Source organism: Xanthomonas sp. 10-10 (genome assembly GCF_040182365.1).
GTDB classification, from domain to species: domain Bacteria; phylum Pseudomonadota; class Gammaproteobacteria; order Xanthomonadales; family Xanthomonadaceae; genus Xanthomonas; species Xanthomonas arboricola_F.
This window is the reverse complement of record NZ_CP144460.1, coordinates 4560001-4617064: the sequence shown is the minus strand read 5'-3', so window position 1 is coordinate 4617064 and position 57064 is coordinate 4560001. Positions and strand designations below refer to the sequence as shown.

Here is a 57064-nt window from a genome sequence, read left to right as displayed (position 1 = left end):
TCCGCGCGGTCGCCCTGGTCGCTGATGATGTGCGGCACCAATCGCTCCAGTCGTTCCAGCTCCTGCTGCACTTGATACGAGGTTTTCATGACGATCTCCAATGAGTAACGGGTCTTGCGTACGACGGATGTGCTCAACTGTTGCGCGCACCCAGGCGCTGCCAGCAATCGGTTGCCAGCTGCTCGTAGTTGGACTGTGTGCTGGACGAAATGAAGTGATGCTCAAGGCGGTCGCGAAACAGACGCAGACGTTCCTGGTCGCTTGAACGCGGTGCCTGCAGATAGATATCGCAGGCCATCTTCACCACCGGAGACAATTCGCTGAACTTGCCTGCACCCAGATTTCCCTGGGCATGCCGCGCCTGCCAATGCGCGATTTCGGCTTGTACATCGATGACGGAGGGGTCTCTGCTCATGACTTGGGGCGTTCCGGGGTTAAACAAACTTGACCCGCAGAGTAACTGCGGGTATGTCAACGAATGATCATCGAACCCGACCATTGGCCTGCACCCACGCAACGCGACGCTTAACTGGTCAGCTTGTTTCTGCGCTTCTACACGCGTTGCATGCAGGCGCGTTGGCTTGATCTGTCTCAATGCAGCCGAGCAAACGCGATGCACAGGCCAGCACATGCGATCGGCCAGCTGCAGCGCGCCAGGATGCGGCGTGTCAGTCGCTATCGTGTCGACCGCCACTGCGCGTGCGGTGCTCGCGAGAAAACAGGCGTGCAGTACCGCATTTTACGGAAGATTCTGAACCGCTCCACACTTGTGTAACGTCTAATCCTTACTCTATGCCATGACGTAATGGAGAGAGCAGACAGGATGCAGGAGAGCGAAAGCAGTCGTCGTAAGCCGCACCACGCCAGCGGTACACCCGAAGCGCGCGTGTGGTGGCAGGCCTTGTTGGAGCTGCGTGGTGGGCGCATGGCCATCAGCCTGATCGTGGTGGTGCTGATCGTGGTAGGCCTGTATCTGGCCATGAAATAAGCGCAGACGCGCACCTGCAACATCGCACTGCGCCGTCCGGCGGTCACGGGATCGGCGCCGGGATGCGGCCTTGCCGCAAGGGGATGTGATGGCAGATCCGCCTTACGGGTTGGTGCGTGGATACACCCTGCGTGCGGTGCCTGCGGATGGACACGAACGTGTCACGCATGCCTGGGTGTGCAGCGACATTGCACGCCTGCTAGGTGCCCGTGATGGCGGGCTCTGCGATCCGGTGATGTGTGAAGAAGGCGCCGAGCATCGCATCTTGCATGTGCCCGACGATACCTTGACCACGGAACAGGCACGCGCATTGGCCATTGACGATGCGGTCGACCTGTTGGGCGGTATCGTGCCGTACGCATTTGTCGCCACCAAGGTCATCGGCCACCCGTTGATCGGCGAGACAGCCGCGCAGATCCACGGCTGGAACCAGGCACTGGCCACTGCATTGATGCCGGCCACGTTGCCGGGCTACACCGTGTTTTCGCGCGAAGACGCGCTGCTTGCGCTGGATCTGCTGCTGGCCGACGGCGGGGTGCGTCTGAAGCTGCCCACCGGCGTGGGCGGCAATGGGCAATGGCGCATCGCCGACAGCGGCGCGCTGTTGCAGGCGTTGGACACGTTGCCGGAGGATTACCTGCGCACCCACGGCGCCGTCCTGGAGCGCAACATCCTGCAGCCAGTGACCCATAGCGTGGGCGAGCTGTGCGTGGCCGGTATCCAGATCGCGTATTACGGCACGCAATGCAGTGTGCGCAATGCGCAAGGCGATGAGGTCTACGGCGGATCGTCGTTGCATGTCCATCGCGGATCGTTGGAAGCGCTGTTGGCCACCGCATTGCCGCCGTTGCAGCGGCGCGTGGTGGAACAGGCATGCCGCTACGATCGCTGCATCGTTGCCGCCACTGCCGGCTTGCACATTTCGCGGCGCAATTACGATGTGGTCAGCGGCGAAGATGCATCTGCGGTGGCTGTCTGCGGTGTGCTGGAGCAATCCTGGCGGATTGGCGGTGCGACGCCGGCCGAGCTTGCGGCGATCGCCTGTTTTCAGCAATACCCCGACCTGCACTGGGTGCGCGCATCCACGCACGAAATCTATGCGGGTCAACCACCGGCCGATGCGCAGGTGTATTACCGTGCAACCCAGCCCGGCGCCGGTCCGCGCTACAAATACCGAAGGGTCTCAACCGACTGATGGAAGCAAAACTTTCCAGCATCGACATCCCGGTCGATCACGACGCGCTCAGCGGCACCTTGCTCACGCCGACCGGCATTCCGGCAGTGCTGTTCGTCCATGGCTGGGGCGGCAGCCAGCATCACAGCCTGGTGCGCGCGCGCGAAGCGGTGGGTCTGGGCTGTATCTGCATGACCTTCGATCTGCGCGGTCACGAGGGCCATGCCTCGATGCGGCAGACCGTGACCCGCGCGCAGAACCTGCAAGACATCATCGCCGCCTACGATCAGCTGGCAGCGCTCGCGTACGTGGATCAACAGTCGATTGCCGTGGTCGGCCTGAGTTATGGCGGCTATCTGTCGGCATTGCTGACCCGCGAGCGCCCGGTGGAGTGGCTGGCATTGCGATCGCCAGCGCTCTACAAGGACGCGCACTGGGACCAGCCCAAAGTCAGCCTCAATGCCGATCCGGATCTGACCGCGTACCGCCAACGTGCGCTGACGCCCGACGACAACATCGCGCTGGCAGCCTGCGCTGCCTATACCGGCGACGTACTGCTCGTCGAAGCCGAAAGCGACGTCATCGTGCCGCATCCGGTGCTGCGTAACTATGCCAATGCCTTCGTCAAGGCGCGCTCGCTGACCTCACGCGTGATTGCCGGCGCGGACCATGCGTTGAGCGTCAAGGAGCATCAGCAGGAATACACCCGCGCGTTGATCGATTGGTTGACCGAAATGGTGGTGGGCCGCCGGATTGCCCTGGCCAAGGAGGTGGTGGCCGCGCGCAAGCAGATGCTGAGGCAGCAGGGCGACGCTACGCGGTCGGGACAGGATTCACTCGCGTTTCGCGGCGATATCCGGGCGGTGGAGAACTCGTCCGGTTGATCTGCTGTGGGTTGCCTCCCCGCACAGGTAAGCGCGGTGTGTCGCTTACCCACTGGCCATGCGGAAATCCCGCAACCCAACGGGATACCGCGCGACGATACCCAGGCGTTGCACGTCGGCCGGTACGCGGCCAGACCACAACAACCCCCCTACGCAAACGGGCCCTCGCGGGCCCGTCAGTTTTCTTCCTGGTTACTGGCGCTTGGCGCGGCCGGTGTGCTCGGATTACACGCGCGGATCGGTCGGGTTGCGACGTGCCGCATCGCCATGATGATCCGAATCGAAGGCCTCACGCACGGCGTGCTTGGCCTTTTCCCAAGTCAGACGCGAGTCGGCCTTGAAGCGGTCCCAGCCATCGCCCAGGTCGCGTTCCAGATGGTCGTCCCACTGGCGGCCGGCATGCTGCTGACGGGCCTGCATGCCATAGCGATAAGCGGGGCGATAGTCGTCATACGAGTATTCGCTGTCGCGGTAGCTGGCGCTGTCGAAACGGCCGGCATAGTGCGTGTCGCCATCGCGATACACGCTGTGGGTGCGATCGGCACGTTCCCATGCATCGCGTGCGGCCAGGCGCGCTTCATCCCATTCCAGACGCGATTCGCCGCGATTGCGCGGCCACTCGCCAGCCAACGTGGCCTCGGTTTCTTCCCAGGTGCTGGTCGGGCGCGTTTCGCGTGCCTGCAGCCCGAAGCCGTAGACGGTGGCGTAGTCGCGGTCGTAGTCGGTGCCTTCTTTGTAGTACGGGCGGTTCTGATGCTCCTGGCGCCAGTATTCGGTTTCCACCGTCGGGTCGAGGCGTTCGGCCACGCCCTTGCCTGCCGCAGCACCTGCCAGGACGCCGGCGGCTGCACCGATCAAGGTGCCGAGCGGGCCGAATACCGTTCCTGCCAATGCGCCAGCTGCCGCACCCCCGGCGATGCCGCCCACGCCCACGCCAACCGGATGCGAGCCGGGAGCACCGGAGATCGGGTCGCGGTTCAAGTCCTGTGCTTCTGCCTTGCGTTCCTGCTTGTCGAGATTGCTCATGCCGCCTCCGGTTACCTGATGGATGCAGCCTGCGAGGGCAGGCCGCGAATGTGGCGCAACCATGGCGGCGCGGGAGTGAAACGCTTGTGCTTTGATGTGAGTGGCGTCGCGACATGCCTGAACTGTGCATGCGCGCTTGCGGATGAGGCCGCCGACATTCTGCAGTGATGCCATCGCACAGTGTCGCGAAACAAAGGCCGCTATTGCGGCCCTTGGTCACCCCTTGATACACACCACCTGGCGCAGCGTGTGCAGCACCTCGACAAGATCCTGCTGCGCAGCCATCACCGCATCGATCGACTTGTATGCCGCAGGCGATTCGTCGATCACGGCCGCGTCCTTGCGGCATTCCACATGTGCGGTTGCCTCGCGGTGCTGGGCCAGGGTGATCTGCGCACGCGCTGCGGTTCGGCTCATCACCCGTCCCGCGCCGTGGCTGCAGCTGTGGAAGCTCTCGGCGTTGCCCAGCCCGCGCACGATATAGCTGCGCGTGCCCATGCTGCCGGGAATGATGCCCAGCTCGCCTGTCCGGGCGCTTACCGCGCCCTTGCGGGTGATCAGCAATTCCTCGCCATGGTGCGTCTCCTTTTGCACATAGTTGTGGTGGCAGTTGACCGCCAGCTTCTCCAGCTGGAACTTCGGCAGGCGGTGGCGCATCTCCGCCAACACCCGAGCCATCATCGCTTCACGATTTTCGCGGGCGTAATCCTGCGCCCACGACACCGCTTCCACGTACTCATCGAACAACCGCTCGCCCTGCATGAAAAAGGCCAGGTCCTTGTCGGGCAGATGAAAGCCCAGCACGCGGTGCGCCAGTTGCTCGCGCGCCCGCTCGATGAAGTAGGTGCCGATCAGGTTGCCGGTGCCACGCGAGCCGCTGTGCAACATCACCCACACCGCGTCGGTCTCGTCCAGACAGATTTCGATGAAGTGGTTGCCGCCACCCAGCGTGCCGATCTGGCATGCCAGCTTGTCGGTACGGATGCGCCGGTGCTGCTGCTTGATCGCCTCCAGCCGCTGCACCAGCCCCGATTGCGCGATCCGCGTGTCGATGCTGTCGGGCAGATTGCGATGCTCGCCACCCCGGCCGTTGCCCACCGGCACGCTACGCTCGATGCTGGAGCGCAGTTGCGCCAGATTGTCGGGCAGGTCGCTGGCGCGCAGCGTGGTACGCACTGCCGCCATGCCGCAGCCGATGTCCACGCCGACTGCCGCCGGGATGATGGCGCCGCGGGTCGGGATCACCGAGCCCACGGTTGCGCCCTTGCCCAGGTGCACGTCGGGCATCACCGCCACCCACGGCCCGACGAACGGGACTGCGGCGATATTGCGCAACTGCGCATGCGCCTGTTCTTCCAGCGGCACGCCACGCACCCAGCCCTTGATCGGAGTGGTGCTGCCTTCGGCGTGCAGCCATTCGAACTGTTGTGAAGTACTCATGGTGTTGATTCCTTTGCGCGGGTGCGCGGCCAATCCCTTGGCCGCACACCCGCATGGCTATCTGAGCGTCACCAACTGCTTCAGCACGCCATCCAGGCCGCCGAACACGGTGAGCTTGTCGATCTTTTCGGTGACCTTTTCCAGCGCCTCCAGCTCCTTCAATCGCATCAGTACCGGGCTGTCTTCGATCAGCTTGGCGGTGTTGAGCAACGAGCGGGTGGCATTGGCTTCCTCACGCCGACGGATCACATTGGCTTGCGCCTGCTTCTCCGCCTGCACCACTGCATTGAGGATTGCGCGCATTTCGCCGGGCAGGATCACGTCCTTGACGCCAACGCCGAGCACGTCGATGCCGAACCCACCGACGCTGCCACGCACATAGCCGAAGATATCCGCGTCCAGCGATGCCTTGTCGCCCAGCAATTCGTCCAGCGTCTTGGACGCAACGGCGCGGCGCAACCCATACTGCAATTGGCGGTACAGGTAGTCGCCCGCCTTCGCCACGCGCGTGCGCATCGCCACGGCATCGGTGACGCGCATGCTCGCTGCCAGATTGACCCGCAGCGATACCTTGTCGCGCGTCAGCAGTTCCTGGCCGGAGACCTCGACCGACTGCACACGCAGGTCGATCACCTCGATGACCACGTTCTTCTGGAAATTCCAGAACGCGTAGGCGCCGGGGCCGAAGGGTGCCATCAGCCTGCCGTCGACGAACACCAGCCCCTGCGACTCGGCGGGCACGTCCATGCACACGGCAACGCGCGACAACGTGCCGAGCTGACGCAGGCGTCGCTGCACGTCACCCGGCACCTGCAGGCCATCGGCCAAGGGCAGGCTCAGCACCTCGATGGTGGCTGCGCCGCGCCAGTACAGCGCGCGGGTGCCCGGTGGCAGTACCTGATCGAGCTTGCCGTTGCGGCTCAGCAGGCCCACCTGCGCGCTGCCGATGTCCGCCAGCACGAAGTGCTGCGGCAATGCGGCGCCCAGCGTGTCGATCAGCCTGTCGGCATCGCGGCCGACCTCCTCGCCGCTGTGGATGGTGTGGACGCTGACCTCGGTACGGCCCAGCGGGTCGAACAGGCGGTAGACGCCGGGCGCGAGCACGCGCGCGAACCGGCGATTCCGATACACCAGGCCGCGCTCGCCGTCGCCGATCACGACCCTCTTGCTCCAGAACATGACACTTCTCCTTGGGTTGGCTCTGGTGGTCCGATCCGCAGGGACTGCCGTCGCGCCGCCCGGATCGGACTGGTGGCGAACGTGTGCCGATGCAACGCGGCGTTTGAGGGTGGAAACGCCGGTGACGGCGGCCGTGCGGGGCACGCTGCGCTGTTGGCGCCTGCCGATGCGTTGCCGCAGCCCCGCGATGGTTTGCGAAGTCACGGACGAGCGCAGGGCGACGCGTCCAGGGCAACCGCCCGGCGAGGCCGCCGCTGCCGCGTGCATTCAAGCGATGGATTGCGTGATTGCACGCGGCATGGGCGTTTCCGTAAAGGGACTTGCGTCCCCGGAATGACCGGGAAGGTCATTGCTTGGAGCGGGAATCGAACCCGCGACAGACAGATTTGAAATCTGTTGCTCTACCCTCTGAGCTATCCAGTGGTGGGTAATGCGGAATTGAACCGCGCCTGCGGATAGTGCCGCCGCTCGACCACGAGCCGTTACCCAAAACGAGAAACACGAGAAAGATATCGATATACGCCACGGCACAGCCGCACGCACCGGTTGGAATAAACTCCACTCCGCTGACGATCTTCCGCACTGTTTCCGATTACCGTTTTATTCAAACGGCAATTCAGTCGGTGCATGACCACGCACCACCCGTGCCCGAAACCTGGGCACAGCGCTGTCGCGCCTCGTGGCAATCCGACATCCCTGTCGTCGGGCAGTCCATGCCCGGGTTTCAACTGCGGTCATTCACAGGTTCGCTGCGAACGCATAACGAAAATGCCCCCGGATGCAGCATCCGAGGGCGTTCGCGTGCCTCGGAGATCGGGTGACCGATCTCCTTGAATCAGGACATCAGCCGATGATGGTGCGCACGTCCTGTTTGGCCGTGCACGCAAACGATGCCGCGCCAAGGGCGCCGGGCAGTCGATTGCGTTGGATAAAATGGCTGGTGTGCATGAGAGTGCGTCAGTTCCGGGTGCAGGCAGTGCTGCGTAGGGCGCGAACATTACCTGCAGGTTTTTGGTTATGCAAGCACTTTATGAAAATAATTGATTATGTTTTTTCAGGTGCTGGCAGTTTGGCGATTGAAAGTGCGGGCCGGGGATGGATAAGGCTTGGAGTGGTTGGATAATCGTCTGCATGTTTGGTGCTGGGGTTGTCGATGCGTGGCTGTGCACACGAGCAGCATTCCCGGTAGACCGATGCGGTGGTGCGCGCAGTTGCACGCCAGGCCGATGTTGCGCGAGTAGGGCGCCGGGGAATGGGCGATCAGTGTGCTTCGGTGGATGGGTTGCCGTGATGACCTCGCGCCAATCGCGCGCCTGCCGCGCACAGCCGCCCCGCCGGTCATTCACTGCGCAGGGTGCAAGACGTACGCCGCCAGCAGGCTGCCGTCCGAAGAATGAGAGCGGCGAACAAGCCCATGGAGCGCAACGCCAGGCGGATGCGCGTGGTTTGCGATGCGGCGTGCAGCACGGATCGCTGTGGTGATGAGCACCCGGTCAGCAACTGCCTGACAACTGCGCGCGAGGCGCCGTGAGCCGCGCTCAGCCGCCGTGGGTGCCCAGCGTACGCGCGCCGGTCAGAATCATGCGCAGCATCTGCGAGATCTGTTCGATCAGTTCCGGGTCCTTTTCCGGCGGTGAGTCCATCGCCACCGCTCCCATCGCAAAGACCAGGCGGGTGATCGCCTTGGACACCAGCGCCGGTGCGTGCAACTTGGCGTTGTCGGCGGCGGCCAGGCGGATCAGGTCCACGCGCAGTTCGTCTTCGAAATAGGTCAGCTCACGCTCCACCGCCTGCTTGAAGGCATCCGAGCCCACCGCGCCTTCGCGCAGCAGCACGTGCAGCAGCTTGTCGTCGGCGCGCAGCTGCTCCATGAACGCCTCCACGGACACGCGGATCACGCTGCGGTCGGTGGAGGTGGCGCGCTGGCGGGCTTGCCCGATGATGGTGCGCAGCGAGCGGCCGGCCAGATCGATCAGCGCTACCGCGAGCTCATCCATGTCGCGGAACTGGCGGTAGAAGCTGTTTGGCGCAATCCCGGCTTCGCGTGCCACTTCCCTGAGGCTCAGCGTGGACAGGCTGCGGTGCGGGCCGATCAGCGACAGCGCCGCGGCAATCAGGTCCTCGCGTGAAATCGCCGGCTTGCGTGACGGCGGCGCGTCGTGGGAAGGCAGGGCGATGGAGGTCATGGGGCGGCGGCCGGGCGAGGGGATGAATCATAGCCCTTCTAGGAATATACAACTGTATACACGCATGTGCATGCATGCGTATAGTGCGACCTATGAGCCTGGCATCCACTCCAAAGAGCAAAGCCCCGCTGTCCGCACGGCTGGCGCGCCGGCTGGTGTCGCCACAGCTGTTCGATTTCTGGGCAACCCGGATCAATCCGCTGTGGACGCTGGATCGGCCGATGGCCCGTCTGGTCGAGCGCAGCACTGCCAGCCGCGACGCGGTGACCTTGGTGCTTCAGGCCAACGGCCACTGGCAGGGCCTGCAGGCCGGCCAGCACGTGAGCCTGGGCGTGGAGATCGACGGCCGCCGCCTGCTGCGCAGCTACAGCCCGACCGTGCTGGCCGATGGCCGCCTGGCCATCACCGTCAAGGCGATCGAGGGCGGGCTGGTCAGCCGCTACCTGGCCGGCGATGCGCCGATCGGGACGGTGGTGTCGCTGGATCCGGCCTTCGGCGACATGTTGCTGCCGACTGCCCCGACGCCGCTGTTGCTGCTGGCTGCCGGCTCGGGCATCACCCCGATGCGCGCGCTGCTGCAGGCCGCCGCGCAGGCCGGCATGCCGATGGACGTGGACCTGCTGTACTGGGTGCGCCAGCGCGACGAAGCCTGCTTCGTCGACGAATTCGAGGCGATGGCCGCTGCACACCCGCGCCTGCGTGTGCGGCTGCTGACCACTCGCGAAGGCGCCGCGCCAGCTGCGCGCATCGATACCTACCCGTTGCAGCAGATCGCCGATCTCTCCAGCCGCCACGTCATGGTCTGCGGGCCGGGCGGCTTCGTGCAGGCAGCGCGCGCGCGGCTGGAAGGCCAGGTGGCGGCGTTTCAGGCCGAAGCCTTCAGCGTGCCGGTGCTGGATGACGGCGAAGCCGGTGAGGTGCAGGTCCAGCTGTCACGCAGCGGCCGTACGCTGACCCTGCCGCGCGGCCAGTCGCTGCTGGAAGGGCTGGAAGCGCAAGGCCTGCGGCCGAAGCACGGCTGCCGCATGGGCATCTGCAACAGCTGCGCCTGCGCGCGTCAGTCCGGCACCACGCGCCACCTGTTGACCGGTGAGCGCAGCAACGAACCCACCGCACAGGTCCGCCTGTGCATCAGTGCCCCGAGCACTGACCTGATCCTGGATCTGTAAGGAATCCTCATGAGCCGAGTCCATAACCGCGCCCTGTCCGCTGCCGAACTGCAGTCCTTCGGCGACGAACTCGATGCCATCCGCGCCCGCGTGCAGGCCCAGGTCGGCGCCGCCGATGCGCGTTACATCCGCCGCATCGTGGCGGCGGTGCGCTGGACCGGCGTGGCTGGCCGCGCGCTGTTGTTTTTGGGCGCGTTCGTGCACAGCGTGCTGATTCCGGCCTGGATCGCCGGTGTGGTGCTGCTGACCCTGTCCAAGATCCTGGAGAACATGGAGCTGGGCCACAACGTCATGCACGGTCAGTACGACTGGATGGGCGACCCTCAGCTCAACGGCAACACCTACGAGTGGGACATCGTTGCCACCGGCGACAACTGGCGCAAGACGCACAACTTCAAGCACCACACCTATACCAACGTGCGCGGCATGGACGACGACATCGGCTACGGCCTGCTGCGCATCTTCCCCGAGCAGCGCTGGCGCCCGTTCTACCTGCTGCAGCCGTTCATCGCGGTGGTGTTTGCGCTGTTGTTCGAATGGGGCGTGGCGATCCAGGACCTGCGCCTGGGCCGGTGGTTCGCGGGCAAGATGAAGGCGGCCGAATTGCGCGCCTCGTTCCTGCCGGTGGGCCGCAAGATCGGCCGCCAGATGCTCAAGGACTACATCGTGTTCCCGCTGCTGGCAGGCCCGTTCTTCCTGACCGTGCTGCTGGGCAACCTGGCCGCCAACGTGCTGCGCAGCATCTGGACCTTCGTGATCATCTTCTGCGGTCACTTCACCGCCGATGCGGAAGTGTTTCCGAAGGAATCGATCCGCAACGAGTCGCGCGGCCACTGGTATCTGCGTCAGTTGCGCGGCTCGTCGAATCTGACCGGCGGCAAGCTGATGAACGTGCTGTCGGGCAATCTGAGCCACCAGATCGAGCATCACTTCTACCCGGACCTGCCGGCCAATCGTTATGCGCAGATCGCGGTCGAAGTGAGGCAGATCTGTGCGCGCTACGGCCAGCACTACAACACCGGCTCGCTGCCGCGTCAGTTCGGCCAGGTGATGTGGCGGATCGTGCGGCATGCCTTCCCCAGCCGGCCCAAGCCGGTGCGCCAACGCAGCGCTGCGTTGCAGGGCGCTTGAGTGATACTAAAAAGGTCGCCCTTGGCGGCCTTTTTTCTGGATGTGAGGTAATCGAAGCAGCGGCACGCAATGCAGCAAGGTGAGCGTGGCGATGCGGCCACGGGTCTGCCTGCAGCCTGCCAGCGCGTTTGGCGCGGGCAAACGCTAGGCACCTGACCGGCGTGCGGGTGAGATTGGCCGAGCGACGACGCAGTGGTCGCGGTTGCCGTTTCGATAACGGGCCAGGGCCGACATCAGCGATGCGGCCACGTGCCCGCATGCAACACGCATGCGTCACTGGCGTAGGTAGCCAGGGCACCGAACGGTGTCCCAACGCGGTGGGCCGGGCAACAGCGCAGTGGTTGCGAGCGTCACTTCGACGCCACGCCATGGTGGGAGTGCTTGCCCGGGTTGCAGCGTGTTAGCCCGACGGCGGCGGTAAGCCTGAGCGTTTCAATCGGGCCAGGCGAGGCCAGGGATCGCGATGACGCAGCCTTGGCCCTGCATGGTGTCTTCAAGACATCGAAGCGGCTTGTCGGCCGGATGCCTTGAAGGCGGCGGTCGCCTACTTGAACCCGTGCGCCGAGACGGTACGCGCCTGCGCGTGATACGCGATGAAGCCGGTCGCCGGCAGCGCGCGCGAGAACAGCCAGCCCTGCGCAAGGTCCACGCCGTGGGCGCGCAGGTAGTCCAGTTGCTCCTGGCGCTCCACGCCTTCGGCGATGGTGCGCAGCTGCAAGGTCTTGGCCATTTCGATGATGTGCGCGGTCACCGAGCTGGTGGCCGAGTGGGTGCCGATGGTGTCCACGAACGACTTGTCGATCTTCAACGCATCCAGCGGCAGGCCTTGCAGGTACTGCAGGCTCGAATAGCCGGTGCCGAAGTCGTCGATCGACACGGTGTGGCCGGCCCCGCGCAGATGGGTGATGGTGGTGCGCGCCGCGTCGATGTCCATCAGGCTGCGCTCGGTCGCCTCCACCCACAGCTGCCCGCTGTCCACCCCGGTGCCCTGCAGGGCCTGGGCCAGCACCGACTGCACACGGCCGCTCTTGATGTCGTCGGCCGAGACGTTGATGGCCACGTGCAGCGCCGGATCTGCAGCCAGGGTAGGGCCCAGGTCGCGGATGACTTCGGCCACCACCAGATCGGTGATCGGCAGGATCAGGCCGCTTTCTTCTGCCAGCGGAATGAAGGCATCCGGCGGCACCAGCACGCCGTCTTGCTGTTGCCAGCGCACCAATGCCTCGGCGCCGACACAGCGGCCGTCGTCGAGCGCAATGATGGGCTGGTAGTGCACGATGAATTCGCCGCGCTGCACCGCAATCTCCAGCCGCGCCAGCGGCGACAGGCGGCGCCGAGACACCCACAGCACCACGCCGACCAGCAGCACTGCCAGCACGATACCGCCGGGGACCACTTGCAGCCGTGCGGCCGCCAGCGGCCCGCGCAGGTACGCCATCGGCTCGGTGACCACCGCGACCCAGTCGCCACGCCGGTCGCGGCCGGACAGCACCTGCGGCTGCGCGGCGGCGGTGCCGGTGTCCTCGAGCGGCGTCACCAGCAACTGCTCGGCTGCCGTGCCGGTGCTGCTGAGCACCTGCCCGTCGGGCGTGCCGATCGCCAGCTGCAGGCCCGGCGGAATATTGATATCGGCCAGCGTATCGGGATTGATCAGGACGTTGTAGTCGCCAAGCTGCAGCGCCATCAAGGGGTGCTGCGGATTGGCCAGCGGCAGCAGCCGGGTGGTCACCGCGATGCCGCGCTTGACCACGAAGTCCGGGCGGGTCTGCGGGATGCTGTTGGGCAGCAACCCCCACGACGTGCAGTGCAGGCGGCGTTGCTCGAAATGCCCCAGCTCGACGATGTAGTGGCTGGTCAGTACCAGCGCGCGCATCTGCGCCAGATGCGTGGGCGAGCAGGGCGGTAGCCGTGAGGCGGCCATGCTCAGCAGGGCGCCATGCGCCTCGTCGAAGGCGGTTTCGGTCCGTCGGATCGACAGCGCCGCCAGTTGGCTGAGCCTGCTTTCCTCGCGCGACAGCGCCAGCCTCCAGGCCAGGTAATAGGACAGGCCGATCGGGAGCGTTGCGCAGAGCAGCACCAGCAGCACGGTCAGACTGATGATGCGTTGACGCTTCACGTCACCACCCGCATCGGCATGGGGGCCAGCTCATGCGCGCGGCCTGCCGTGCGGTCTGCACGCCACGGTCTGCGCGTCTGCCACGGCTGCGTCGCCACACGCAGCAGCCCGCCTTGCCGGCGTGATGTGGACCACAGATATGGACTGATGAGGCTGCACGTCGCGAATGTACGACACACGCGTGCATTGCGCGCGTCTGGCGAGCGAAGTGGATGTGATTTTCTACCGGAAGCCGCCCCTGCAATGCAGCAATTGACGCGGCCGATGGATTCACGCGCCTGCACGCAGTCGCGCGCTAGGGTCGTTGCGTCTGCGCTCGCCACGGCGGGCTGCGGGGCCGTCCGGTCCCCGGCAAGGCGCTCTCACTGGAGGAATCACCCATGGCAACGCAGAAAGAACGCGTCGGCGGTACCGATGCGGTACCGATCTTCAAGATGCACGAAACCACGCGCGACGGCGAACTGGTCAAGTACGTGGTCGGCGACACCGGCGTGGCCTTCGACAGCCTGGAAGGCGCGCAGGCCGCCGCCAAGGATCTGGGCACGCTCAACGGCTGAGTCGCAGGATTGAACGCCGCCAATGGGGGAGTCCGCAGCGGATTGCGACGCTCGATGCAGTCGACAGCAGGGGCATCCCAGCAACCACGGGGCGAGACGGCCGGAGCAACCAGGCGGGTGCATCATGTGTGCTGCGGCCTGCCTGCTCCGGCCGTCGTTGTGTAGGGTGGCGGAGTCAGGATCGGTGTGATGCGGCTGGGTTGATCGCGGTGTGGGGCCGGTCGTGTTGCTGCGGGCGAACAGGCCGATCTGCGGACGTGAGTCCGCGATCGGGCCGCTCGGTCACGGCACGGCCGTGCCTGACTCGTCTCAACGCGCGGAGCCATCTGGCGTGCGCGACGCACTGCCCGGCATCGCGCAGCGGTGTGTATGGAATCGAGGCTGAGGCGGACATTGCGGCGCGCGTGCTCGTGCGCCGTCGGCCTTGCCTGGCGCAGTCGCAGCGGCCGTCGCAGCGGCCGCTAAGCGTCCTCAGGGCAGCGGTTGTTCGGTGAGCCGGCCGGTGTGCGGGGTGTGGATCAACGGCGCCAGGTCGAACCCCTGTTCGCGCGCCTGCGCCAGATAGGCCTGGGCAATGTTTTCGTCCAGCTGCGGCAGGCGCGCGAGCAGCCACAGATACTTGCGATCGGGACTGCCGACCAACGCGGCGGTGTACTCCGCGTCGATGCGCATCACCCAATAGTCGCCCTTGGTGAAGGGAATCCAGCGCAGCCCCTCGGGCAGGAAGGTCACTTCGAGCCTGGCATTTGTCGCGTCGATGGCGCGCGCCTGACCGACCGCTTCCTCCAGCTCGCCGGCTGCGGTCAGGCAGCGGTTCTGCACGCTTACGCTGCCGTCGTCGGCAAGCGAATAATGCGCGGACACATCGGTGCAGTCGGCGTCCTCGAAGCGGATCGGCAACCTGGCGATCTCGTACCAGGTGCCGAGATAGCGGTTCAGGTCCAGCGATGCAACGGTGATCAACTCGGGAAGTCGGCTCATGACGGCCTCTGCGCAAAGGGATGGCAGTCGTTGTACGTGCAGGGCCATGAAGTGGATGTTGGCACGCGCAGACCGGCTGCCAGCTGCGCGCCATCGCTTGCGCTGTCACTGCCGTCGCCCGTCGACGCGGCATGCGAGCGATCGGCTGCCGGTATGGCCACACCCTGACCTGCCATCGGTGCACGGCATTGCAGACACCGCACCGCGCGGGATCTGCCGCGTCGGCCCAGCCAGCCAGGAGCGGCTCACAGAGCCACGGCGCACCAGCATGCGGGCACGGCCGGCACTCGGTGCGGCATGGGCCACTCGGACACGCCGGTTTCAAGTGCGCGATCCATCTCCAGCTGGCGACTGCTCGACAGTGTGCGTGTCGCCTGACTACGCCGCGCTTGCGGCGGTCAGTGCGCGATCCAGCTTGCGATAGCCGATTGCTTCGGTCAGATGGTGCGTGGCGATGTCCGCGCTGTTGTCGAGATCGGCGATGGTGCGCGCCACGCGCAGGATGCGATGCATCGAGCGTGCGGACAGCTGCAGATGCTCGATCGCACGCTCCAGCAGCAGTTGGTCGTCGTTGTGCAGCCGGCAATGGCGATCGGTGTCGGGTTGGTCGAGCTGCGCATTGGGCAGCGGCCCGCGGGCGAGCTGGCGCTGCCGCGCGGCGACCACGCGCGCACGCACACTGGCGCTGTCCTCGCCCACATTGCCGGTCCGCAATGCTTGCGGTGGCAGACGCGGCACGTCGACATGCAGGTCGATGCGGTCCAGCAGCGGACCGGAGATGCGGCTGCGATACCGGCGGATGCTGTCGCTGCTGCAGCGGCAACGCCCGCTGCCATCGCCGGCCCACCCGCAGGGACACGGGTTCATCGCCGCCACCAGCTGAAACCGTGCCGGGAAATCCACGCTGCGCGCTGCCCGCGAGATCGTGACCAGACCCGACTCCAACGGCTCGCGCAGCACTTCCAGCGTTTGTCGCTGCCATTCTGGCAGTTCATCCAGAAACAGCACGCCGTGATGGGCCAGCGAGATCTCGCCGGGACGCGGATGGGTGCCACCACCGACCAGGGCGACCGCGCTGGCGGTGTGATGCGGGGCGCGGTAGGGGCGCTGCCGCCAGCGGGCAAGATCTAGCCCGCGGCCGCTGATGGAGGTAATTGCGGCAGTTTCCAGGGCTTCGGCTTCGCTGGCTTCCGGCAGCAGGCCAGGCAGGCGCGAGGCGAGCAGGGTCTTGCCGCATCCGGGGCTGCCGACCAGCAGCAGGTGGTGGCAGCCGGCTGCGGCGATCTCCAGTGCGCGGCGCGCATGTGGCTGGCCACGCACGTCGGCCATGTCGGGCAGTGCAGGTGCGCCCACGGCGGCAACCGCCAGCTCGGCAGCAGGCGCCTGCCGGGTGCCGTTGAGCGCGGCACAGACTTCCAGCAGGGTGCGCGCGGTAAAGGCCTGGACGTGTCCGGCAATGGCGGCCTCGGCGCCATTGGCCAGCGGCACGATGAGCCGCCGTCCGGCCTGCGCGGCAGCCAGGGCGGCCGGCAACACGCCATCGACGCCACGCAGCTCGCCGGTCAGCGCGAGTTCGCCGATGAATTCGTAATCGGCCAGCGCCTGCCGATCGATCTGGCCACTGGCCGCAAGAATGCCGAGTGCGATCGGCAGATCGAAGCGGCCGCCGTCCTTGGGCAGATCCGCCGGCGCCAGATTGATGGTGATCCGCCGGGCCGGGAATTCGAATTGTGCGCAGAGCAGGGCGGCACGTACGCGCTCGCGCGATTCGCGTACCGCAGCCTCGGGCAGGCCCACGATCTGGGTGGACGGAAGGCCGCCGGAGAGATGCACTTCCACCCGAACTTCAGGTGCGTGCACCCCCACGCGGGCACGGCTGTGCACCAGCGCCAGACTCATGGTGGAAGGCTCGGGTCAGGGAGTGTCGGAACCGGGCACCGCACTGGGCGATGCGCCGGATGCGCGCGCTTCCAGTGCGGCAACGGCCTGCTCCAGCGCGTCGAGCTTTTCGCGCGTGCGCAGCAGTACCGCGCGTTGCACGTCGAATTCTTCGCGGGTGACCAGGTCCAGCTTGCCCAGGCCGGCCTGTAGCGCGCCCTTGAAGGTGCTCTGCAATTCTTCGCGCGACTGGCGCAGGCCTGGCGGCACCAGGTCGCTGAGGCGGCGGGCGAGGTCGTCGAGCTGATTGAAATCGATCATGGTGTTCTCCGCAGGTCCGTAGGAAGCCTAGTGCAGGCCGTCACTCCCGGGACATCGGCAAGGCAGTCGGCAGGCGGTAAGGATAGTCCCATTCGACTGTCGTCCGCGGTGACGGCGGCCGGCAGGGATGAGTGTTGCAGCCGTCCACGGTATGCTGCGCGCCCGTCATGCCCTGGGACCCGCACCAATGAAAATGATCATGGCCATCGTCAAACCGTTCAAGCTCGACGATGTGCGCGAAGCGCTCGCCGGCTGTGGGGTGGCGGGCATCACGGTGACCGAGGTCAAGGGCTTCGGCCGGCAGAAGGGCCACACCGAGCTGTATCGCGGCGCCGAGTACGTGGTCGATTTCCTGCCCAAGGTGAAGATCGAAGTGGCGGTGAGCGACGACCAGGCCGAGCGCGTGGTCGAGGCCATCGTGGCCGCCGCCGGCACCGGCAAGATCGGCGACGGCAAGGTGTTCGTCTACGACCTCGGTACCGTGGTGCGCATCCGCACCGGCGAGCTGGATAGCGACGCGCTGTAAGCCCTGTCGCGCGTGGCGCTGCGTTGCGGCGCCTCTGCTGCTTGCTGAAAGATGCTGACGGCAGTGCGGCGCGCATCAGGACTTCTCAACGCTGACAGTGCATGCGCCGATTGATGGATGCGTTGGGCAATCCCGCGGTGCAGGCAAACCGGTGCGGCCGCAACGCCCCTGCCACTGGCGTAGCGGCGGCGTCATTCACGCACGCATGAGTTCCTGCGCCGCACACGCCGATCGATCGATGCATGCGGCGACGCCGTGTTGCGAGCAACACGGAACTGCGGGAATAACTGCCCCTGGCCGGCAATGACGCGGCGCAGACGCGTCTGCCCATGCGATCAACGCCTTAGACGGGCCATGGACCCAGGTCGGTTCCTGCGCAGCGTGAGGCCTCGGCGGGTCACGTTCTGCTAGCCGCTCTCTGATCGAGCGTCGAAGACGCCCACGTGCCATCTGAAGAGGTGGCCTGGCGGCGGGGTCGCTGATACCGGAACCGTAGTCCTGACAAAGCCAAGCGTCCCGCTTGGCATACCATTTCAATACCGCACCGACGAGCGGCGCGCCTGGTTCCATTCCACCCACGCGGCGCAGACGCGCTTGGCAAGCAGGCCAAACCAGGCTCGACCCCCAAAGGCCAAGACACGCTTGTCGCCGCGCAACGAGTTGCCTACTCTAGGCTGTAATACCATTCCAATACCGGAGTTCGGACATGAAGCGACGCAACAGGAAGTCGGGCCTGCGCCTGCTCTCGGTCTTGGTGGCGGCAGGACTGGCCGCACCTGCGCTGGCCGAGCCGGTCACCCAGCCGGCGCTGTTCCCGACCCCGGTGTCGATCGCGCTGGACGGGGAGACGATCGCCTTGGGCCAGTCGGTGGTGCTGGTCGTCGCGCCGGGCGCGGACCCGGCCTCGGTCGCGTTGGTGCGCAGCCTGCTCGGTGCGGCCGGCGTCCGCAAGATCGCCACCGCCTCGCGCCTGCCGGCCACGCTCGACCGTCCGCACATCGTCATCGGCACCGGCGAGGCGGCTGTGGTGCGCGATGCATTGACGCGCAGCAAGGCGACGCAGGACACCCATGCCGAAGGCTACACGCTGACCAGCGTCGCGCTGGGTAGTGGCCTGATCACGCTGGCCGGGCAGGACAGCGATGGCCTGTTCCATGCCGTGCAGACGCTGCGTCAGCTGCTGGAGCGGCCGGCCATTCCGGCGCTGACCATCCAGGATTACCCGGCCATGCCGATCCGCGGCACGATCGAAGGCTTTTACGGCGCGCCCTGGTCGATGGCCGATCGCAGCAAGCACATCGATTTTCTGGCGCGCACCAAGGCCAATACCTACATCTATAGCCCCAAGGACGACCCGTACGCGCGCGACCGCTGGCGCGATCCGTACCCGAAAGCGACCTTGAAGGCGCTGGGCAAACTGGCGGCCAACGCCAGGCGCAACCATGTCGATTTCGTCTATGCGATCTCGCCCGGGCCCAGCGTGTGTTTTTCCGATCCCGCCGATGCCAAGGCGCTGCTGCGCAAGTTCGATGCGTTCCGCGCACTGGGCGTGCGCAGCTTCTATGTGGCGTTGGACGACATCGAATACACCAAGTGGAACTGCGAACGCGACAAGACCACCTTCGGCGATTCCGGTGCGCAGGCGGCGGGCATCGCGCAGTCGCATCTGCTCAATCTGGTGCAGGCCGATCTGGTCGCCCGCCACGACGCGGCATCGGAACTGATCATGGTGCCCACCGAGTATTACGACGCCAAGGAAAGCCCGTACAAGGAAGCGCTGCGCAAGCACCTGGACCCGAAGATCGTGGTGCAGTGGACCGGCACCGACGTGGTGCCGCCGGCCATTTCCATCCCGGATGCGCGCGCCGCCACCAAGGCGTTCGGACGCAAGACGCTGCTGTGGGACAACTACCCGGTCAACGATTTCGAAACCTCGGCCGGGCGCTTGTTGATGGCACCGTATGCGCGGCGCGAGGCCGGGCTGTCGGCCGAGCTGTCCGGCATCGTGTCCAACCCGATGAACCAGGAGGTGCCCAGCCGCGTGGCGGTGATGGGGCTGACCGCGTACGCCTGGAACGACACCGGCTACGACGCGCAACGCACCTGGCATGCAGCGGCGCGCGATCTGGCCGGTGGCGATGCGCGGGTGACAGCGGCGTTGCTGACCTTCTTCGATACCCAGCATCTGGCGCCCACCTTCGGCAGCCAGCCCTGGCAGGAGCAGGCACCACGCCTGAAGGCCGTGCTGGACCAGGTGCGCGAGGCGATCGCACTGGGCGATGCCGCAGCGCGCAGCCAGGCGATTGCAACATTGGCGCGCACCGCCGACGACATCGCCGCCGCGCCGCAGATCATTCGCGATGGCGTCGCTGACAAGGGCTTTGCCGAACAATCACGCCCATGGCTGGAGGCGATGGAGGGTTGGGGCCGCGCGCTGCAGAAGACCGCGGCCGGGCTGGAGGCCGCCAATCGCGGTGACGCGCAGGGCTCAGTTGCATTCGCCGATGCCAGGCGGATCGCCGCCGAAGCGGCAGCGATCCCCTCGATTCCCGGCGCCACGCGTTTCGGCGGGCCGGTCAAGATTGCCGACGGGGTGCTCGACCGCTTCGTGGCAGACGCCCCGACGCTGATCGCCTACAGGGGGCCAGCCGCGTCGGCGGCGGTGGAGCACTGACGACGGCGCTACTGGCTCTTGAGGGAGTCACGCGCCGCGTTTGAGACGGCGATAGAGCCGCTTCCAGCCGCCGCGCAGGCCACGCACCCAGCCCGGCTCGGCGCTGCGCGCGGCCTCGTCGGCGGTGGGTGCGATACCGGCCAGGCGCTGGCGCATCTTGTGGAAATTGGCCACGTCGCTGCGTTGCAGCTGGCGGGCCAACGTGCCACGCCGCAGCCAGCGCGGGAAGCGCCAGGCCGAGGTGAAATCGATCAACACCGGCACCCCGGCACTGACCACCACGTTGGTGCCGTGCAGATCGTTATGGGTGATGCCGAAGGCATGCAGGCGACGCAGCGCCTGCTGCAACTGTTGAAAGACTTCCTGGCCCACCACCGCACTGGCGCTGAGCGTGTCGCCCGGGATGAACTCCATGCCCAGCGCCAGACCGCCCAACGTGCCGAGCAGTGCCGGGGCATGCCGCCAGCCGTGCAAGCGGCGCAGCATGCGCGCCTCATGGCGGACCATCAGCCGTGCGATCGGTGCCAGCAGCGTGCGGCGATACCGGCCGTAGTCCTTGACCACTGCCAGCTGCCCGTCCAGATGGGTGCGGTAGACGTCGGGCTCGAGCAGCCGCGTGCCCTGCTTGAGCAGAACGGGAGTGACGACCTGCAGGCTGGACACATCCAGCGGTTGGTAATGCATGACAGTTCTCCAGACCCTGGCGGCGCGGAGGTGTCACGCGGGACGCAGGTCCATGGGGATCACGATGGATCGGGATCGCGCAATTTTAGAACTTGCGAGTATTGAAATTACATTTGTTTAACAAATGAAATGTTCCGGACATGGAACAGCCTTTCAATTCAGGCGGTTGAAGCGCTCGGGCCTTGCGAAATTACCGGGGAAGAGGCCATGCGGGAGCACTGTGCCGGTGCGCTGGGCGGCCGCACGCGGCACCACGGCCGCGGTGCGATCTCGCCCGACCGGGACCGAAGCTGGCGATCGGCTCGCGGTTGATCGGCGGGGGTGCGGCACATGTCGAAGCCGCTTGCGGCTGCGTGCGGTCGGATACGCGTCGCGCCGCTTCTTGACAGTCAATGAGACTCCAGACACTGTGCGCGCTGCGGTCAGGGGGCTGCATCACACGCGCGTCGCGCACATCCACGTCGGTGTGCCACGGTCGGTGCCTTGGGCATTGCGGTGATGCGGGGAAGCTCCCGAAGAGATGACGGCAACTGCGCCACTTCCAGACGCCGTCGGGTTCGCCTGCGCGCGCACGGATGCGGGAACGATGGAGGACCACTCATGGGGAATGCGATGAAAAGGACTGCAACACTGCTGTTGGCCTGCACGGCGCTTGGCGTCACGGCACAGGCCTCGGCGCAATCGTTGTCGCGCGGCTGGGACAGCTACCGGCAGCAGCAAAAGCAATCGCAGGCCGGTACGCAGGGGGCCCCTGCGCCGGCAGCGCCGCCGTCGCGTCCGTCGCAAGCCGGCAGCGGCGGCGCGCCCACCGCCGTCGGTGGAAGCGGAAGCGTGAGTGTGGTCGACCAGACCGGCGGATTTGCCACCGTCACGGCGCAGACGCCCGCGGTAGATGCGCCACAGGCGCCGGCTTACGCAGCAGCGCCAGTCCAGGCAACGGGCACTGAGCAGACCGAGCAATCGCGGATCGACAGCGGCGCGTTTATTAGCGTGCAGCGGGGTAGGGGCGAGGTGTTCAGTGGCTACAAGCAGGACATGCTTGGCCTCAGCGCCGGCTATCGCTGGCGTGCCGGCTCGGTGACGTTGATCGGGCTCGAGGGGTCGGTTGGGCGCCTGGACCGCGGAGACTCGACCGACGATGTGTTTATTCCAGCAGTGAAGTTTGTCGGCATCGGCGGTACGGCCCGTTTCAATTTTGGTGACACTCCACTGTTTGCTGTGGTGCGTATTGGCTCATGGTATGCGGAGGTCGCAGAAATGAGTGATGAAATCTACGGTGGCTACGCTAGCCTTGGCCTGGGCGTCGATCTCGGCAAGCACGCGAGTGTGAGCGCGATGTACACCAACTACATTTACGCCAACGATTACTATGACTACGCCGAAGACACCACCATCAATCGTGCCGATGTACTGAACGCGGCACTCGAAGTCCGCTTCTGATGTAAGCGAATGATCCAGGAAGGGCGGGCGGTGGCGTCCGCCCTTCCGCGTCGGATGTATTTCAACAGCGACTTGGCAGACGGCAGTTTTTGTTGAGGCCGCACCTTGATGACGCGCCGCATACGGTCATTGGCGTTGCACGGACATCCATGCGGGTTGTTGTAGTGTCACGGTCAACGCATTAGCTCAGCCGTTGGTGAGGGCAGATGGACGCAGTGGCGCAGTTTTTGACTGACGAACAGGACCCGGTAGCCGTGGGCAAGATCCTGCCCAAGGTGAACGAGTTGCTGACACGGGACGAGCAGGTCGAGTACATCGCCGTGCAGAAGAAGATGGTGATGAACCTGTCGCCGGATGCGGTGGTGCTGACCAACCGCAGGTTCATCGTGGTCTCCCCGAAACTGTTCGGCATGACGTTTCGCGATTTCCCCTGGCGCGAGGTGCTCGATGTGCACATGAGCGAACAGATGCTCGGGGCCACCATCATGTGCCGCACCACGCAGGGTGCGTATGCATCCATCGATAGCCTGCCAAAAAAGCAGGCGCGTCGCGTGTATGCCTATGCGCAGCAGGTGGAAGAATCGGCCTACGAAAAACGCCAGCAGCTGGAATTCGACAAGTTGCGCGCCTCTGCTGGCGGTGTGGTGGTGCACGCTCCTGCGGCGCCGGGTACGGTGCCGTCGGCCCCGCCGATCGCGGTGGCCGTCACCGATGATCCGATGCAGGTGCTGAGCAAGCTCAAGCAGCTATTGGATGCGGGTTTGGTCACGCAGGAAGAATTCGATGCCAAAAAGGCCGAGGTATTGGCACGGCTGTAAGGCTGCTGGCAGATGCAGCAGGTAGCCGTCAGCTGGCGGGGATTGCGCGGACCCAGGAATGCCTGACGAAACTAGCGAGCAATCGTAAGCCGTGCGGACGGTGCGCCGAGAACCGGAGCGTAAAGCGTGGTGCATGCCGATTCCGAGCACCGGCCGTACCAAGCGGTGCATGCGTGGGTTCGGGAAGTCACTTCAAGCGGCGCTCTGCGTGCTCTGCACTTGCCGCAGCCGGCGCGCAGACCGCTACGCCGGTCGTGGGGTGCCAAGCTACGGCAGTCAAGACCGGCACGTGGTCGTCAGGCGGGCGGACGCAGCTTCGCTGTTTGCCGCATGGACATGGCGGCTGCTCCGCCTGCCATGCCCATCTGACGAGCGTTCACCTTGGTGCCGCTGGCAGTCTTACTCGTCCAGCGCCTTGGCCACGAACGGCGGTGCGACCAGCACGCCGGTATGCAGGTGCGCGGTGTAGTACAGCGTCTCGAAGCCCTTGGCCTGCGCAGCGTCCTGGCGGAAGGCGAAATCGGCGTTGGCCTGCTTGCTGGCCATGGTCACGCTCCACCAGCCGGTGGGGTAGCACGGCTGCGGGAACGGCAGGGTCTTGAACGACTGGAAGCCGGCCTTGCCCATTTCGGTGCGCATTTCCTGGATCAGCGCCAGCAGCGCCAGCGGCGACTCGGACTGCTGCACCAGGATGCCGTCGTCCTTCAGTGCCTTGAAGCAGCTCTCGTAGAAGGCCTTGTTGAACAGGCCCTCGGCCGGGCCGACCGGGTCGGTGGAATCGACGATCACGATGTCCACGCTGCCGGCCGGGCAGTTGGCCATGTAGGCCACGCCGTCGTCGAACAGCAGCTCGGCGCGCGCGTCGTGGTTGGAATCGCACAGCTCGGGGAAGTACTTCTCCGACATGCGGGTGACCTGCTCGTCGATATCGCACTGGGTGGCGCTTTCCACGCCCGGGTGCTTGAGCACCTCGCGCAGGGTGCCGCAGTCGCCGCCGCCGATGATCACCACGCGCTTGGGCGCGGCGTGGGTGAATAGCGCCGGATGGCTGATCATCTCGTGATAGAAGAAATTGTCGCGGCTGGTGAGCATCACCGCGCCATCGATCAGCATCAGCTTGCCCCAGTCGGTGGTCTGGTAGATCTCGATCTTCTGGAACGGGGACTGCACCTCGTCCAGCTTGCCACTGATGCGGAAGCCGATCGCCGAGCCGGTGGGCTGGAAGTGTTCGATGTACCAGTTGTCGTTGGTGCTCATGCGGACGTCCTAATTCTGGAAGAAGCGGGCTGTTCCTTCTCCCTGCGGGAGAAGGTGGCGCGTGGCGCCGGATGAGGGTCGGGCGCAGCCTCATGCAGTCGGACTGCGTGGCGGCTGACCCTTGCTCGGCCCCGCTCCGACCAGGAGCAGGGCGTGAAGTCGGCGCGGATTGTAACGGACCCTGCGCGTGCCAGGCGTTACACTTCACGCCCTTTTTGCCCCAGCCGAGACAACGAAATGAGCGATTGGTCCCTCGACCAAGCCCGCAAGACCTACTCGATCCCGCATTGGGCCGATGGGTATTTCGATGTAAACGCCGCCGGCCACGTGGTGGTCACCCCCACCGTCGACGGCCCGTCGGTGTCCTTGCCGGAGGTGGTGGATGCCGCGCGTGCGGCCGGCGCCAAGCTGCCGCTGCTGGTGCGTTTCCCCGACATCCTCGGCCAGCGCCTGGGCAAGCTGCAGGCGGCGTTCGCGCAGGCGCAGTCCGAGTGGGATTACGCCGGCGGCTATACCGCGGTGTACCCGATCAAGGTCAACCAGCACCGTGGCGTGGCCGGCACGCTGGCCAGCCACCATGGCGAGGGCTTCGGCCTGGAAGCGGGCAGCAAGCCGGAGCTGATGGCAGTGCTGGCGCTGTCGCGTCCGGGCGGGCTGATCGTCTGCAACGGCTACAAGGACCGCGAATACATCCGCCTGGCGCTGATCGGCCGCAAGCTCGGCCTGCAGACCTTCATCGTCATCGAAAAGCCCTCCGAGCTGAAGCTGGTGCTGGAAGAGGCGCGCGCGCTGGACGTCAAGCCGGGCCTGGGCGTGCGCATGCGCCTGGCCTCGCTGGGCGCGGGCAAATGGCAGAACAGCGGCGGCGACAAGGCCAAGTTCGGGCTGTCGCCGCGGCAGGTGCTGGACCTGTGGAAGACGCTGCGCGACACCGAGTACGCCGACAGCCTGAAGCTGCTGCATTTCCACATGGGCTCGCAGATCTCCAATGTGCGCGACATCGCCAACGGCATGCGCGAGGCCACGCGCTATTTCGTGGAGTTGTCGCGGCTGGGCGCGAAGATCAGCCACGTGGACGTCGGCGGCGGCCTGGGCATCGATTACGAAGGCACCCGCTCGCGCAGCTATTGCTCGATCAACTACGGCCTGCATTCCTACGCCAGCAACATCGTGCAGCCGTTGGCCAGCGCCTGCGAAGAACACGGCCTGACCCCGCCGCGCATCGTCACCGAATGCGGCCGCGCGATGACCGCCCACCATGCGGTGCTGATCGCCAACGTGTCCGAGGTGGAGCAGGCGCCGGAAGGCCGCGTGCCGGACGCGCACGACGACGAGCCGGCAGCGATCCGCCACCTGCGCGAGATCCACGACGAGCTCGATGTGCGACCGGCGGTGGAATTGTTCCAGGAGGCGCAGCACTTCCATGCCGAAGGCTTGAGCGCGTATGCACTGGGCCAGATTGACCTGACCCACCGCGCGCGCATCGACGACCTGTTCTATGCCATCGCGCACGGTGTGCGTGCACGCCTGAGCTTCGACGAGAAGAGCCACCGCCCGGTGCTGGACGAGCTCAACGAGCGGCTGGTGGACAAGTACTTCGTCAACTTCAGCGTGTTCGAGTCGATCCCGGATGTGTGGGCGATCGATCAGGTGTTCCCGATCGTGCCGATCGAGCGCCTGAACGAAGCCCCGCAGCGGCGCGGCATCATTGCCGACATGACCTGCGACTCCGACGGCATGGTCAAGACCTACGTCGAGAACGAGAGTCTGGACAGCTCGATGCCGTTGCACACCTTGAACCCGGGCGAGAGTTATCGCATCGGTTTCTTCCTGGTCGGTGCCTACCAGGAAATCCTCGGCGATATCCATAACCTGTTCGGCGATACCGATGCGGTGGAAGTTGCCGTGGACGGCGAGGGCTATCGCATCGTGCAGCAGCGTCGCGGCGACACCACCGATGTGATGCTGGACTACGTGGGCTACCAGCTGGACACGCTGCGCGCGACCTATGCCGAACGCATCGCCGCAGCGCAACTGTCGCCCGAGCGCGCGCAGGAGCTGCACGACGCGCTGGAGGCCGGCCTGACCGGCTATACCTATCTGTCCGACGAGCCGTTGGGCTGATGCATCGCGCGCTGCGGGCCTGCCCCGCAGCGCGTTGATCCTTGTCATCGAGCAATCCGCTTCGTGCGCTGCCGGTGTGGAAGCCCGTGCAGGGCACTGGTCGCCGCATTGCCCAACGGCGCAATGCGGCGACCAGCATCCGCCACGTCGCACGCGATCTTCATCGCACGGTGGCGTCTTGATGGCGCGGCTTAAGGTCGTGTGTCAGGCGGGCTCAGCTACACCATGCATTGCGGTCTGCGCAGCGTCGCAGCACCAGCACCAGCAGCGAAACCCAGCGACGCTTCATGCCGATGACACGCAGGCGACGCTTGCGTGATCGTGCGACCACCGGCGAGGTTGCTGCAGAAAACAGCGTGTTTCGTGCAGTGATTTGCACACGACGCAGGCGCATCAACGCCTGCATGCGTACTGGTCTTATGCTTGGCGATCGTCGAAGCGGGGCGGGCGCCGCATCCTATCCATTGTTGCGCTCAGGACATCGACATCCCATGCGCTGTGGTTGCAGATGGCGCATGCATGCCAAATGCCCGCCGTTTTACGCAGTGATTGGCTAGAAATACAGCCGTATCAACGCTGGCGCGCGCACTGGTCTTATGCGTACTGCTCGCTGCGAGTAACCCGATAAGCGCAGCGTCTGTTCGCTTGCCGGGCGCAGAGCATTGCGCATTTGACGCTGCATTCCAGGTGCTTTTCTTGCAATGCGCATCGGTGTGGCATTGCGTCTGCCTGCAGCTATGCATCCAGAACACTAGTTGAAATCACACTTCGGTAAAAAAATTTTGCACCTCACGCGCAATTCGTGATTTTTGCACGGTTCTGTCCGAAGACGAATTGTTAGTGTCTGTTTAACTTGTCGGGATGCAAGTTGCTCCAATCAGACATCTGCACATCGGGGTTTCGATCGTGCCTGTCGCCTCGTAGTTGCCTGTCCATTGTGCGTTTCCACTGTGTATTGCCGGCATCTGCCGGCAGTCGATGGTGTTTTCTATCTTGCGTTTCATTACCAGGTGCTGATCCGGCGTCACTTTGACCGCAATGCGGCCAGGGCGCTCCGGGCGACCGCGCGCCACACAAAAGGAAGCTTGCAATGCACGCCGATGCCGCCCCGCTGTTTCCCTTGACCAGAGCGCAACGCGGCCTGTGGGTGGCCAGCAAGTTGCATACCGACAACACCTTGATGTTGTCCGAGGCACTGGAGATGTTCGGTCCACTGGACCCTGCGCTATTGATCCGCGCCACGTTGCAGCTGGCGCGCGAGTTCGACACGCTGCGGCTGTGCATCGTGGAGCACGACGGCGTGCCGCGGCAGGTGATCCTGCCCGAGTACACGGCGCCGGTTCCCTACCTCAACGTCAGCGAAGATCCCGCACCGCGCAATGCCGCCGAGCACTGGGTGGACGAACAGATCCGCCAGCCGGAAAACCTGGAGCATGGGCCGCTGTGGCATTGCGCGGTGTTCCGGCTCGGCGAAGACCACCATATGTGGGTGCAGTGCGTCAGCCATCTGGTGATGGACGGTTATTGCGCATCGATCATGATGCAGCGCATGTCGGTGCTGTACAACGCGTACGCCGCAGGCGTGGAGCCGGAACCTGCGCACTACGGCAGTGCGCTGTCGCTGGTGGAGATGGAGCAGCAGTACCGCGCCTCCGACCGCTTCCAGCGCGATCGCGACTACTGGATGCAGCAGCTGGCCGATCTGCCGCCACCGGCAACCCTGGCACGCCCGGGCAATCATCTGTCCACCGGGTTGTTGCGCGGCACCGGGCAGTTTTCGCCGCAGCAGGTGGTGCGCCTGCGTGCGATGGGCAAGGACTACGGCGCCAGCCTGCCGCAGATGCTGATCTCGCTGATCGCCGCCTATTACTACCGCTGCACCGGTGCCGAAGATCTGGTGCTGGCGATGCCGGTGACCGGCCGCATCAATGCGCGTTACCGCCAGACTGCCGGGTTGGTGGCCAATGTGATCTCGCTGCGCCTGAAGATGGACCCGCAGCAGCCGATCCATGCGTTGTTTGGGCAGGTCGCATCGGTAGTCAGGCATGCCTTGCGGCATCAGCAATATCGCTTCGAGGACGTACGCCGCGACATCGGCATGTTCGGCATCGACCAGAAGTTCGCCCGCCTGGCCGTCAATATCGAAGCCTTCGATTACGCGCTGCGCTTTGGCGAGGCGTACGCGATACCGCATAACCTGTGCAACGGCCCGGCCGACGATCTGACCATTTTTTGCTACGAGCGTGGCGACGGCGCGGCCCTGCGCTTCGATCTGGACGCCAATCCGGCGTTGTACGACAGCGACGAGCTGGCCGAACACTGCCGTCGCCTGACCCATCTGGCCGATTCCGTGCTGGCAAACCCGGAATGCGCGCTGGGTGAAGTGGACGTGCTGGGCGAGCAAGAGCGCCACCGGTTGCTGCACACCTGGAATCACACCGCCGCAACGCTGCCGGAGCCGGCCACGTTGTTGCACGGCATGTTGCAGCGTGCCGAGATCATGCCTGCGGCCGTTGTCGTGCAATACGAAAACCGCACCCTGGACTACGCCACGCTGTGCGAGCTCGCCTCGCGGATCGCTGCGCAATGGGTGGCCGATGGGGTGCGCCCTGGCGATGTGGTCGCTGTCGCGTTGCCGCGCAGCGAGCATCTGTTGGTGGCCTTGCTGGCCATCATGTGGAGCGGCGCGGCCTACCTGCCGCTGGACCCGGAAAGCCCGGCGGCGCGCAATCGGCAGATGCTCAACGATTCCGGTGCGATTGCGCTGGTCTGCGAGCCGGCATTGTGCGAGCGCTATCTGCTTGGCGGCATGGTCTGGCTGGACCCGCGCCCGGCGCAGCTGCCGGCGGCGATCGCCCCAAGGGCGACTCCGGATGGGACGGCGTACGTGCTGTACACCTCCGGCTCCACCGGCACGCCCAAGGGCGTGGAGATCAGCCATCGCAACCTGTTCAATTTCCTGCATGCGATGGAACACGAGCTCGCCTTGCGTCCGCGCGACCGCGTGCTGGCGGTCACCACCATCACCTTCGACATCGCCGGGCTGGAGCTGTATCTGCCATTGCTGGTGGGCGCGCGCGTGGTCATCGCACCGGCCGGCATCAGTCACGATCCGCGCAGTCTGTCGCGCCTGATCGTCCACGAGCAGATCAGCCTGGTGCAGGCCACGCCGTCGCTATGGCGCATCCTGCTGGCCAATCAGGATCTGGCGCTGGATCGCATCCATGCCCTTGTCGGTGGCGAGGCCCTGGTGCCCGAGTTGGCGACGCAATTGTTGAGCCGGGTTGGGCGCCTGACCCAGTTGTACGGGCCGACCGAAACCACCATCTGGTCGACCATCATGCCGCTGCAGTTGACCGATGCGGCCGCGCCGCCAATCGGCAGGCCGCTGCTCAACACACGCGTCTATGTGCTGGATGCGCAGCGGCAGCCGTTGCCGACCGGTGCGATCGGCGAGCTGTACATCGGCGGTGCCGGCGTGGCCAAGGGCTATCGCGGCAAGCGCCAGCTCACCAGCGAGCGTTTCCTGCGCGACCCGTTCGCCGACGACGGCAGCACCATGTACCGCACCGGCGACCGCGTACGTCAGCGTCGCGACGGCCTGCTGGAATTCATCGGCCGCGCCGATGCGCAATTGAAGATCCGCGGCCACCGCGTGGAGCCGGCGGAAATCGAAAATGCATTGCTGCTGCATGCGCAGGTGGCGCAGGTGGCGGTGGTTGCGCACAACGATGGCGACAACGCCGTGCAACTGCTCGCCTACGTGGTGGGCAAGCATGGCAACACGCCATCGAGCGAGTTGCTGCGCGCCCATCTGCAACAGCGTCTGCCGGCCTCGATGATTCCCAGCCTGTGGATGCCACTGCCGGCGTTGCCGCTGACGGCCAATGGCAAGCTGGATCGCCGCGCCTTGCCCGCGCCGGGCGCATTGCCCAAGCGTGCGCATGTGGCGCCGCGCGATGCACTCGAACATCAACTGGCGGCCCTGCTGCAGGAGGTGCTGGGCATCGAGGTGGTGGGGGTGGACGACAACTTCTTCGAGCTCGGTGGCGATTCGCTACGGGCGGCAGAGATGGCGGCACGCTTCCCGCAACTGTTCGGCGTGGAGCTGCCGCTGGGCGCGCTGTTCCATGCGCCGACGATTGCCGGCCTGTCGGAGGTGATCAAACGCAGCGCGCAGGCACCCAACGACCCGCTGAGCGTGCTGTTGCCGATGCGCGCAGGCAGCGCGGGCGTCACGCCGTTGTTCTGCATCCATCCAGTCATCGGCCTGGGCTGGTCGTATCTCACCCTGCTTGGCCAGCTCGATCCGCAGTGGCCGGTGTACGCATTGCAGTCGCCGGCATTGAGCGACCCGCAGCACCGTCCTGAAAGCATCGAGGCGATCGCCCGCGATTATCTGGCGCGTCTGCGCAGCGTGCAGCCGCATGGCCCGTATCGCTTGATGGGCTGGTCGCTGGGCGGCCTGATCGCGCACGCCATGGCCGCCGAATTGCATGACCTGGGCGAACAGGTCGAGTTGCTGGCGATGCTCGACAGCTACCCGCATCTGGAACAGGCCGCCGCACTGCCCGAAGCGGAAAACGTACGTGCATCGGTACATGCGCTCGGGCTGACGCTGGCGCACGACCAACCGATGCCGACCACCGTGGCTCAGCTGGCCAGCCTGTTGTGCGATCACTACGGCTTGACCACCTTGCCGGCGGTGCAGCAGTTGCTGAAGCAGCGCCCCACGCTGCTGGACGACCTGGGCGCAGTGACCCAGCATCACCTGCACCTGGCGCGGCGTCACCGGCCGCGCACATTGAACCAGGATGTGCTGTTCGTCGAAGCCAGCGTGCGTATGAGCTCCGGTGGCGACGAGGCGCAATGGGTGGATTACCGGCCGCAGGCATGGCGTCCGTATGTGCGCACGCTGCATCTGTACGCCCTGGACAGCGATCATCACTCGATGCTGTCGGCTGCGCACTCGGCAACGCTATGTGCGCTGCTGCACCAGGCCACTGCACAGGTGCCGCAGCGCGATGCCAGCATCGCCAGCGCCAGTGCCAACGACGGGGTAGCCGAATATGCCTGAGTCTCTCGCTTCGGCTGCAGCCAACCGCCCGGTCGTCATCGCCACCCTGGGCACGCACGGCGATGTGCGCCCGATCATCGCGCTGGGCCGCGGTCTGCAGCAGCGCGGTTACCTGGTGCGGGTACTGACCAGCACCAACTTCGAGGCATTGATTCGCGCCAACGGGCTGGAGTTTTTCCCGCTCAGCGGCGACCACCAGAAGTTGCTGCAGGGCAACCCGGACGTTGCAGAAATGCGTGGCGGCTGGCGCGGTATCTGGGGCACATTGCGCGCACAGCTGCTGAGCTGGGCACGCGACTGGGCAGAGCAGGGCCGGGCGGCGTGCGCCGATGCCGGCTTGATCCTGGGCGTGGGCAGCGCAAGTTTCCTTGCGCATAGCCTGGGTCAGGCCTATGGGGTGCCGGTGTGCTTTGCACAGCTGCAACCGCTCACGGCCTCGCGCCATCTGCCGTTGATGGTGATGCCCAACGTGCGTCTGCCCGGGCGTGTGAGCGTGGCCTTGCACCACGCGGTGCGGTTTGCCGGCTGGCAGCTGATGCGCCCGGCGCTCAACGATATCGTGCGGCCGGCGCTGGGGCTGCCGGCGTATCCGTGGCGAGGCCCGGACCGCAGCGCGCTGCGTGTGATCTACGGTTACAGCGCGCAGCTGTGCCCACGTCCGCCGGACTGGCCGCAAAGCGCGCAGGTCTGCGGATTCTGGCAACTGCCGCAGCCGCAATGGCAACCGCCTGCCGCATTGCAGGCGTTTCTGCAGGCCGGGCCGCCGCCGTTGTATATCGGCTTCGGCAGCATGACCAGCCGCGATGCGGTGCAGCTCACCGCCACGGTCAAGGCCGCCGTGCGCCTGACCGGGCAACGCGCCTTGCTGGCCAGTGGCTGGGGCGGGCTGGAAACCGCCGACACCGCCGCTGCGGATGACGCCGGGCGTTTCTTCCATCTGGACCAAGCGCCGCACGATTGGTTGTTTCCACGGGTGACCGCAGCCGTGCACCACGGCGGCGCCGGCACCACCGGTGCTGCGCTGACGGCCGGGATTCCGTCGGTGGTGTTGCCGTTCGGCTACGACCAACCGTTCTGGGCGCACTGCCTGGCACGACGTGGCGTGGCGCCACCGGCCCTGGTGCGTGCCGGCTTGCAGCCGGAGACGCTGGCCGAGGCATTGCGCCAGGCCAGTGCCCCGGCCATGCGTGCGGCGGCACGCGCGCTGGGCCAGCGCATCCGCGACGAAGACGGCGTGCGCAGTGCAGTCGATCAACTGGAAGCGTGGGGGCTGTTGCATCCAGGCGCGCGGATGACACGAATCGAGCAGGCGGCGGTGGCCTGAGGCCGGGAGTGCCGTGTCGGCCTCAGCGGCGCGCGGCGTGCCCGCCGACGGGGCAGTGTCATGCATGCGCCAGCGGGTAAGCGCGGCCAACACAACGCCGCGCTCGCCGTCAGGGCGCACAGCCGTGCTCGTTGCGGCACGTGCCACTGGCACACGCTGGTTCTCTGAGCGTGCGTTGCCTACCTCCAGACGGGTGCGCGCAACCTGCGCATGGGCGTGGGACATACGGCACAATCGGTCTTCCTCATTGCCGATCGCCCCTATGCGCTATCCCGCCCTGGACCTGCTGCGTGGTATCGCCATCGTCTGGGTGATGCTGTTCCATTCGTTTGTGGTCGGTGGGCTGGGGCCGGACTGGGCATGGCTGTCGCGCTATGGCTGGATGGGGGTGGACCTGTTCTTCGTGCTCAGCGGGTTTTTGATCGGCACGCAGGTGCTGAGGCCGCTGGCGCGCGGGCAACGCCTGGATTTCAAGGAGTTCTATCTGCGCCGCGCGTTGCGCATCCTGCCGGCGTTCTTGCTGGTGCTGGTGATCTACATGGTGTGGCCGGATTTTCGCGAGTCCCCCGGGTTGGCGCCGTGGTGGATGTTCGTCACCTTCACCCTGAACCTGTTCGTCGACTACGGCCGTGATGCCGCGTTCTCGCACGCCTGGTCGCTGTGCGTGGAAGAACATTTCTATCTGGTGTTTCCGTTGCTGGCGACGCTGCTGCTGCGTCGACCCTCTGCAGCGCGGTTTGTGATGCTGTGCATGGCGGTGGTAATCGCGGGCATCGCGCTGCGCGCCGGCTTCTGGTTGCACAACACTGCCCTGGACAGCGCTGGCCTAGGTCTGCAGCGCAACTGGTTTATCGAAGACATCTACTACCCGACCTGGAATCGTCTGGACGGCCTGCTGGCCGGTGTCGTACTGGCGGTGCTGAAGGTGTTTCGCCCCACGCTGTGGCAACGGCTGCAGCAGCACGGCAACGCCATTCTGTGTGCCGGCGTGGCGATTCTGGCGCTGGCACTGTGGCTGTTCCGCGAGCGCACCGGCCTGATCGGCAATGCGGTGGGCTGGCCGGTGCTGTCGCTGGGACTGGCCTTGCTGGTGCTCGCCGGCACCGCCAGTAGCGGTGTGCTTGGCGGTTTGCGCGTGCCGGGCGCGGCTTGGCTGGCAGCCATCTCCTACAGCCTGTATCTGACCCACAAGGCCGTGTTCCATCTCACCCAGGGATGGTTCGGCCCGGCGCTGGAGGGGCGGGGTGTGCTGGCATTTGCGGTGTATGGCCTGGCGGCAGTGCTGGGTGGCGCGCTGTTGCATTACGTGGTGGAGCGCCCGTTCCTGCAACTGCGCGACAAGCTGCTGCGGCCAGCAGCGCGGCCGTTGACTGCCGCCGGTCGCGGCTGACCGGGCAAAGCAAAACGCCGCGCAATGCGCGGCGTTTTCGTCATCCCTGGCGGTGCGCCGGTTGCAGGGCCGCACCGAGCTTGGATGCTGCGCAATCTGCCCACGCGCCGACCAACCCACCATCGGATCGCGACGCGACCGGGGCATTGGCGTTGCAGGCCATCGTCACTGCGCGTCGCGCGCCACCTGGAAACCGGCGAACGACTGCGTCACCGGCATGATTTCCAGCCGATTGATGTTCAAGTGCGCCGGCAGGCTGGCGACGTAGAAGATCTGCTCGGCGATGTCCTCGGCGGTCATCGGGGTGGCGCCGCGGTACAGCGTGTCCGAGGCGGCCTGGTTGCCGCCGGTGCGCACAAGGGTGAACTCGGTTTCGGCCATGCCCGGTTCGATCGAGGTCACGCGCACGCCGGTACCGTGCAGGTCTGCGCGCAGGCCCAGCGAAAACTGCTGCACGAACGCCTTGGTGCCGCCGTACACGTTGCCGCCGGTGTAGGGGTAGGTCGCCGCGACCGAGGCGATGTTGATGATGGCGCCGCGACGTGCGATCAGCGCCGGCAGCAGGCGGTGGGTGAGGGTGACCAGTGCGGTGACATTGGTGTCGATCATCTGCTGCCACTGCGCAAGATCGGCCTGCTGCGCGGGCGCGGTGCCCAGTGCCAGGCCGGCGTTGTTGACCAGCACATCGATATCGGCGAATGCGGCAGGCAGCGCGTCGATGGCCGCCGACAAGGCCTGCGCATCGCGCATGTCGAACGCAGCGGTGTGCACCTGGCCGGCGGGCAGGTCGGCCGCCACTGCGTCCAGGCGATCGGCACGCCGGCCGGTGGCGATGACCTTCCAGCCGGCGGCGGCAAAGCGGCGTACCGCAGCGCTACCGAAGCCGGAGGTGGCACCAGTGATCAGGACGGTCTTGGACATGGGAACTCCAGGGGATGGGGGAAAGCTTGAAGTGGCTCGAAAACATGGCGAGCGATGGTCGGGTGGGTGCGGGAGGCGCGCTCGGACCCGAAGTGTACGAGGGGTCCGGGCCGCGTCGAGCATCGTCCACGCCCGCCTGGCGGTGGGCGCAGTCGTTGTGTTTGCCGTTCCTAGGGGACGCGAACCGGACGGGCAGCTGCGTCCTGACGTGCGCGCAGCATGTCTGCGGTGAGCGCTTCGCGGGCGATCACATGTCCTCGGCGCAGCTGCAGCAGCACATAGCCAGCCGGCGCGTCGGACGATGAGTTCTCCGCAGCTGGCAGCGCGGCGATCACCTCGCCTTCCATCCACACCGCCGCAACCGGCGCGCGCTGGCCGGGGAACAGCACCGCCAGCGGTAGTTCCGGTGGCGCCTCGGCGCAGGCACCCAATACCACGCGATCGAGCACCAGCTGCTGCGCGTCCACGCGCCAGAACGCCTGGTAGCCACGCCAGTTGGCGCTGCAGCTGCCCAGGGCGTCGCCCGCCTGCGCCACGAAGCGCTTCCAGGTGGCGGGGTCGTCCAGCGGTCCGGACAGCGGCTCGGCCAGCAGCGTTGCCTGCTGGCCATCGATCTGGATCTGGTCGGGAATCTGCTCGGTAGCCTGCGCCGTGCCGATCAGCCCAAGCAGTCCCAGTACCGTGCTGGCGAGGCGGCGCATCACCGCGCTTACTGGGCCTTGATCGCGATGGCAGGCAAGCCGCTGCCGGTAAGCTTCTGCTTGGCTTCGGCCAGTTCGCTTGCGGTGCCGTACGGCCCCATGCGCACGCGGTAGACCGTCTTGCCGCTGATGTCGGCCGATTCCACGCGCGCGGCCAGGCCCATCATCGCCAGCTTGGCCTTGGTCGACTCGGCGTCGCCGGAGGCGCCGAACGAGCCCGCCTGCAGGATGTAACGGGTGTTGTCGGTGGCCGCCGGTGCTGCCGCCGCCGTCGCAGGCTTCGGAGCCGTCGCGGCCGGCGTGGCGAGTGCCACGCTGCTGGCCGGTGCCGGCGTGGCTGCCGGACGTGGCTGGGTGGCTTCCGGCAACGGCTTGGGCGCGCTGGCGGCGGTTTCTTTCAGGGGCATCGGCACGCTGGCCGCCGGCGTGGCCGCAGCGACGCTGGCGGCGGCCCCCGGCGCCGGCGCGACGGGTTTGCCTTCCAGCGCCGCGCGCGCGCGCGCGGCCTCTTCGGCACGCGCGCTGGCGGCCAGTTCGGCATCGGACATCTGCACTTCCTTGCCGGGCAGCAAGGTGTAGAAGTCGTACTGGGTTTGCGCATCGCCCGGCTTGGGCTGCGGTTTGGGCTGGGGCGTGCTGGGCTTGGGCAACTCGGCCGGCGTGTCGGTGTCGGCATCGGCCACCGGTTCGGGCTGCGCGTCCGGATTGGCGCGGGGGCCGACACGGAGGAAGCCGTCGCCATCCTTCTTGAACAGATTGGGGGCGGCCAGGAAGATCACCGCCGCAATCGCGGCGCCCGCCACCAACCACACCCAACCGGGCGTGCCATTGCTGGTGTTGCGTCGTGCCTGACTCTTACCGCGTCGTGCTGCCATCTACCACTTCTCCGAATCGTGTCGTTGCGGGCGGTGCGCCCGGCTTGGTGCGGCGATCGCTGCCGCTGCGTCTGCCTTGGGCGGCGCAACGGACGCGCGGGGCGATGGAGGCCGCCGCTGACCGCGCAGGCAGGCGTGCGCTCCACGCCTGCCCGGTTGCTTGCAGTGACTACATCTTTTCCGGGGCGCTGACGCCGAGCAACTCCAGGCCGTTGGCAAGCACCTGCTGGGTCGCGACGGCGAGGGTGAGTTTGGCGTCGCGCTCTGCGGCATCGTCCACCAACAGCTTGGTGTTGTGATACCACGTGTGGAAGGCATGCGCCAATTCACGCAGGTACTGCGCGATCTGGTACGGCTCCAGTGCCTGGCCGGCGATTTCCACCACTTCCGTATAGCGCGACAGCTCCAGCATCACGTTGAGCGAATGCTCGTCGTCCAGCCGAGCGAGCTGTGCAAGACCGTTGGCCTGCTCGTACTTGAAGCCCTTTTCCTGCGCCTGGCGCAGCACGCTGCACACCCGTGCATGCGCGTACTGCACGTAGAACACCGGGTTGTCGTTGCTCTGCGCGCGGGCCAGGTCGATGTCGAAGGTGAGCTGCGAATCGGGCTTGCGCGCGATCAGGAACCAGCGCACCGCATCGGCGCTGGTCTCTTCGATCAGGTCGCGCAAGGTGACGTAGCTGCCGGCACGCTTGGACAGCTTCACTTCCTCGCCGCCACGCATCACCGTGACCATCTGGTGCAGCACGTATTCCGGCCAGCCCTGCGGGATGCCCAGCTCGAGCGCCTGCAGGCCGGCGCGCACGCGCGTCAGCGAGCCGTGGTGGTCGGCGCCCAGTTCGGTGATCGCGCGCTCGTAGCCGCGCTGCCACTTGGTCAGGTGATAGGCCACGTCCGGCACGAAGTAGGTGTAGGTGCCGTCGGACTTGCGCATGACGCGGTCCTTGTCGTCGCCGAAGTCGGTGGACTTCAGCCACAACGCGCCGCCTTCCTCGTAGGTATGGCCGGAGGCGATCAGCTTCTGCACCGCTTCTTCGACCTTGCCGTCCTTGTACAGCGAGCTTTCCAGGAAATAGATATCGAAGTCGACGCGGAACGCGGCCAGGTCGTGGTTCTGCTCGTTGCGTAGATACGCCACCGCAAAGCGGCGGATCGATTCCAGGTCGGCCGGGTCCTTGGTGCCGGTGACCAGGTGGCCTTCCAGGTCGACGGTGTCGCCGGCCAGGTAGGCGTTGGCCACATCGGCGATGTAGTCGCCGCGGTAGCCGTTTTCCGGCCAGCCCTCGCTGTCGGGGGTGAGCCCCTGCGCGCGCGCCTGCACCGACAGCGCCAGGTTCTCGATCTGCACGCCGGCATCGTTGTAATAGAACTCGCGCTTGACGTTCCAGCCATTGGCATCGAGCACACGCGCCAGGCTGTCGCCGATCGCCGCAGCGCGGCCATGGCCGACATGCAGCGGGCCGGTGGGATTGGCCGAGACGTATTCCACCCCGACCGAGCGGCCGTTGCCGGCCAGGCCGCGACCGTAGTCGTTGCCCTGCTTGATCACATGGGCCACCTCGCGCTGGTACGCGGTGGGCGCCAGATGGAAGTTGATGAAGCCGGGCCCGGCGATCTCCACCTTGGCAACGTCCTCGCTGGCCGGCAATGCGGCCACCAGCGCCTGCGCCAGGGCGCGCGGATTGCTGCGCGCGGGCTTGGCCAGCAGCATCGCGGCATTGGTGGCGAAGTCGCCGTGTTCGCGTGTCTTGGGTCGCTCGACCACAAAATCCGGCGGCAGGGTGTCGGCGGGCAGGGTGCCGTTGGCGCGCAAGGCTTCGATGCCTTGGCCGATCAGTGCGCGGAGTAGGGCTTTCACGTGGGATCTGCTTGGAACCAAACCAGCGATTTTACCCGACCGCGCGGCACACGGTCCGGCCGATGGTTCAGGTCGGCGCGGCGGTGTGACCCGATCCACCCAGATGCCGCGCGACGGCCGGGCGGGCGCGGCCGGTGTTTGCCGCCGGCAGATGCCCGCGTGCGCTGTGGCTCACCCGTGGCACGGGCTGCTTCGCGTCCGGATTGGCTGATCATCGCACACCGCTGCCCCGGCACCGCGCGCCACCGCCCCGGCTGACCACGGCAGCTACCCGGATGGCATCGCTTCCGATAGGGCATCAGGCGCGCCAGTCCAGCCAACCGCGCTCGGCCAGCGAGACCGGCCGACCGTCGCCGATCACGAAGTGGTCCAGCAGGCGAATATCCACCAGGTCCAGCCCTTGCAGCAGACGTTGGGTGACGGCGCGGTCGGCCTCGGACGGCTCCGGATTGCCGGACGGGTGGTTGTGCCCGACGATCACCGCTGCGGCGTTGTGCAGCAGTGCCCGCCGCACCACTTCGCGCGGATGGATGTCGGCGCCGTCGATGGTGCCGGTGAACATTTCCTCGAAGGCGATCGCGCGGTGGCGGTTGTCCAGAAACAGCACCGCGAACACCTCGTAGGTGCGTGCGCGCAGCCGCTGCGAAAAATAGCGGCCCACGCTGGGCGGGTCGCTGAGCGCCTCGCCGCGCTCCAGCCCGCTCATCAGGTGGCGGTGCGCCAGTTCCAGCGCCGCGTTGAGCTTGCAGGCCGAGGCCGGGCCCAGGCCAGGCAGGCGCGCCAGGGCCGAGGCCGGGCGGTCCAGCAGCACGCGCAGCGGCCCGTGCCGGTGCAGCAGCTCGCGCGCGGTTTTGACCGCGTCCTGGCCGCGCAGCCCGGAGCCGACAAAGATCGCCAGCAGCTCCGCATCGGACAGGGCAGGGGCTCCGCGCGCCAGAAGTTTCTCGCGTGGGCGTTCGTTGGTGGGCCAGTCGTGTATGTGCATATGGCGAGATTGCCGGTGCTTATCGCGCACGCCCATCAGGCCGGACGGGGGCATCGGCTAATCTAGTTGTCCTTGTAACCGTAGGACGACTCCGACGTGATCGGCTCCACTCAGGCCCGCCCCCTGGACGGACAGCGTTTGCTGCTGTGCGTCGGCGGAGGCATTGCCGCTTACAAATCGCTCGAACTGGTGCGTCGCCTGCGCGACGCCGGCGCACAGGTGCAGGTCGCCATGACCGGCGGTGCGCAACAGTTCGTCACCCCGCTGAGCTTCCAGGCGCTGTCCGGGCAACCGACCCGCACCACGCTGTGGGACAGCGCCGCCGAGCAGGCGATGGGGCATATCGAACTGGCCCGCTGGGCCGACCGGGTGATCGTGGCGCCGGCCACCGCCGATCTGCTCGCGCGCCTGGCGCACGGGCTGGCCGACGACCTGGTCAGCACGCTGTGCCTGGCCACGACCGCGCCGCTGACCGTGGCCCCGGCCATGAACCACCGCATGTGGCTGCATCCAGCCACCCAGGCCAACATGGCGACCCTGCGCGCGCGTGGAGTGGCGGTGATCGGCCCCGACGACGGCCCGCTTGCGGAAGGCGAATCCGGACCCGGCCGCCTGGCCGAGCCGGCGGCGATCATTGCGGCGCTGGTCGGCACCGCCGCCGCCGATGCGTCTCCACCCACTGCTGCGCCGGCCTTCGTGCCCAGCAGCGCCGAACTGGACGGCCTGCGCATCGTCATCAGCGCCGGCCCGACCTTCGAAGACCTGGACCCGGTGCGCTACGTCGGCAACCGCAGCAGCGGCAAGATGGGCTATGCGCTGGCCGCCGCCGCCGCGCGCCAGGGCGCGGAGGTGGTGCTGGTCAGCGGGCCGGTGCACCAGACCACGCCAGTGGGCGTGCAGCGCATCGATGTGCGCTCGGCTGCGCAGATGCGCGATGCGGTGCTGGGCGCGTTCCCGGCCGACATCTACATCGGCGCTGCGGCGGTCGCCGACTACACGCCCAAGCGGGTGGTCCCACAGAAGATCAAGAAGACCGGAGAAACGCTGACCCTGGAGCTGGTACGCACCCCGGACATCCTGTCCGAGGTCGCCGCGCAGACCGGCGCACTCAAGCTGGTGGTCGGTTTTGCCGCCGAAACGCACGACGTGGAGCACTACGCGCGTGGCAAGCTGGCGGCCAAGCGGCTGGACCTGATCATCGCCAACCAGGTAGGGATCGCCGGTGGCGGCTTCGAAAGCGACAACAATGCCGCCACCGCCTATTGGCAGGGCGGCGAGCGCGCATTTCCCACTAGCAGCAAGACCGAACTGGCCGACCGACTGCTGGCCCTGATCGCGGAGAGATTGCAGGCATGAGCCACCCGACCCACTCCTTGCAGGTGAAGTTGCTCGACCCGCGCTTCGGCGATCTTTGGCCGCTACCGGCCTATGCCACCGAGGCCAGTGCCGGCATGGACCTGCGCGCGGCACTGGAAGCGCCGATGACGCTGGAACCGGGCGACGCGGCGTTGATTCCCAGCGGCATCGCGATCCATCTGGCCGACCCGCAGGTATGCGCGGTGATCCTGCCGCGCTCCGGGCTTGGCCACCGCCACGGCATCGTGCTCGGCAACGGAACCGGACTGATCGATGCCGATTACCAGGGGCCGCTGCTGATCAGCACCTGGAATCGCGGTCGAGAGGCCTTCACCATCGAGCCGGGCGACCGGATTGCGCAATTGGTGATCCTTCCGATCGTGCGCGTAGGCTTGCAAGTGGTGGATACTTTCGTGGACAGCGCGCGGGGAGCGGGTGGATTCGGCCACACCGGCGTGCGCTGACGGGGGAGCTTGACGATGAGCAAGGCGAACGAGCGCAGGCAGGGGATGTCGAGCGTGCGTACGAGTGGTCCGGTGTTGGGTGGCGTGTTGTTGCTGCTGGCCGCCTGGTTCGGCTGGAACAGCTACGCGCAGTGGCGTGAGGATGCGATCTCCCAGAACCTGGAACAGGCGCGCGACCGTGCCGTGCAGGACGTCGGCAAGGCGATGGCTGCGCAGGCGAGCCAACTCGACGCCGTGCTCAAGCAGCCGCCGGTCGCCAGTGCATTGGCCAGCGGCGACGCGCTGGCCGCCGCCTCGGCGATCCGCGAGCGCTTCAAGGGCGCCGAGGACGTGCAGGTACTGCCCGGCGATCTGGCCGCCGCCTACGCCAATCCCAAAGATTTCGGCTACGCCCGGCTGAGCCTGCTCGAATCGGCGCTGGTGGCCGAACGTGCGCAGGTGCACGTGGTGCGCGATGCCAAACAGGTGCGGCTGGGTGTGGCCGCTGCGGTGCGCCTGGGCGCGCAGCCTGCGGTGGCCTATGCACGGCTGCCGCTGCTGCGCCTGACCGGCCCCCTGGATGCGATCGCGGTGCCGGGCAGCGCCTATCTGGCGTTGCGCCAGGGCAGCTACAACGTGGCCCAGCAGGGCGATGCGGGCTTGGCCGATGCCGCCGAAACACTGGCAAAACCGCTCGGCAGCAGTGGCCTGCGGGTGGCCGCTGCAGTCCCGCAGAGCGACAGCGGCCCGCTGGGTCTGGGGGCGCTTGGGTGCGCCATCGTGGCCGGCTTGCTCGCCATCATCGCGGTGTTGCTGGTGTTCGCCAGCCGCGGCCGGGTGGCGCTGCCGCGCCGGCGCGTTGCCGGCGACGCGGCCACCGACGAGCCGACCTTCAGCCAAAGCCTGCAGCACGACGCCAGCCTTGCCAACGAAGCGCGCGCGCTGGATGAGCCGACAGCGCCTGCGTCGCCACCGGTGGTCCCGGTGGTGCAGATCGCCACCGAGATGTTCCGTGCTTACGACATCCGCGGCGTGGTCGGCAAAGACCTCAACCCCGGCGTTGCCGCATTGATCGGCCAGGCCATCGGCAGCGTGATGCAGGCGCAGGGGCTGCGCGATGTGGTGGTGGGGCGCGACGGGCGTCTGTCCGGGCCTGAGCTCAGCAACGGTTTGATCGAAGGCCTGCGGCGTGCGGGCTGCCACGTGACCGACATCGGACTGGCGCCGACGCCAGTGGTGTATTTCGGCGCCTACGAACTGCGCGCCGGCAGCTGCGTGGCGGTGACCGGCAGCCACAACCCGCCGGACTACAACGGCTTCAAGATCGTGATCGGCGGCGAGACGCTGTCCGGCACCGCGATCGCCGAGCTGCATCAGCGCATCAACGAAGGCCGCCTGCATACCGCCGCCACGCCGGGCGAGCTTGAACAGCGCGACATCAGCGATGCCTACATCCAGCGCATCGCCGACGACGTGCAGCTGGACCGCCCGATCAAGGTGGTGGTGGACGCCGGCAACGGCGTGGCCGGCGAGATCGCGCCGCGTCTGCTGGAGGCGATCGGCGCCGAGGTCGTGCCGCTGTATTGCGATATCGACGGTACCTTCCCCAACCATCACCCCGACCCGAGCGAGCCGCACAATCTCGACGATCTGGTGAAGATGGTGCAGCGTTTCGATGCCGACATCGGCGTGGCCTTCGACGGCGATGCCGACCGCCTGGGCGTGGTGACCAAGGAAGGCAGCGTCGTGTTCCCGGACCGCCTGCTGATGCTGTTTGCCGCCGACGTGCTGCAGCGCAATCCGGGCGCATTGGTCATCTACGACGTCAAATGCACCGGCAAGCTGTCGGACTACGTGTTGCGCAACGGCGGCAGCCCGCTGATGTGGAAGACCGGACACTCGCTGATCAAATCCAAGATGCGCGAAACCGATGCCGAACTGGCCGGCGAGATGAGCGGGCATTTCTTCTTCAAGGAACGCTGGTACGGCTTCGACGACGGCATTTACGCCGCTGCGCGCTTGCTGGAAATCCTGGCCCAACGCGAGGAAACCCCGTCCGAGGTGCTGGATGCCTTGCCGGAAAGCGTGTCCACGCCGGAGATCAAGGTGCCGGTGGAGGGCGATGCACATGCGCTGGTGGCGCGCTTTGTCGAGCGCGCGCAGGCCGGGGACGAGTCGCCGTTCGAATCGGCGCGCTTGTCGACGATCGACGGCCTGCGTGCGGATTTTGTCGATGGCTGGGGCCTGGTGCGTGCGTCCAACACCACGCCGATCCTGGTGCTGCGTTTCGAGGCCGACACCGACGCCGCGCTGGAGCGCATCCGCGCGCTGTTCCGCAGCCAGCTGCAGATGCTGCTGCCCGACCATCCGCTGGCGTTCTGAGCCACGCACGCTGGTGAGCGCGCGCCCACGTGGGCCGCGCTCACACCAGCGGTGTTGCCAAGTAAGTGGCCAAACGTTACGCATCAACCGGGTGCCTGCTGTTCGCGACCGAGCGAGCGGGCACTGTCATTTGCCGTGCCGGCCATGCGTGTCAGGCGCGCGCCAGCAAGCGGCGCAGGTTGCCGCGCCGCGCCGGGCGCGTCGGGCAACAACCACACCGCGTCCCAGTACGGGTATGCGCCGATCCGCTCCGCCAGGCCGGTACGTAGCGGCAATGCGATCAGGCGGCGGGCGAACTGCCGGCAATCGATGTGCGATGCCAGCGTGCTCGCGTCCAGGGCCGGCTGCCAGACGGTGCCCCCGCGCCCGCGCGCCCGATTGATCGCCTCGCCAGCGACCTGCCGCGCGGCAGTCGCCGTCCGCAGCACGGTGGCTTCGTCAGGCGCCTGCAGCAAGGCGCACCACATCTCTGGCAACAGCACCCAACACAGCACCTGCGCGCCCGGCCAGGTGCGTGGCATCGCCAGGATGGCGGCCGCCGCACGCGCGCAGCGCCAGTCGGCAAACAACGGCACGTGCTGATGCGTGTGCAGCCGCAGGTGCCAATGCGGTGTAGCAGGCGTGGAGACGGCGAACGGGCGATGGAGCAGGGCGCTGGGCATGACGACAGCGTGCCTGCGGCCTCAGTGCGGCGACATCGGCCGCTGGCGCGGTCTCAGGTCAGTCAAGCGCGCATCGCCATGTCCGGACAAATGCATCGCCTTGGGCACCGCTGCGGCCGCTGTCAGCTGTCCAGTGACGCAACAGCACCACGCATCGAATCAGCGGCAATACCTCAAAAGCCTGATGCTTCCCGAACCCCGAATTCCGAATCCCCGCCCCTCAATGCTCCGCCCGGTCCCGCTTCCAGCCGCGATGCTTCACATCCAGATACAGGCTGTAGAAGGCGGTAAACGCCGGGAACAGGTTCTGCAGCACGCCCACCGAATCCTGCTTGGCCGAGAACACGAAGTAGCTCAGCGTCATCAGGCTGCCGACCACGCTCATGTACCAGAACAACCGCGGGATCACCGGCTTGCCAGCGCGCTTGGAGGCGACGAACTGCACCAGCCAGCGCCCCCCGAACATCAGCGCACCCACATAGCCGATCAACTTCCAGCCGGTGACATGGATGCCGGTCCAGTACAGCCAGGTCAGTTGCTGATCCAGCAGGCTCGTTTCCATCAACGTTCCTCCACCGCGGTGCGCTTGCTGCGGGTGATCAGCCACGCCACCCCGCGCAGGTCGCGGATGCCCACCAACGCGCGATTGAGATTGTTGTACTTGGATACGCCGGCGGTGCGATGGCGGTGGTTGACCGGCACACTCACCGTGCGCCAACCGGCGCGCTGCATCAGGGCCGGCAGGTAGCGGTGCATGTGGTCGAAATAGGGCAGGTCCAGAAACGCCTCGCGCTCGAACAGCTTGATGCCGCAACCGGTGTCGGGCGTATTGTCCTGCAGCATGCGCGAGCGGATCGCGTTGGCCCATTTGCTGGCCCAGCGCTTGGACCCGGAATCCTGCCGGTTGACCCGCCAGCCGGCGAACAACTTGACCTGCGCGTCGGCCTGGCTGCGCGCGATCAGCAACTTGGGGATGTCGGCCGGATCGTTCTGACCATCGCCATCGAGCGTGGCGATCCAGCTGGCGCGTGCGGCCTTGACCCCGCTGCGCACCGCCGTGCTCTGCCCGCTCTGGGTGACGTGGTGCAGTACCCGCAGTTCCGGCGTAGTGGCCTTGAGGCCTTGCAGCACCGCCAGGGTGTCGTCGCGCGAATGGTCGTCGACGTACACGATCTCGAAGGCCACCAGGCCACGCAAGGCGGCGACGATTTCGCCGACCAGCGCGGGGACGTTATCGCGCTCGTTGAACACCGGGACGACGACGGAAAGCTGAGGTTGGCTCATGGATTCGTGCTGGCCCGATGATGGCTGTGCGAAAAAGATCGCGCATTGTGCCCTGAGCGTCTGAGCCAGGCATGAAGCCGACGCGCGTTATGTGCAGTGGAGCGATCGTAAAACGGCCTGTAGCGGATGGAGCAGCCGATCGGCGGCGGTTACCGGCCGGCGCGTGTCCGCATCAGCTGCCCCGAATCCGGGCGACATTGCAGTGCACGCCCTCCGCGCAGCCTGCCGGCCACGCGGCTGCAAGGCTCAGGCGCGCTCGCCGAAATAGCTGCGGCACCAGTCCACCACCTGTGGCAGGCCGCGCTCCACCGGGGTGGCCGGATCGAAGCCGAACGCTGCCTGCGCGCGCTGCGTGTCGGCCATGGTGCGGATCATGTCGCCCGGTTGCATCGGCCGGTAGACCTTTTCGGCCGGGCGGCCGGCGGCCTGGGCGATCACGTCGATGAAATATTCCAGCTCCACCGGAGTGTGGTTGCCCAGATTGAACACCCGGTGCGGGATCGCCTCATCGCTGGGCGTGTCCAGCGCGCCCAGCACGCCGGCCACGATGTCGGCTACGAAGGTGAAGTCGCGCTGCATCCTGCCGTGGTTGAACACCTCGATCGGGCGACCAGCCAGCACCGCGCGGCTGAAGATCAGCGGCGCCATGTCCGGCCGGCCCCACGGGCCGTACACGGTGAAAAAGCGCAGCCCGGTGGCGCGCAGGCCGTACAGCTGCGCATAGGTGTAGCCCATCAATTCGTTGGCCGCCTTGGTGGCCGCGTACAACGAACGCGGCTGGTCCACCCGCTGGTCCTCGGAAAACGGCGGGGTGGCCGAATCGCCGTAGACCGAGCTGCTGGACGCATACACCAGGTGCTGCACGCCGCGGTGTCGGCACAGCTCAAGCATGTTGACGAAGCCGACCAGGTTGCTGTCGACATAGGCAGAGGGGTTTTCCAGCGAATAACGCACCCCGGCCTGCGCGGCCAGATGCACCACGCGGGTAGGCTGGATCTGTTCGAACAGCGCCGCCAGGCCATCGCGGTCGGTCAGGTCCAGCGTGCGGATGTCGAGCTGCGGGCACAACGCCGCCACCCGGTCGCGCTTGAGCTGGGGGTCGTAGTAGCTGTTGTAGTTGTCCAGGCCCACCACGGTCTCGCCACGCGCAGCCAGTGCGCGGCAGGTGTAGGCGCCGATGAAACCGGCGGCGCCGGTGACGAGGATGGTCATGGCAATGATCCTGAAAACATCAAAGGGAGGCGGGCAAGCAACGCTCAGAACACCCCGAAGCGCGCCTTTTCGCCATGTTGCGGCGGCGCAGGTCGATGTCGTCCCGAATGTTGCCGGCATCGAAGCGATCCAGCAGTCCATCGCTGCCCTGGCTCAACTTCAACGCCAGTGCTCCGAAGACATCGTATCGTCGGCGTGGCTCATGGGCGGCGTTTGCCGTCGCTGCCGGCGCCGGGATTGGCGACACGGCGCCCCGGCTGCGGTGTGGTTGCAGGCGGCCCTGCGCGCTCGGCTGCCAGCGTTGCCTTGCGCTCGGCGCTGAAGTCCCACCAGTTGCGGGCCGGCTCGCCTTGCATGAAGCGCACCAGTGACAGGAAGACATCGATCACGCACGGGTCATGGGTGACGCCGGTGCGCAGGCAGAGCTGTGCGTACATGTCGTAGGCATCGCGGCCCTGCAGTTGCGCCGGCATGCGGATGCCGATCCGCTGCAGGTCCTTTTCGCAGGCCGGCCCGACGTTGGGCAGGTCGGTCAGGCGCAGCAGATGCGCGCGGTCCACTTTGGCGGGATGCATCGCTGATCCTCCTGCGCTGGCCGCATTCACCCCTTGCGGGTGCGCAAGCGTTCCAGCACGCCTTCCAGGGTATCCAGGTCGGTGTAATGGATCACCAGCTTGCCCTTGCCGCCGCGGCCATGGTTGAACACCACCTTGGTGCCCAGCGATTCGGACAGCTCGGTCTGCAGCGAGGCGATATCGGCCTGCGGTGCAGCGGTCACCGGCTTGCCCTTGCGCAGCGAGCCCGGCACCTTGCCGGCGGCGAACTGCTGCGCGCGGTGTTCGACCTCGCGCACCGACCAACCCTGGTCGGCCGCTTCCTGCGCCAGCTTGCTGGCCAGCTCCGGCGCCAGGGTGAGCAGCGCACGCGCATGGCCCATTTCCAGGCGGCGGGTTTCCAGCAGCACCCGGATCGCCACCGGCAATTCCAGCAGCCGCAGCAGGTTGGACACCGACGCACGCGAGCGGCCCACCGCTTCGGCGGCCTCGGCGTGGGTCAGCGAAAATTCGTCGATCAGCCGCTGCAGCGCCTGCGCTTCTTCCAGCGGGTTGAGGTCTTCGCGCTGGATGTTCTCGATCAGCGCCATCGCGATGACGGTGCGGTCGTCCAGCTCGCGCACCACCACCGGCACCTCGCTCAGCCCGGCCAGCTGCGAGGCGCGCCAGCGGCGTTCGCCGGCCACGATCTCGAACTGCCCCGGCGCCAGCGCACGCGCCACGATCGGCTGAATCACGCCCTGCGCCTTGATCGACTCCGCCAGCTCGGCCAGCTTGACCTCGTCCATCTCGCGGCGCGGTTGATACTTGCCCGGCTGCAATTGGTCCACCGGCAACTGGCGCAGGGTATCGCCCGGCTGCAGCGCGTCCTCGCTGCTTGCCTCAGGTGCCGCTGCCGCTGCTGCGCCCTTCGGTCCCAACAGCGCTTCCAGGCCACGGCCCAGGCCGCGTTTCTTTGCCAGGGGCGGCTTGCTCATCAGACGGTCTCCACGGGCCGGACGGCCTTGTTGCGGTCGTTCTGGCGGCGCACGATTTCGCCGGCCAGCCCCAGGTAGGCCACGCCACCGCGCGAGGTGCGGTCGTAACCGACGATGCTCTGGCCATGGCTGGGCGCCTCGGCCAGGCGCACGTTGCGCGGCACGATGGTGCGGAACACCTTGTCGCCGAAATGCTCGGTCAGCTCCGCCGACACCGCGTTGGCCAGGTTGTTGCGGATATCGAACATGGTGCGCAGCACGCCTTCGATTTCCAGCGCCGGGTTGAGGTTGGCGCGCAGCGCTTCGATCGTCTCCAGCAGCGCGGTCAGCCCTTCCAGCGCGTAGTACTCGCACTGCATCGGCACGATGATCGAATCGGCCGCGGTCAAGGCATTGAGCGTCAGCAACGACAACGCCGGCGGGCAGTCGATCAGGATGAAGTCGTACTCGTCGCGGATCGGCGCCAGCGCGCGCTTGAGCCGCTGCTCGCGCTCGCCCTGGTCCATCAACTGGATCTCGGCCGCGGTCAGGTCGATGTTGCCCGGCAGCAGGTCGAAGCCTTCCGGCGCGGTCACCCGGATCTCGGCAGCGGTGTTCTCGCCCAGCAGCAGATCGCAGGTGGAGGCGGCCACATCGCGCTTGTCGATGCCGCTGCCCATGGTCGCGTTGCCCTGCGAGTCCAGATCCACCAGCAACACACGCTTGGGCGCGCGCGCCAGGCCGGCCGCCAGATTGACTGCCGTCGTGGTCTTGCCGACGCCGCCTTTCTGGTTGGCAATGGCGATGATCCGGGCCATGCGGGAGAGCCTCGTGGGCAAGGAGTAAGACCGGCCATTATGCGGGCAGGGCGTCGGATCGGGAAATGCCGCCAGCGGCGGGGCATCGGACAAGCGGGAATGACGCCGTGCGGTTCAGCCCGCGGGCGAGGCGGCGCCGGGCGGGTCCTTCATGGCCCGGTAGCGCTGCAGGATATCGGCGATTTCGCCGTCCAGCGCGGTGCGCTGTTGTTCGAAGCTGGTCTGCAGTCGCAACTGCGCCATCAGTTCGCGATGGCGTTGCTGGATGTCGCCGGCCAGCTTGTCGGCCACGGCCTGGCCGGCAAGCTCGCGGTCGCCGGCGGCGCGCAACATGCTGGCCAGGCCTTCGCGCAGGCTGGTCACATTGAAGCGCGCGGTGTGGATGTTGTTGTCCACGATGGCAATGCGCTCGTTGAACACCCGGCGCAGGTCGTCCTCGCTTTGATACGACATCAACATGGCCTGGTCGGTGCGCTTGCGCATCTGCTCGGCGGCCAGATCGGCCTGGCGTTGTTGTTCATTGGCCGCTGCCGCAGCACGCTCGTCGCTGCTCATCGCGCGTTGCACCTCGGCGCTGCGCATGCCGCTTTTGACGTTGAACTCGTCGCGCGCCTGGTTCACCGCTTCCGGTGGCAGCGTGTCGCTGCACACCCGGGCGCCGTTCTGGTTCCAGCAATACAACTTCTTGGCGGCAGGCTTGTCCTGCGCACCGACCGGCACCGCCATGACAGCGGCCGTCACGGCGGCGAGTAACGCCAAACGTTGGTGTCTCGGCATCATCGCAGCCCCCTGTCGCCTGCCGTCAGCCTGTGGTGTCGGTGCCGTAGCGGCCACGATAGGCCAGCAGCGGTTCCCGGTAGTCGACAAGGTCGGCGTTTCCTGCCGCAAAAGCAAGCAGGTCGGCGAGGTTGGCCACCGCGATAACCGCAAGGCCGGCCTCGGCCGCCACTGCCTGCGCCGCCGAGCGGCGGTCCTGCTCGGAGGCGATCTCCTGCCGGTCCAGCGCCACCACGATCCCGGACGGGATGCCGCCGGCGCCACGGATGATGCCCAGCGCCTCGCGGATCGCGGTGCCGGCGGTGATCACGTCATCGACGATCAGGACCTTGCGCCCGGCCAGCGGCGCACCGATCAGGCTGCCGCCCTCGCCATGGTCCTTGGCCTCCTTGCGGTTGAACGCCAGCGGCAGATCGCGCCCGCGCCCGGCATAGGCACAGGCCAGCGCCGTCGCCAGCGGGATGCCCTTGTAGGCCGGGCCGAACAGCAGGTCGAAGTCCACCCCGGCCGCATCGATCGCATCGGCATAGCACTGCGCCAGCTGCGCGGTCTTGGCCCCGGAATCGAAGCGCCCGGCGTTGAAGAAGTACGGGCTGAGCCGCCCGGACTTGAGCGTGAACTCGCCAAAGCGTAGGGCATCGGCGCCCAGGGCCAGCTGCAGGAAGCGGGTGCGGTGATCGGTCATTGGACGGGAACGGGGAATGGGGAATCGGGAATGGTAAACGCATCGTGCGCTGGCAGCCTTCCGGCTGCGCCTGGGGTAGGCTTTACGATTCCCCATTCCCGACTCCCCATTCCCGGCCTATGCGCATCATCAGTTTCAACGCCAACGGCCTGCGCTCGGCCGCCAGCAAAGGCTTCTTCGATTGGTTCGCCACCCAGAACGCGGACGTGTTGTGCATCCAGGAGACCAAGGCGCAGGAACATCAGCTGGCCGGCCCGGAGTTCCTGCCTGCCGGCTACAAGGCCTGGTTTCGCGACGCCAGCACCAAGAAGGGCTATAGCGGCGTGGCGATCTATGCCAAGCAGGCGCCCGACGAAGTGCGCACCGCGCTGGGCTGGCCGGAGTTCGACGAAGAAGGCCGCTACATCGAAGCGCGTTTTGGAAACCTCAGCGTGGTGTCCTTCTATATCCCGTCCGGCTCCTCGGGCGAACTGCGCCAGGGCTACAAGTTCCAGGTGATGGAATGGCTGCGGCCGATCCTGGACGAATGGCTGGCCAGCGGCCGGCAGTACGTGCTGTGCGGCGACTGGAACATCGTGCGTTCGGCGCTGGACATCAAGAACTGGAAATCCAACCAGAAGAATTCCGGCTGCCTGCCGCCCGAGCGCGATTGGCTCAATGGCCTGTGCGCCGACGCGGCAAGCGACGCCAGCGCTGCCGATGGCCGTGGCTGGGTCGACAGCTACCGCGTCCTGCATCCGCAGGGCGAGGACTACACCTGGTGGAGCAACCGCGGCGCCGCGCGCGCCAACAATGTCGGTTGGCGCATCGACTACCAACTGGTCACCCCCGGCCTGCGCGACGCACTGCAGGCCTGCGCGATCTATCGCGAGCAGCGCTTCTCCGACCATGCACCGTATGTCGTGGATTACGCGCTGTGAGTGAGGCCGCGCAGTGGGTCGGCGCGAGACGGGGCGGGAGTGTCGCTACTCAGAATTGGCGTACTCCCAGTGGCGTGGCGCAGTCAGGCATCACGTGCATGCGGGCGGTAGCCCGCCGCAGCGCGAGGGCTGCAGATCCTTCAGGGAGCCGATTGTGCGTTTGCGTCAGCCCGGCCCGCGCCGCGGTCGGTAACACTGCCCGCACTGCACCGACCAGCATCCGATCCCACCGGCCGCACGCATGAGCAAGCCCGCACCCAAGTACAAAGGCCTGCGTGGCATCCGGCAAGCCTTCGCCACGCCATCGGCGGCGACCATGGCATTGCTGGGTTTCGGCAGCGGCCTGCCGTTCTTGCTGATCGCCTCGCAAACGCTGTCCACACGGTTGCGTGATGTCGGGCTGGACCTGGGCAGCATCGGCCTGATCAGCCTTGCCAGCTTCTTCTATCTGCTCAAGTTCCTGTGGGCGCCGCTGATCGACCGCTATGCGTTCCCGATCACCGCGTTTCTGGGCCGCCGGCGTTCCTGGCTGCTGGTCTCGCAACTCGGCGTCACCGCCGGCCTGTTCGCACTGGCGTTTTCGCGCCCGGACATGAGTGTCACCGGCCTGGTCGCCTGGGTGCTGTTCGCCTCGTTCTGGGGCGCCACCCAGGATTCGGTGGTGGATGCCTACCGCATCGAAATTGCCCCGGACACGGCGCAGGCGGCCTTGGCGGCGACCTACACCCTGGGCTATCGGGTCGGCCTGATCCTCGGTGGCGCCGGGGCGCTGTACCTGGCCGAATACCTCAACTGGACTTCGGCGTACCTGGCCATGTCGGCGCTGATGCTGCTGCCGATCATCACCACCCTGGTATGCCGCGAGCCGGACCGGCCGCTGGTCACGGTGGTGCGTCGCATCGACGTGGCCGGCGCATTCTGGCAGCCCATTTCCAGTTTCTTCTCCAGCAATGGACTGGTGCTGGGCATCGTCCTGCTGGCATTTGTCGGCCTGTTCAAGTTCCCGGATCAGGTGATCGGCGTGATGGCCGGGCCGTTCTATCTGGATTCTGGCTACACCAAGGCCGACATCGCCACCGTGTCCAAGCTGTTCGGTGTATGGATGGGCATCGTCGGCGCGTTCGCCGGCGGTGCGGCGGTGGCGGCGTTCGGTTTCCGTCGCATGCTGCTTGTGGCCGCCCTGGGCGTGGCGCTGTCCAACCTGGCGTTTTTGCTGATGGCGCAGAACCCTGGCAAATTGTGGGCGTTCTACGCCGCACTCAGTGCCGACAATCTGTTCCAGGGGTTCGCCGGTACCGTGCTGGTGGCCTTCATGTCATCGCTGACAAATCGCAATTTCACCGCCACTCAGTACGCCCTGCTGGTGTCGCTGGCCAATCTGCCGGGCAAATTCGCCGGCGGTGTGTCCGGGTTCCTGGTCGAGGCCACCTCCTACAGCACCTTCTTCATCCTCAGTGCCCTGACCGTGGTTCCCACGCTGGCCCTGCTCGCCTGGCTCTGGCCGCGCCTGCTGGCACACGACAGGCAACCGGATTGAAACCGCCGTCAAGGTTGTCGATGATGCCGACGGGGCACTGCATCGCACGAGGAAGGGCATGACCGATCTGGTGTTGCGTGACATCGATCCGCTGCTGGTGGACCGCATCCGCCGCATTTCCGTCGCACGCGGCTGGACCCAGCACCAGACCGTCATGCATCTGCTCGAACAGGGCCTGTTCGCCAGCGAATACGAAGTCACCGGCGGCCTGCAGCATCCGGAAGTCGATGCCCTGGCCGAAGCGATTGCCGCACTCAAGGCGTTGCCGGCCGGTAACAATCCCTAGCGACAGGCGAGCTGCGGCGGCTGCCAGGCAGAGTTGGAAGGGCCCATTCGCAACACATGCAGTGGTGAAGCGCTTCCGGCCCTTGCTAGCGGGGCCAGACAATCGGCGGCAGGCAAGTCCGTTCCATGCCCGGACGGCAGCCGGCCCCAGCGCACGTTCGCCCCAACCGCCTAATCCTCTTGTGCCGGCTGCTGGCAATGGCCTGGTAGGACCCTCATGCCGGATGGATCGCCCCCAGCAACCGCGGTCCCGCCGCGCCGGTGACCGACGGCAGGTTCGCCGGGCGCCCGGCCAGGAGTTCGGCCGCCAGCCAGGCAAACCCCATCGCTTCCAGATAATCCGGATCCAGCCCATGCCGCGCGCTGGATTCCACCACCACCCCCGGCAGCCGCGCCGCCAGGCGAGTCATCAGCACCGGATTGCGCACGCCGCCGCCGCACACCAGCACGCGGCGGGTCTGCGGTTGCAGCCGCAGCAAGGCGTCGGCCACGGTGGCTGCGGTGAGTTCCAGCAAGGTCGCCTGCACATCGGCCGGGCGCAGGCGCGCATCGCCCATCGCCTGCATCACCCAGGCCAGGTGGAACTGCTCGCGCCCGGTGCTCTTGGGCGGCGCCAGCGCAAACCATGGGTCGGCCAGCAACGCCTGCAGCAGGCGCGCGTCCACCTGGCCACTGGCCGCGAACGCACCGTCGGCATCGAACGCGGTGCCGTGATGCTGCTGGCACCAGCTGTCCAGCAGCGCGTTGGCCGGGCCGGTATCGAAGCCCAGTACTGTGCCGTCGCGCGGGATCAGCGTCAGGTTGCCGATGCCGCCCAGGTTGAGCACCGCGCGGTCTTCATCGCCGGCCCCCAGCATCGCCAGATGAAAGGCCGGCATCAGCGGCGCGCCCTGTCCACCGGCAGCGACATCGCGGCGGCGGAAATCGGCCACCGTGGTCAGGCCGGTGTGCTCGGCGATCCGGCTGGCATCGCCGATCTGCCAGGTAAAGGCCGGATCCCCGTTCGGCCGGTGGCGGATGGTCTGCCCATGCGAGCCGATCGCGCGGATGCGCTGTCGCGCAATGCCACTGGCATCGATCAGTTGATTGGCCGCAGCCGCAAAGGCCAGACCCACCTGCGCATCCAGCCGGCCCAGCGCATCGATGGCGATGGTCTCGGCGCCCTGGCCCAGCGCAACCAGCGTCTCGCGCAGCTGCGGCGCCCACGGCACCGTCATGCCTGCAACCAGTTCGCAGCGTCGGTGGCTGTCATCGGCAAAACGTACCAGCGCGGCATCGATGCCATCGGCGCTGGTGCCCGACATCAGGCCCAGATAGAGCGGGGAGTTTTCGTGTTCCGGAACGGTCATGCCAGAGCCAGATGCGCAGCGGTCGTGCAGCTTGTGCAGCCTGGGCGAGGCCGTCAACTGGCTGCCGATGGGTCCGGCCGAAAGGACGGCGCCCCTGACCGAACGAAGGCCGCCAGTAGCCAGGAATCCGCGCGACCATCTGGGAGCAGCCAACAAAGCGTCGCGAGCACTCGTCAGATACGCGGACGGCGCGCTGGGAACTCGCAAACCAGTGGTACGGGCCGCACCGAGCACCGGCAGCGTCTACCTGGTCGCTACATAGCGGGTGTGCTGGCCGCTCTAAATGCGTCGCCTATGTGTTTACCGCTTCGCGCCGATGCGACAGTTTGCTGACAGGCGGATGGGTGCGGACATTCGTACCGAATGCGGTCACTGCCAGGAGCGACGCGCAGTCTCAAGTCAACTTGTCCAGCTGCATTCGCCTGGCGCGGCGGTGCGCGGACCAGTGCGATCGCACCGGTTAGGGCTCGCCGGAGCCCTCAACCGCGCGGCTTGCCCTTGGCAGTCTTGCCGGCATCGGCATAGATCATCTTTTCCATGCCTTCGATGCGCGCCATGGCCGGTGCAGTCTGTGCACGGAAGGCGGCCAACTCGGCGCCTTGCAGCGGCTCCGGCGGCGGCATCGTCACCGACATCGGGTTGCGCTGCTGCCCGGCGACGCGGAATTCGTAGTGCAGATGCGGGCCGGTCGCCAGGCCGGTCATGCCGACATAGCCGATCACCGTGCCCTGATTGATGCGCTGCCCGGCCTTGATCTTGCCGAAGCGCGACATGTGCCCATACAGCGTGCTGTAGTTCCTGCCGTGATCCAGGATCACCACATTGCCATAGCCGCGCTGGGTGCCGACGAACACCACCCGCGCATCGCCGGCCGCCATGATCGGCGTGCCCGATGCGGCCGCGTAATCCACACCCTTGTGCATGCGCATCGTGCCCAGAACCGGATGCTTGCGTGCACCGAAGGTGGAGCTGATGCGGCTATAGGCCACCGGCATGCGGATGAAGCTCTTCTTCAACGGCCGTCCGGTGATGTCGTAGTACTCGGCCGGCTTGCCGGCGCGCTCGAAGCGGAAGCCGGTATAGGTCTTCCCGCCGGTGGTGAAGGTCGCCGCCAGGATGTCGCCGGTGTTGATCCGCTCGCCCTCGCGCCAGGTCTCGTCCATCACCACGCTGAAACGGTCGCCCGGCTGCAGATCCTTGTCGAAGTCGATGTCGTACTTGAAGATCTCGTCGGTCATGATTGCCACCGCGGCCGGCGACAGCCCCGACTTGCCGGCCGATGCGTACAGCGAGCTGCTGATTTCACCGCTGGCCACCACGGTGCGCGTGGTGGTCGCACGCTCGGTCACCTTCTCGCGCACGCTGTCGCCCAACAGGCGCAATTCCACCCGATGACTGTCGTCACGATCGAAGCGCAGTGCCCGCAACTCACCCGGCGTCGGCATGTCGAACGCAATCTCGGTCCCCGGACGCAGCTTGGTCAACGCCTCCTTGGTGCCAGGATGCGCCAGCACCTGATACATCACCGCGGTCGGAATTCCCAACTCCCCGAACAACGTGCTCAGCGTCTGCCCCGACTTGACCTGCAGGATTTCCCATTCCGTGCTCGGCGCCAACTGCTTGCGGCTGGGCACCAGTGGCGGCAACGGCAACGCCAGCGTGGAATGGCTGGAGAGCGGGGTGTCGATGGCGTTGGAAAAGCCTGGCACGATCGTCGCCACCATCGCACCGATGGTCGCGAACAAGCTGGCGTGGATCCAGTGACGGCGCGTCCAGCGGTCATTGAATGCGGCCGGCAGGTGCTGCTTGAGCTTGCGATGCAGTGCAGTGTCGTGGAGGACGTGGAGGCGTTCTTGGAAGCGCCGCTTGCGTGCACGGCCCTGCTCTGAGTTCTGCATCGTTGGATTTCCTCGCTGGCTCGAAGTGCGAGCCCAATCGCCGGTACCATAGACAGCCTGTAACAGCGCGTCAAACCATTGAGCCTGTTCATTATTTTCACTTGGCGCGGAATTAACCCGCGTTTAACATCATTCACGTTGTTGACGGCAAACGCCGCTGGAGTCCGTGGTTGGCCACTATTGAAGAATCCCTCGCACTCATCGGCCGTGGCGCCGACGAGATCCTCAAGCCCGATCAGCTCGAGGCCCGCCTGAAATCGGG

49 protein-coding genes and 1 pseudogene (2 of these 50 running past the window's edge) are annotated in these 57064 nt (G+C 66.4%); 22 read left to right on the top strand and 28 right to left on the bottom strand.

The genetic code is table 11. From position 1 onward, the window contains the following. Together VZ068_RS19470 and VZ068_RS19465 are read right to left on the bottom strand one after the other, a co-directional pair. A protein-coding gene (locus tag VZ068_RS19470) for a hypothetical protein (protein ID WP_349656219.1) crosses the window boundary here: on the bottom strand, positions 1 to 89 show its beginning. The gene continues 178 nt to the left of window position 1, outside the view; the window shows 89 of its 267 coding nt (coding positions 1-89); it begins with the start codon at positions 87 to 89; its stop codon lies off the left edge, out of view. A 44-nt stretch (positions 90 to 133) separates the two neighbouring features. Further along, positions 134 to 415 carry a hypothetical protein gene (locus VZ068_RS19465; RefSeq protein ID WP_003486531.1) on the bottom strand — a complete coding sequence of 94 codons (282 nt, stop codon included), beginning with the start codon at positions 413 to 415 and terminating at the stop codon, positions 134 to 136. A gap of 408 nt (positions 416 to 823) precedes the next feature. Between VZ068_RS19465 and VZ068_RS19460 the strand changes: the two genes are divergently transcribed. The 3 genes from VZ068_RS19460 (at position 824) to VZ068_RS19450 (ending at position 3046) form a co-directional block, all read left to right on the top strand. After that, positions 824 to 988 (top strand): hypothetical protein, encoded by a 165-nt coding sequence (locus VZ068_RS19460; RefSeq protein ID WP_259157079.1) that lies wholly within the window; start codon positions 824 to 826, stop codon positions 986 to 988. 88 nt (positions 989 to 1076) lie between these two features. Beyond that, entirely contained in the window at positions 1077 to 2183 is a 1107-nt protein-coding gene (locus tag VZ068_RS19455; protein WP_349656218.1) for a DUF3182 family protein, read from the top strand. Beyond that, the gene (locus VZ068_RS19450) at positions 2183 to 3046 is read left to right on the top strand and encodes an alpha/beta fold hydrolase (RefSeq protein WP_349656217.1); all 864 of its coding nucleotides are present in this window, start codon (positions 2183 to 2185) and stop codon (positions 3044 to 3046) included. Before VZ068_RS19455 ends, VZ068_RS19450 begins: the two co-directional genes overlap by 1 nt. A gap of 225 nt (positions 3047 to 3271) precedes the next feature. Here VZ068_RS19450 and VZ068_RS19445 read toward each other — a convergent pair whose 3' ends face one another. The 3 genes from VZ068_RS19445 to VZ068_RS19435 all read right to left on the bottom strand — a co-directional run bounded on the left by VZ068_RS19445 (position 3272) and on the right by VZ068_RS19435 (position 6691). After that, positions 3272 to 4072, bottom strand: a complete 801-nt coding sequence (locus VZ068_RS19445) for a hypothetical protein (RefSeq protein WP_259157076.1) — start codon at positions 4070 to 4072, stop codon at positions 3272 to 3274. A gap of 216 nt (positions 4073 to 4288) precedes the next feature. Then, on the bottom strand, positions 4289 to 5512 hold the full coding sequence (locus tag VZ068_RS19440) for an RtcB family protein (protein WP_349656216.1): 1224 nt from the start codon (positions 5510 to 5512) through the stop codon (positions 4289 to 4291). Between the two features lie 57 nt (positions 5513 to 5569). After that, positions 5570 to 6691 (bottom strand): slipin family protein, encoded by a 1122-nt coding sequence (locus tag VZ068_RS19435; RefSeq protein ID WP_259157073.1) that lies wholly within the window; start codon positions 6689 to 6691, stop codon positions 5570 to 5572. An 817-nt stretch (positions 6692 to 7508) separates the two neighbouring features. Here VZ068_RS19435 and VZ068_RS19430 point away from each other — a divergent pair. Next, complete coding sequence (locus tag VZ068_RS19430; protein WP_349656215.1) at positions 7509 to 7814, top strand: hypothetical protein; 306 nt, start codon at positions 7509 to 7511, stop codon at positions 7812 to 7814. Between the two features lie 415 nt (positions 7815 to 8229). On the opposite strand, the gene fabR is transcribed toward VZ068_RS19430, so the two are convergent. Then, positions 8230 to 8877: an HTH-type transcriptional repressor FabR gene (fabR, locus tag VZ068_RS19425; protein WP_005989260.1), complete on the bottom strand. Its 648-nt coding sequence runs from the start codon at positions 8875 to 8877 to the stop codon at positions 8230 to 8232. A gap of 92 nt (positions 8878 to 8969) precedes the next feature. On the opposite strand from fabR, the gene VZ068_RS19420 reads away from it, so the two are divergent. Next, positions 8970 to 10046 carry a ferredoxin reductase gene (locus VZ068_RS19420; protein WP_349656214.1) on the top strand — a complete coding sequence of 359 codons (1077 nt, stop codon included), beginning with the start codon at positions 8970 to 8972 and terminating at the stop codon, positions 10044 to 10046. 9 nt (positions 10047 to 10055) lie between these two features. Continuing rightward, positions 10056 to 11177 carry an acyl-CoA desaturase gene (locus VZ068_RS19415; protein WP_349656213.1) on the top strand — a complete coding sequence of 374 codons (1122 nt, stop codon included), beginning with the start codon at positions 10056 to 10058 and terminating at the stop codon, positions 11175 to 11177. Positions 11178 to 11721: 544 nt separating this feature from the next. Here VZ068_RS19415 and VZ068_RS19410 read toward each other — a convergent pair. Beyond that, positions 11722 to 13293 (bottom strand): EAL domain-containing protein, encoded by a 1572-nt coding sequence (locus VZ068_RS19410; protein ID WP_349656212.1) that lies wholly within the window; start codon positions 13291 to 13293, stop codon positions 11722 to 11724. A gap of 380 nt (positions 13294 to 13673) precedes the next feature. On the opposite strand from VZ068_RS19410, the gene VZ068_RS19405 reads away from it, so the two are divergent. Beyond that, complete coding sequence (locus VZ068_RS19405; RefSeq protein WP_349656211.1) at positions 13674 to 13850, top strand: hypothetical protein; 177 nt, start codon at positions 13674 to 13676, stop codon at positions 13848 to 13850. A gap of 471 nt (positions 13851 to 14321) precedes the next feature. On the opposite strand, the gene VZ068_RS19400 is transcribed toward VZ068_RS19405, so the two are convergent. From VZ068_RS19400 to VZ068_RS19390, 3 genes are all read right to left on the bottom strand, one after another. After that, positions 14322 to 14831, bottom strand: a complete 510-nt coding sequence (locus VZ068_RS19400; RefSeq protein WP_349656210.1) for a lipocalin family protein — start codon at positions 14829 to 14831, stop codon at positions 14322 to 14324. 378 nt (positions 14832 to 15209) lie between these two features. Then, a complete protein-coding gene (locus VZ068_RS19395; RefSeq protein ID WP_349656209.1) occupies positions 15210 to 16730 on the bottom strand; it encodes a YifB family Mg chelatase-like AAA ATPase in 1521 nt (506 codons plus the stop codon). Between the two features lie 15 nt (positions 16731 to 16745). Continuing rightward, positions 16746 to 17030 (bottom strand): accessory factor UbiK family protein, encoded by a 285-nt coding sequence (locus VZ068_RS19390; protein ID WP_259157047.1) that lies wholly within the window; start codon positions 17028 to 17030, stop codon positions 16746 to 16748. 151 nt (positions 17031 to 17181) lie between these two features. On the opposite strand from VZ068_RS19390, the gene VZ068_RS19385 reads away from it, so the two are divergent. Continuing rightward, complete coding sequence (locus tag VZ068_RS19385; RefSeq protein ID WP_276577329.1) at positions 17182 to 17556, top strand: P-II family nitrogen regulator; 375 nt, start codon at positions 17182 to 17184, stop codon at positions 17554 to 17556. 706 nt (positions 17557 to 18262) lie between these two features. Continuing rightward, positions 18263 to 20230 (top strand): beta-N-acetylglucosaminidase domain-containing protein, encoded by a 1968-nt coding sequence (locus tag VZ068_RS19380; protein ID WP_349656208.1) that lies wholly within the window; start codon positions 18263 to 18265, stop codon positions 20228 to 20230. Positions 20231 to 20257: 27 nt separating this feature from the next. On the opposite strand, the gene VZ068_RS19375 is transcribed toward VZ068_RS19380, so the two are convergent. Then, positions 20258 to 20914: an RIO1 family regulatory kinase/ATPase gene (locus VZ068_RS19375; protein ID WP_349656207.1), complete on the bottom strand. Its 657-nt coding sequence runs from the start codon at positions 20912 to 20914 to the stop codon at positions 20258 to 20260. A 612-nt stretch (positions 20915 to 21526) separates the two neighbouring features. Here VZ068_RS19375 and VZ068_RS19370 point away from each other — a divergent pair. Together VZ068_RS19370 and VZ068_RS19365 are read left to right on the top strand one after the other, a co-directional pair. Then, positions 21527 to 22354, top strand: coding sequence for a hypothetical protein (locus VZ068_RS19370; protein WP_349657758.1), 828 nt, complete (start codon positions 21527 to 21529; stop codon positions 22352 to 22354). A 206-nt stretch (positions 22355 to 22560) separates the two neighbouring features. Continuing rightward, positions 22561 to 23172 carry a PH domain-containing protein gene (locus tag VZ068_RS19365; RefSeq protein WP_115050978.1) on the top strand — a complete coding sequence of 204 codons (612 nt, stop codon included), beginning with the start codon at positions 22561 to 22563 and terminating at the stop codon, positions 23170 to 23172. Between the two features lie 399 nt (positions 23173 to 23571). On the opposite strand, the gene speE is transcribed toward VZ068_RS19365, so the two are convergent. Continuing rightward, the gene (gene speE, locus VZ068_RS19360) at positions 23572 to 24429 is read right to left on the bottom strand and encodes a polyamine aminopropyltransferase (RefSeq protein WP_349656206.1); all 858 of its coding nucleotides are present in this window, start codon (positions 24427 to 24429) and stop codon (positions 23572 to 23574) included. 237 nt (positions 24430 to 24666) lie between these two features. On the opposite strand from speE, the gene speA reads away from it, so the two are divergent. From speA to VZ068_RS19340, 4 genes are all read left to right on the top strand, one after another. Further along, the gene (gene speA / locus VZ068_RS19355; protein ID WP_259166993.1) at positions 24667 to 26553 is read left to right on the top strand and encodes an arginine decarboxylase; all 1887 of its coding nucleotides are present in this window, start codon (positions 24667 to 24669) and stop codon (positions 26551 to 26553) included. A 1147-nt stretch (positions 26554 to 27700) separates the two neighbouring features. Then, positions 27701 to 31630, top strand: coding sequence for an amino acid adenylation domain-containing protein (locus tag VZ068_RS19350; RefSeq protein ID WP_349657757.1), 3930 nt, complete (start codon positions 27701 to 27703; stop codon positions 31628 to 31630). After that, positions 31623 to 32954, top strand: coding sequence for a glycosyltransferase (locus VZ068_RS19345; protein ID WP_259166989.1), 1332 nt, complete (start codon positions 31623 to 31625; stop codon positions 32952 to 32954). Before VZ068_RS19350 ends, VZ068_RS19345 begins: the two co-directional genes overlap by 8 nt. Before the next feature lie 262 nt (positions 32955 to 33216). Next, positions 33217 to 34344 (top strand): acyltransferase, encoded by a 1128-nt coding sequence (locus tag VZ068_RS19340; protein ID WP_259166987.1) that lies wholly within the window; start codon positions 33217 to 33219, stop codon positions 34342 to 34344. 165 nt (positions 34345 to 34509) lie between these two features. Here the strand turns inward: VZ068_RS19340 and VZ068_RS19335 are convergent, their stop codons facing one another. The 5 genes from VZ068_RS19335 to radC form a co-directional block, all read right to left on the bottom strand. Further along, positions 34510 to 35265 (bottom strand): SDR family NAD(P)-dependent oxidoreductase, encoded by a 756-nt coding sequence (locus VZ068_RS19335; RefSeq protein ID WP_349656205.1) that lies wholly within the window; start codon positions 35263 to 35265, stop codon positions 34510 to 34512. 170 nt (positions 35266 to 35435) lie between these two features. Next, a complete protein-coding gene (locus VZ068_RS19330) occupies positions 35436 to 35969 on the bottom strand; it encodes a hypothetical protein (RefSeq protein ID WP_349656204.1) in 534 nt (177 codons plus the stop codon). Positions 35970 to 35974: 5 nt separating this feature from the next. Next, the gene (locus tag VZ068_RS19325) at positions 35975 to 36841 is read right to left on the bottom strand and encodes an SPOR domain-containing protein (protein WP_259157028.1); all 867 of its coding nucleotides are present in this window, start codon (positions 36839 to 36841) and stop codon (positions 35975 to 35977) included. Between the two features lie 169 nt (positions 36842 to 37010). Continuing rightward, positions 37011 to 38699, bottom strand: coding sequence for an arginine--tRNA ligase (gene argS / locus VZ068_RS19320; RefSeq protein WP_349656203.1), 1689 nt, complete (start codon positions 38697 to 38699; stop codon positions 37011 to 37013). A gap of 298 nt (positions 38700 to 38997) precedes the next feature. Beyond that, positions 38998 to 39720, bottom strand: a complete 723-nt coding sequence (radC, locus tag VZ068_RS19315; protein ID WP_259158272.1) for a DNA repair protein RadC — start codon at positions 39718 to 39720, stop codon at positions 38998 to 39000. Between the two features lie 60 nt (positions 39721 to 39780). Here radC and coaBC point away from each other — a divergent pair, with 60 nt between their 5' ends. From coaBC to VZ068_RS19300, 3 genes are read left to right on the top strand one after another with little or no spacing between them, the layout of a single operon-like run. Beyond that, entirely contained in the window at positions 39781 to 41040 is a 1260-nt protein-coding gene (gene coaBC / locus VZ068_RS19310) for a bifunctional phosphopantothenoylcysteine decarboxylase/phosphopantothenate--cysteine ligase CoaBC (RefSeq protein WP_349656202.1), read from the top strand. Continuing rightward, entirely contained in the window at positions 41037 to 41504 is a 468-nt protein-coding gene (gene dut, locus VZ068_RS19305) for a dUTP diphosphatase (protein ID WP_228323229.1), read from the top strand. Before coaBC ends, dut begins: the two co-directional genes overlap by 4 nt. Before the next feature lie 15 nt (positions 41505 to 41519). Beyond that, positions 41520 to 43865 (top strand): phosphomannomutase/phosphoglucomutase, encoded by a 2346-nt coding sequence (locus tag VZ068_RS19300; protein ID WP_349656201.1) that lies wholly within the window; start codon positions 41520 to 41522, stop codon positions 43863 to 43865. 83 nt (positions 43866 to 43948) lie between these two features. Here VZ068_RS19300 and VZ068_RS19295 read toward each other — a convergent pair whose 3' ends face one another. The 9 genes and pseudogenes from VZ068_RS19295 to pyrE all read right to left on the bottom strand — a co-directional run bounded on the left by VZ068_RS19295 (position 43949) and on the right by pyrE (position 50813). Continuing rightward, positions 43949 to 44527 (bottom strand): hypothetical protein, encoded by a 579-nt coding sequence (locus VZ068_RS19295; RefSeq protein WP_349656200.1) that lies wholly within the window; start codon positions 44525 to 44527, stop codon positions 43949 to 43951. A gap of 220 nt (positions 44528 to 44747) precedes the next feature. Continuing rightward, on the bottom strand, positions 44748 to 45089 hold the full coding sequence (locus VZ068_RS19290; RefSeq protein ID WP_005995568.1) for a lipid-A-disaccharide synthase N-terminal domain-containing protein: 342 nt from the start codon (positions 45087 to 45089) through the stop codon (positions 44748 to 44750). Continuing rightward, the gene (locus VZ068_RS19285) at positions 45089 to 45811 is read right to left on the bottom strand and encodes a glycosyltransferase family 2 protein (RefSeq protein WP_349656199.1); all 723 of its coding nucleotides are present in this window, start codon (positions 45809 to 45811) and stop codon (positions 45089 to 45091) included. Before VZ068_RS19285 ends, VZ068_RS19290 begins: the two co-directional genes overlap by 1 nt. Before the next feature lie 246 nt (positions 45812 to 46057). After that, positions 46058 to 47023 carry an SDR family NAD(P)-dependent oxidoreductase gene (locus VZ068_RS19280; protein WP_349656198.1) on the bottom strand — a complete coding sequence of 322 codons (966 nt, stop codon included), beginning with the start codon at positions 47021 to 47023 and terminating at the stop codon, positions 46058 to 46060. Positions 47024 to 47310: 287 nt separating this feature from the next. Further along, positions 47311 to 47598: pseudogene (locus VZ068_RS19275) on the bottom strand (helix-hairpin-helix domain-containing protein); the annotation flags it as partial. A 26-nt stretch (positions 47599 to 47624) separates the two neighbouring features. Beyond that, positions 47625 to 48554 (bottom strand): ParB/RepB/Spo0J family partition protein, encoded by a 930-nt coding sequence (locus tag VZ068_RS19270; protein ID WP_259166977.1) that lies wholly within the window; start codon positions 48552 to 48554, stop codon positions 47625 to 47627. Further along, positions 48554 to 49351: an AAA family ATPase gene (locus VZ068_RS19265; protein WP_046964673.1), complete on the bottom strand. Its 798-nt coding sequence runs from the start codon at positions 49349 to 49351 to the stop codon at positions 48554 to 48556. Before VZ068_RS19265 ends, VZ068_RS19270 begins: the two co-directional genes overlap by 1 nt. 114 nt (positions 49352 to 49465) lie before the next feature. Continuing rightward, on the bottom strand, positions 49466 to 50131 hold the full coding sequence (locus VZ068_RS19260; protein WP_349656197.1) for a hypothetical protein: 666 nt from the start codon (positions 50129 to 50131) through the stop codon (positions 49466 to 49468). Between the two features lie 22 nt (positions 50132 to 50153). After that, positions 50154 to 50813 (bottom strand): orotate phosphoribosyltransferase, encoded by a 660-nt coding sequence (gene pyrE, locus VZ068_RS19255; protein WP_349656196.1) that lies wholly within the window; start codon positions 50811 to 50813, stop codon positions 50154 to 50156. 119 nt (positions 50814 to 50932) lie between these two features. Between pyrE and VZ068_RS19250 the strand changes: the two genes are divergently transcribed. The 3 genes from VZ068_RS19250 (at position 50933) to VZ068_RS19240 (ending at position 53556) form a co-directional block, all read left to right on the top strand. Continuing rightward, entirely contained in the window at positions 50933 to 51733 is an 801-nt protein-coding gene (locus VZ068_RS19250; RefSeq protein WP_259157007.1) for an exodeoxyribonuclease III, read from the top strand. A gap of 241 nt (positions 51734 to 51974) precedes the next feature. Next, positions 51975 to 53270: an MFS transporter gene (locus VZ068_RS19245; protein WP_349656195.1), complete on the top strand. Its 1296-nt coding sequence runs from the start codon at positions 51975 to 51977 to the stop codon at positions 53268 to 53270. A 58-nt stretch (positions 53271 to 53328) separates the two neighbouring features. After that, positions 53329 to 53556 (top strand): hypothetical protein, encoded by a 228-nt coding sequence (locus VZ068_RS19240; protein WP_047692723.1) that lies wholly within the window; start codon positions 53329 to 53331, stop codon positions 53554 to 53556. 214 nt (positions 53557 to 53770) lie between these two features. On the opposite strand, the gene VZ068_RS19235 is transcribed toward VZ068_RS19240, so the two are convergent. Further along, the gene (locus VZ068_RS19235) at positions 53771 to 54904 is read right to left on the bottom strand and encodes an anhydro-N-acetylmuramic acid kinase (protein ID WP_349656194.1); all 1134 of its coding nucleotides are present in this window, start codon (positions 54902 to 54904) and stop codon (positions 53771 to 53773) included. A gap of 479 nt (positions 54905 to 55383) precedes the next feature. Beyond that, the gene (locus VZ068_RS19230) at positions 55384 to 56802 is read right to left on the bottom strand and encodes a M23 family metallopeptidase (RefSeq protein ID WP_349656193.1); all 1419 of its coding nucleotides are present in this window, start codon (positions 56800 to 56802) and stop codon (positions 55384 to 55386) included. A 170-nt stretch (positions 56803 to 56972) separates the two neighbouring features. Between VZ068_RS19230 and tyrS the strand changes: the two genes are divergently transcribed. Beyond that, positions 56973 to 57064, top strand: partial view of a tyrosine--tRNA ligase gene (gene tyrS / locus VZ068_RS19225; protein ID WP_349656192.1) — the 5' end (the start) only. 1120 nt of this gene lie beyond the right edge of the window; the window shows 92 of its 1212 coding nt (coding positions 1-92); it begins with the start codon at positions 56973 to 56975; the stop codon falls past the right edge of the window.

What these genes read in the sequence shown, in the direction of transcription:
- VZ068_RS19465 (WP_003486531.1), bottom strand. Translation starts at nt 415, where the DNA reads ATGAGCAGAGACCCCTCCGTCATCGATGTACAAGCCGAAATCGCGCAT.
- VZ068_RS19460 (WP_259157079.1), top strand. Translation starts at nt 824, where the DNA reads ATGCAGGAGAGCGAAAGCAGTCGTCGTAAGCCGCACCACGCCAGCGGT.
- VZ068_RS19455 (WP_349656218.1), top strand. Translation starts at nt 1,077, where the DNA reads ATGGCAGATCCGCCTTACGGGTTGGTGCGTGGATACACCCTGCGTGCG.
- VZ068_RS19450 (WP_349656217.1), top strand. Translation starts at nt 2,183, where the DNA reads ATGGAAGCAAAACTTTCCAGCATCGACATCCCGGTCGATCACGACGCG.
- VZ068_RS19445 (WP_259157076.1), bottom strand. Translation starts at nt 4,072, where the DNA reads ATGAGCAATCTCGACAAGCAGGAACGCAAGGCAGAAGCACAGGACTTG.
- VZ068_RS19440 (WP_349656216.1), bottom strand. Translation starts at nt 5,512, where the DNA reads ATGAGTACTTCACAACAGTTCGAATGGCTGCACGCCGAAGGCAGCACC.
- VZ068_RS19435 (WP_259157073.1), bottom strand. Translation starts at nt 6,691, where the DNA reads ATGTTCTGGAGCAAGAGGGTCGTGATCGGCGACGGCGAGCGCGGCCTG.
- fabR (WP_005989260.1), bottom strand. Translation starts at nt 8,877, where the DNA reads ATGACCTCCATCGCCCTGCCTTCCCACGACGCGCCGCCGTCACGCAAG.
- VZ068_RS19420 (WP_349656214.1), top strand. Translation starts at nt 8,970, where the DNA reads ATGAGCCTGGCATCCACTCCAAAGAGCAAAGCCCCGCTGTCCGCACGG.
- VZ068_RS19415 (WP_349656213.1), top strand. Translation starts at nt 10,056, where the DNA reads ATGAGCCGAGTCCATAACCGCGCCCTGTCCGCTGCCGAACTGCAGTCC.
- VZ068_RS19405 (WP_349656211.1), top strand. Translation starts at nt 13,674, where the DNA reads ATGGCAACGCAGAAAGAACGCGTCGGCGGTACCGATGCGGTACCGATC.
- VZ068_RS19400 (WP_349656210.1), bottom strand. Translation starts at nt 14,831, where the DNA reads ATGAGCCGACTTCCCGAGTTGATCACCGTTGCATCGCTGGACCTGAAC.
- VZ068_RS19395 (WP_349656209.1), bottom strand. Translation starts at nt 16,730, where the DNA reads ATGAGTCTGGCGCTGGTGCACAGCCGTGCCCGCGTGGGGGTGCACGCA.
- VZ068_RS19390 (WP_259157047.1), bottom strand. Translation starts at nt 17,030, where the DNA reads ATGATCGATTTCAATCAGCTCGACGACCTCGCCCGCCGCCTCAGCGAC.
- VZ068_RS19385 (WP_276577329.1), top strand. Translation starts at nt 17,182, where the DNA reads ATGCTGCGCGCCCGTCATGCCCTGGGACCCGCACCAATGAAAATGATC.
- VZ068_RS19380 (WP_349656208.1), top strand. Translation starts at nt 18,263, where the DNA reads ATGAAGCGACGCAACAGGAAGTCGGGCCTGCGCCTGCTCTCGGTCTTG.
- VZ068_RS19375 (WP_349656207.1), bottom strand. Translation starts at nt 20,914, where the DNA reads ATGCATTACCAACCGCTGGATGTGTCCAGCCTGCAGGTCGTCACTCCC.
- VZ068_RS19370 (WP_349657758.1), top strand. Translation starts at nt 21,527, where the DNA reads ATGAAAAGGACTGCAACACTGCTGTTGGCCTGCACGGCGCTTGGCGTC.
- VZ068_RS19365 (WP_115050978.1), top strand. Translation starts at nt 22,561, where the DNA reads ATGGACGCAGTGGCGCAGTTTTTGACTGACGAACAGGACCCGGTAGCC.
- speE (WP_349656206.1), bottom strand. Translation starts at nt 24,429, where the DNA reads ATGAGCACCAACGACAACTGGTACATCGAACACTTCCAGCCCACCGGC.
- speA (WP_259166993.1), top strand. Translation starts at nt 24,667, where the DNA reads ATGAGCGATTGGTCCCTCGACCAAGCCCGCAAGACCTACTCGATCCCG.
- VZ068_RS19345 (WP_259166989.1), top strand. Translation starts at nt 31,623, where the DNA reads ATGCCTGAGTCTCTCGCTTCGGCTGCAGCCAACCGCCCGGTCGTCATC.
- VZ068_RS19340 (WP_259166987.1), top strand. Translation starts at nt 33,217, where the DNA reads ATGCGCTATCCCGCCCTGGACCTGCTGCGTGGTATCGCCATCGTCTGG.
- VZ068_RS19335 (WP_349656205.1), bottom strand. Translation starts at nt 35,265, where the DNA reads ATGTCCAAGACCGTCCTGATCACTGGTGCCACCTCCGGCTTCGGTAGC.
- VZ068_RS19325 (WP_259157028.1), bottom strand. Translation starts at nt 36,841, where the DNA reads ATGGCAGCACGACGCGGTAAGAGTCAGGCACGACGCAACACCAGCAAT.
- radC (WP_259158272.1), bottom strand. Translation starts at nt 39,720, where the DNA reads ATGGGCGTGCGCGATAAGCACCGGCAATCTCGCCATATGCACATACAC.
- dut (WP_228323229.1), top strand. Translation starts at nt 41,037, where the DNA reads ATGAGCCACCCGACCCACTCCTTGCAGGTGAAGTTGCTCGACCCGCGC.
- VZ068_RS19300 (WP_349656201.1), top strand. Translation starts at nt 41,520, where the DNA reads ATGAGCAAGGCGAACGAGCGCAGGCAGGGGATGTCGAGCGTGCGTACG.
- VZ068_RS19295 (WP_349656200.1), bottom strand. Translation starts at nt 44,527, where the DNA reads ATGCCCAGCGCCCTGCTCCATCGCCCGTTCGCCGTCTCCACGCCTGCT.
- VZ068_RS19290 (WP_005995568.1), bottom strand. Translation starts at nt 45,089, where the DNA reads ATGGAAACGAGCCTGCTGGATCAGCAACTGACCTGGCTGTACTGGACC.
- VZ068_RS19285 (WP_349656199.1), bottom strand. Translation starts at nt 45,811, where the DNA reads ATGAGCCAACCTCAGCTTTCCGTCGTCGTCCCGGTGTTCAACGAGCGC.
- VZ068_RS19280 (WP_349656198.1), bottom strand. Translation starts at nt 47,023, where the DNA reads ATGACCATCCTCGTCACCGGCGCCGCCGGTTTCATCGGCGCCTACACC.
- VZ068_RS19270 (WP_259166977.1), bottom strand. Translation starts at nt 48,554, where the DNA reads ATGAGCAAGCCGCCCCTGGCAAAGAAACGCGGCCTGGGCCGTGGCCTG.
- VZ068_RS19265 (WP_046964673.1), bottom strand. Translation starts at nt 49,351, where the DNA reads ATGGCCCGGATCATCGCCATTGCCAACCAGAAAGGCGGCGTCGGCAAG.
- VZ068_RS19260 (WP_349656197.1), bottom strand. Translation starts at nt 50,131, where the DNA reads ATGATGCCGAGACACCAACGTTTGGCGTTACTCGCCGCCGTGACGGCC.
- pyrE (WP_349656196.1), bottom strand. Translation starts at nt 50,813, where the DNA reads ATGACCGATCACCGCACCCGCTTCCTGCAGCTGGCCCTGGGCGCCGAT.
- VZ068_RS19250 (WP_259157007.1), top strand. Translation starts at nt 50,933, where the DNA reads ATGCGCATCATCAGTTTCAACGCCAACGGCCTGCGCTCGGCCGCCAGC.
- VZ068_RS19245 (WP_349656195.1), top strand. Translation starts at nt 51,975, where the DNA reads ATGAGCAAGCCCGCACCCAAGTACAAAGGCCTGCGTGGCATCCGGCAA.
- VZ068_RS19240 (WP_047692723.1), top strand. Translation starts at nt 53,329, where the DNA reads ATGACCGATCTGGTGTTGCGTGACATCGATCCGCTGCTGGTGGACCGC.
- VZ068_RS19235 (WP_349656194.1), bottom strand. Translation starts at nt 54,904, where the DNA reads ATGACCGTTCCGGAACACGAAAACTCCCCGCTCTATCTGGGCCTGATG.
- VZ068_RS19230 (WP_349656193.1), bottom strand. Translation starts at nt 56,802, where the DNA reads ATGCAGAACTCAGAGCAGGGCCGTGCACGCAAGCGGCGCTTCCAAGAA.